Below are 46,496 nucleotides of genomic sequence, written 5' to 3'. Positions count from 1 at the left end.
TAAATGAAATTAATAAGAAGACCAAAAGTTAAAATATTATTACATTTTGAATAAAGAAAAAAGATGAAAAAAAGGCTTAAATAGAGCGTTTTTTCATCTTTATCTTTTTAAAACTGTCAAATTTAGGGAACGATGAATGGACTCATAAAATACTCCCTCTGTATAAGAATACTTCAAAAAAGTATGACAAGGAAGTATGGAAACCCTATAATGAGAAAGAAAGGATTGAAATATGGATTGGAAACTAATAGTAATTTTTATCATTTTAGCAATTATATTCTATTTATCGTATACATTTTTCTCTCAAAGACAAGCCGCTTTACTCTCAATTTTGTTGTATCAGAGTAGAGATTTTGATGGCTACTATAAGGAATTAGAAACAGTTTCCAGTAAATTTTTCTTTACTAAGAAGCTAAGAACCTTGATGAGATTGGATGCGATTTTATTAGAGGATAATGATCAAAAAATTCAAGAGATTATACCAATTGTGGATAGCTTTCGTCTGCGTTCGGTAGAAAGATTGATTGTAACAGCAAAGGAATTCTCTTATTGTGTTCGTCGCAATAAGAAGGAAGAAGCGTATCGTTACATTGCGGTTGCTAAAGAAAACTTTAAGTATTTAAGCCAAAGTAAAAAAGAGCAATACCAACCTTTGTTGGATGAATTGGAGATGACAAAATCCCTTGTGTTTGAACACAGTGGTCATTATGCAAAGGAATTGGAAAAAGCGGCGAAGAGTAAGCGGGATGGTTTAACCGCCGGTGTCTTTTTCTTAAAAGCCGCGCTTGCGAACAATTATCGCAAAGAAAATGAAATTGCTTTGCAATGTTTAAGCAATGCTTATGAAAGATTGAAAGAAACTATCTATGCACCACAAATCAAATCCATTTGGGATAAGAAAGATTGGTTGGCATTAGAAACGTTGGTAAAAGAATTAAGCTAAAAATGAGGTTATATTGAAATAACCTCATTTTTTAATTTTATCCTCTTTAGAGGGTTGAGCACGCAAAGCGTGCGAAACAATAAACCACCCGCTATGCGGGTGCGGAAACGGAAAGTTATACGATTTGTTTCCAAAAATTCTCCAAGTAATAGAATAAAGGTGTTCAAGCTTTTATCTAAACAAGGAGAATTAAATGGCGAATAAAGCGAATAGTTTAGCACATACAAAATGGATGTGTAAATATCACATAGTATTCACTCCAAAGTATAGAAGAAAAATAATATTTAATCAATACAAACAGAGCATAGGTGAAATATTAAGAAGACTGTGTAATTACAAAGGAGTGCAAATCATCGAAGGTCATTTAATGAATGATCATGTTCATATGCTAGTAAGCATCCCACCTAAAATAAGTGTATCAAGTTTTATGGGGTACTTGAAAGGCAAAAGTGCTCTGATGATATTTGATAAGCACGCAAAGCTGAAATATAAATTTGGGAACAGACATTTTTGGGCTGAAGGCTACTATGTGAGCACAGTAGGACTAAATGAAGCAACAATAAAAAAATATATTCAAGAGCAAGAAAAATCAGATATAGCGATGGATAAATTGAGTGTGAAGGAATATGAAGACCCCTTTAGGGGTTAGGTTGAAGTAGTAAAAATCCTCTTTAGAGGAATGCTACGAGTCAAGGGCGATAAGGCTTGAACATAAATGTGAAAGCCGGCGTCTTGAGGCGCTGGTCGGTAACGAAGGCTTATAGCCATAGAGCAAACCACCCGTTAGACGGGTGGTTATGATTTAACCTAATTGTTCTTGATGAGAAGCATATAAATACTCATCAATGGTGTAACCAACATGGGCTTTGATTAATTCCATTGGCTCATTCTTTAATTGACCGGCACGAACAGCAGTGTATTCTCTTGGTAAGAATTGACTTAGTACACCATAAGGAACGCCGCCTTTAAAGTTTTCCAATAAGACCGCAATGGCTTTTTGAACCGGTTCTTGGGGTAAGTAGTAACGAGAACGATCGGAGAAGCTGAATTTACGTTTATAAGAAATCTCATCTTCGGTTCCATGGTAATGTTTCACAAAGTATTTTGGATTTTTTAACATTTCTTCTTCCAAGACTTCCATAAAATGGCTTTGTTTGGAAGTTTGGGCTTTGTACACTTCCTTTTCGGCATACGCTAAAGCAAATAAAGCTTCTCTAGCGGCGTAGGTTAATCCGGGACCTACTTTTAATATTCCCACTCCATCTTCCACCATTTCTCTTAAATGATATTGGGTTTGGTAATCGGTACTATGACCTTCAAAGACAAGATTGGCATAATCTTTGATACTAGCCATTAAATCCACCGCTTTCAAACGGTCATAATCCGTACAGCCAGCATCCTTTTCTTCTACACCGGGTTGAACTACAACCGCTATTACATAAGGCCAGCTTTCCTTTGGAAAGGCTTTTTCAAAAGTGGCGACGGTATTCTTGAAGTCTGCAACTTTCGTCACTTGGATGCCGGTATCCACAGCTTCTTGTGAACCACCGGGGATTGGCACTTCTGAACCAACCACATAAACAGGATGAATGGAATTAGGAAATTTTTTGATTCTTTCTTGATAAGCCGCTTCAGCAATCTTAGCCAAACGAGCACCACGACTGGCGATGATTTCATCACTTAAACGAACATCTACAGGATCACCGGCTACTTTCATACTGGTATCAATATGAATTTTAGTGAAACCGGCTAAAACATATTGGCGAATTAATTCTTCCGCTTCTTGTAAGGCTTTTTCTTCCTCGTGATGAGCAAAGGTTAAAGGTCCTAAATGATCGCCGCCAAAGAGGATGCGTTCACTGTCAAAGTTTTCTTCTTTCGCTAATGTTTGAACAAATTCAATAAAGTCAGCCGGCTTCATTCCGGTATAACCACCATATTGATCCACTTGGTTTGCGGTTGCTTCAACCAACAAAATAGAATGAGTTTCTTTTGCTTTTTGTAAGCAAGCACGAATAACCAACGGATTGGCGGTACAAGCAGAATAAATACCAACGGCTTGCCCTGCTTTTTGTAAATCAATCAAGTGCATTAAAGGGTGTTTTATCATGATACTTTCTCCTTTTATGATTTAATTATAGCAATGTTGATTTAGCTTTCGTGTTAGACTATTTGTGATTTTCGGTATTAGAAGGGATATTTATGATTAAAGGAATTCTATTTGATTTTGATGGAACGGTTAGTTATCGATACAAAGCCGCTTTTGAAATGTACCATTGGTTTTTAGAGCAGATTGATCCAAGCTTAAAAGAAGATGTATTGCGTAAAGAAGAGATTTTACAAAGATGTTTATTGTGGGATCAATACGGAACCATCAACAAATGCTTTGCTTTGGAACAATTAAAAGCAAGGTATTATCCTGACCTGGAGATAGAAAAGATGTATCGGCTTTGGTATCAACATTTTCATAAACACCAATATCTAATGCCAAATGCGAAAGAAACGATAGTGAGATTAAAGAAAAAATACCAAATCGGCATGATTACCAATGGTCCTACAGAAAGCCAATTGATGAAAGTGGAGGCTTTAGGAATGAGGGATGATTTCCATCCTTTATTAGTATCGGAAGCCTTTGGTTGTGCAAAGCCAAATCCCAAGATTTATTTAGCGGCGGTAAAGGAAATGGATTTAAAACCGAAGGAAGTTGTTTTTGTGGGTGATACTTTTTCAACTGATATTGTTGGAGCAATAAGAGCCGGTTTAATACCAATTTGGTTTTGTTATGAAAGAAAAGGAATAACGAATTTGGATATTGCCCAAGTTTCCAGTTATCAAGAATTAGAAGAATGCTTGGAAAGGATGAATTGTGAGAAAAAAGTCTAAAGTAGCGTTGTTTACTGTATTGTTTGTTTTTGCCGGTTTTATTTTTCTTAGATTATTACCAATTCATGATAATCGAGGAAGAATTTCGGAAAGGTCAGTCGATGATTCGAAAGAAGCGGTGGCTCTGTATGTTTATCGGCATAAAAAATTACCTTCCTTTTATATGACAAAAGCAGAAGCACGTAAGAAGGGTTGGTCAAGTGGCAGTTTGGATACGATGGTACCCGATAGAGCGATAGGTGGTGACCGTTATGGAAATTTTGAAGGAAAACTACCTTATAAAAATGAAAAGTATTTTGAAGCAGACATTGATACAATTGGCAGAAAGAAACGTGGAGATAAGCGAATTATCTTCACGAAAAAGGGAGATGTTTGGTATACCGCTGACCATTATGGTCATTTTAAACAACTATATAAAGGGGAATAGACATGGAAATTAAAATTCGATATAGCGATGTTCAAGACCGAAAGTCTTTTATGATATGGGTAAAAAAGGGATTTGGATGGGATGTGAATAACCTAGATGCTTTAGCGGATTGTCTTTCAGAAGGAGAAATGGAGTATTATTTTTATCTCGAACAAGCAGATTTAGCTAAGATGAGCATCGGTTCTTTTTCATATCGCTTTTTAAAAATGTTAGTATTTTTGGTCTCAGAGGAGCAACGTTTCCATTTGGAATTGATTTAGAATTCAGAAATTTACAAAGCTTAGAAAGCTTAGTGTTTATCGGGGAAAAAATATAGTTGGGAGATTGTGCGAAAGTTCTTGCAATCTCCTATTTTTGTGGTAAACTACTAAGGCACTCGCATGGATGTGGGAGGTTGCCGGCACGCCGAGAGGCGTTGTCATAAGGCGTGATAACCGGGGAATTTCCACGGAGCGATCCACGGAAGGTGGAGTGAATATAAGGAGGAAAAATTCATGGCAAAGAACTCAGTAAGAATTCGTTTGAAGGCTTACGAGAACAGAAGTCTTGACGCAGCCGGCGAAAAGATTGTGAAGACGGTTGCTAGCCACGGTGCTAAGAAGATTGTCGGACCTGTTCCGTTACCTACCGAACGAGAAATCATCACTGTTCTAAGAGCTGTCCACAAATATAAGGATGCTCGTGAACAATTTGAAATTCGTACGCACAAGAGATTGATTGAAATCATTGGTCCAAGTGCTGAAACAATCGATGCTTTAAGTCGTTTGGATTTACCATCCGGTGTTGACATCGAAATCAAGTTATAGAAAGGACAGGATAAAGCATGAAAGGTATTCTAGGACGTAAACTTGGTATGACTCAAGTATTCGCAATTGATGGAACTTTAATTCCTGTCACTGTGATTGATGTTAAGCCAAATGTCGTACTACAAAAGAAAACAAAGGAAGTAGATGGCTACGAAGCGGTTCAATTGGGCTATGAAGATGTTAAAGAACATCGTTCAAACAAACCGGCAATGGGACATGCTAAGAAAGCAAACACTGCTCCTAAGAAGTACATTAAGGAAATCAGAGCGGATGAGATGATGAATCTTGAAGTTGGTACTGAAGTTAAGGCTGACTTATTCAAAGCCGGTGACATTGTTGATGTACAAGGTACAAGTAAAGGTAAAGGCTATAGCGGTACAATCGTTCGTAACAATGCGGCTCGTGGACCTATGGGTCATGGCTCCGGTCACCACCGTCATATTGGTTCTTTAGCAACGAATGGTCGTAATAACGGCGTTGTTAATAAAGGAACAGCTATGCCCGGTCAAGAAGGCGGCTACACCACAACCAACCAAAATCTTCAAGTTATCAAAGTGGATGCTGAAGAAGGTTATATGTTAGTGAAGGGAAATATTCCCGGACCTAAAAAAGGACTTGTTGTTGTTAAGACAACAGTGAAGCCAGTTAAGGAGGTTGCTCCAATTGAAATCATTTCTTATGCTGGCACATCGGTTGAAGAAGAGCTTGAAAAAGTTGCTGAAACAATTGATGAGGAAATTGCTTCAGAAGCAGTTGCGACTGAAGCGGGAAAGTAGAGGAATAACGAATGGCTAAAATGGAGGTATTCAATCAGGAAGCTAAGTCTGTTAAGACAGTAGAAGTTTCTGATGCTGTGTTCAGTATTGAACCAAACCAACAAGTTATGTTTGACGCTGTTCTTGCTTACCAAGCCGGATTAAGACAAGGAACACATTCGACTTTGACAAGAGCCTTTGTTTCAGGAACAGGTAAGAAGCCTTTCCGCCAAAAAGGAACAGGTCGTGCTCGTCAAGGTTCGACAAGGGCAACTCAATGGAGACATGGCGGAGTTGCTTTTGGACCACAACCTCGTAAGTATGGTGTGAAGACAAATCGCAAAGTTCGTCGTTTAGCTTTGCGTTCCGCTTTATCGGAAAAGGTTCTGGAATCCAATTTCGTTTTAATTGAAAACTTGAACTTTGATGAAATTAAGACAAAGAAAGCAGTTGCTTTATTAAATGCTTTTGGTTTCGATCGTAAGACATTATTCGTGGCGGATTCTTCGGAAGAATTTGATAACGCCTATATTTCAATGAGAAACTTACCAAACGCATTGGTGACAACTGTTTCCAGCCTAAATGTTTATGACATTGTGAATGCAAATAAGGTTGTTTTCACAGAAAAGGCTGTTGAAAAAGCCGGGGAGGTATTTGCGTAATGACTGCACGTGATATCATCGTAAGACCTGTTGTTACAGAGAAGACAATGCGTTTATCGAGCGAAGAAAACAAAGTAACATTCATCGTTCACAAGAACGCAAACAAGATTTCGGTTGCACAAGCCATTCAAGAAATCTATGGCATCAAAGCCGAAAAAGTTAATATCGTTAATGTTCATTCCAAGACAAGAAGAGTTGGACGTTACGAAGGAAAGACTTCCGCTTTAAAGAAGGCGATTGTTCAATTGCCTGAAGGAAGTTCAATTGAATTATTTGGTTCAGCTGAATAATTGATTTACTATCGGAGGAAATCGCTATCTCCGGACAAAATGCGAAAGGAAAAAGAAAATGGCAATTATTAAATACAAGCCAACCAGTGCCGGTCGTCGTAATATGTCGACTCTTAGTAATGAGCGCATTACTAAGAAAACGCCTGAGAAGAGCTTATTAGCTCCACTTAATAAAAAGGGTGGACGTAATAATACGGGTCGTATCACAACTCGCCATCAAGGCGGTGGGGCAAAACAGAAGTACCGTATTATTGATTTCAAACGTAATAAAGATAGTGTTCCTGCTAAGGTTGCCGGTATCGAATACGATCCAAACCGTAATGCGAATATTGCACTATTGCATTATGTAGATGGTGAAAAGAGATACATCTTAGCACCGGCTGACTTACATGTTGGTGACACCGTCATTTCTGATGTTGCGGTCGATATTAAAGTTGGTAATGCAATGGAACTACAAAACATTCCTGATGGTACATTCGTTCATAATGTTGAATTAACAGCCGGTAAGGGTGGTCAATTAGCTCGTGCGGCCGGTACTTCGGCGCAAATCTTGGGTTCAGAAGGTAAGTTCGTTACTGTTCGTTTGACATCCGGTGAAGTTAGAAGAATTCACGGCAATTGTCGGGCAACGGTGGGTGTTGTTGGCAATGGTGATTACAGCTTAGTGAATTTAGGTAAAGCCGGGCGTTCTCGCTGGCTAGGTATTCGTCCTACCGTTCGCGGTTCAGCTATGAACCCTGTGGATCACCCGCATGGCGGTGGTGAAGGTCGTGCTCCAATTGGACGTAAGGCACCTATGACACCTTGGGGTAAGAAAGCTATGGGTCTTAAGACACGTAATCCTAAGGCACATAGTAGTAAGTACATCGTCAGAAGACGTAATGGAAAGTAAGTTGAAAGGAGAAATTAGATGTCAAGAAGTTTGAAAAAAGGTCCATTCTGTGATGACCATTTGATGAAAAAGGTTGAAGCATTGAATGCGACCGGCAAAAAAGAAGTGATTAAGACATGGTCTCGTCGTTCAACCATTTTTCCTAGCTTTGTTGAACATACCTTTGCGGTTCACAACGGTAAAGAACATGTGCCTGTTTATGTAACCGAAGATATGGTTGGTCATAAGTTAGGTGAATTCGTTCCTACCCGCAAATTTGGTGGTCATGGGGATGACAAGAAGGCGTAAGGAGGAAGGTAAAGATGGATGTTAAATCAACAGCGAAAACAGTCCGCTATACGCCTCGTAAAGTGAGATTGGTTTTAGATTTAGTACGTGGCAAGAGCGTTGAAGAGGCTTTGGCAATTCTTCAATTCATGCCCAATCATGCAGCTACCGCTGTAGCGAAAGTTGTTAAGAGTGCGGCGGCTAATGCGACACACAATCATCAATTAAACGCTGATGCATTATATGTGAAAGAATGTTATGCAAACGAAGGCGTGGTTATGAAGCGTTTCATGCCTAGAGCAAAAGGTAACGCTACTCAAATCTTAAAGAGAACTAGCCATATTACGGTTGTGGTTAGCGATGTGAAGTAAGGAGGAAGGTCAAAAATGGGTCAAAAAGTTAGTCCAATCGGATTGCGCGTTGGCGTTATTCGTGATTGGGAATCCAGATGGTATGCTGATAAAGCAGACTTCGGTGATCTTCTAAATGAAGACAATCGCGTTCGTGGATTCTTAGAAAAAGAATTTAAAGATGCTTATATTTCTCGTATTGAAATTGAAAGAACCGGGAAGAAAGATGCTAAAGTAATCATTCGTTGCGCTCGTCCGGGTGCTTTGCTAGGTAAAGATGGTGACCAAGATAAGATGGTTGTTTTACGCAAGAAGTTAGGTAAGTTAACTGGTGGCAAGAAAGTCAAGGTTGATGTTGTTGCGGTAGCTAATCCGGATTTAGACGCTCGTTTAGTTGCTCGTCGTATTGCTGAACAATTAGAAGCTCGTCAATCATTCCGTATTGCGCAAAAGAAAGCCATTCAACAAACGATGAAATCTGGTGCTAAGGGTATTAAGACATTAGTGAAGGGTCGCTTAGGAGGAGCTGAAATTGCTCGTCAAGAAGGTTACTCACGTGGCGTTGTACCTTTACATACACTACGCAGTGATATTGATTATTCGGCTCAAGAAGCAACCACAACCTATGGTAAGTTAGGCGTTAAAGTTTGGATTTGCCGTGGTGAAGTTCTTCCCGGACAAATGGTTAAAGAACCGGAAGCTCCTAAGGGGCGTGGGAATGACCGTCGTAACAACCGCCGTGGCGGAAGAAGTGATCGTCGAGCAAACAACCATGCACCTCGTCAAGAAAAGGTAGAAGCTGTTGCTGAAGAAAACAAAGGAGGTCAAAAATAACTATGTTGATGCCTAAGCGTACAAAGTATAGAAGACCTCATCGTTTAAGCTATGAAGGTATTTCCAAGGCCGGTCGTGAGATTGTCTTTGGTGAATATGGCTTGGTAGCGGATGATGGTGCTTATATCTCCTCTGCTCAAATCGAAGCGGCCCGTGTTGCTATGACACGTCATATGAACCGTCAAGGTCAAGTTTGGATTAAGATTTTCCCACACTTGGCTAAGACGAAGAAACCTTTAGAAGTCCGTATGGGTTCCGGTAAAGGGGCTCCTGATCACTGGGTAGCGGTTGTCCAAAAGGGACGCGTTATGTTTGAAGTTGCAGGGGTTAGTGAAGAAATTGCCCGCGAAGCTTTGCGTTTAGCTGCTAACAAGTTAGGCGTTAAAACCCGCTTTGTGAAAAAAGGCGAGGAGGCTAAATAATGAACGTTAAAGAAATTAGAGATTTAAGTAGTGAAGAACTTCAAAAGGAAGTTGTTAGCCTTAAAGAAGAACTTTATACTCTTCGATTTGCTCAAGCGACCGGAAGTTTAGAAAATCCTGCTCGTATTAAGGACATTAAGAAGACAATTGCACGTATTTATACAGTATTAACAGAACGTGAAAGTTCTGAAGCTAAGTAAAGGAGGAGCTGGAAATGGAAAGAAATTCTCGTAAAGTCCTACGCGGAACGGTTGTTTCGGACAAGATGGACAAGACCATTGTTGTAGAAATTAGTACAACTAGAAGCCATCCTTTATATGGCCGACGCGTTAAGTACTCACAAAAATACAAAGCTCATGATGAAGAAAATGTTGCTAAGATTGGTGATGTTGTTGAAATCATGGAAACTAGACCATTAAGTAAAGATAAGCATTTCCGTCTTGTGAAAGTCGTTGAAAAGGCAGTTATCTTATAAGGCACAGGAGGACAGTATGATTCAAAATGAAACAAGATTGAAGGTTGCTGATAACACCGGTGCCAAGGAATTATTGGTTATTCGTTGTTTAGGCGGCTCAAAGCGTAAGAGTGCTACAATTGGTGATGTTGTGGTTTGCTCGGTAAAGCATGCGGCTCCACATGGAACGGTTAAGGAGGGTCAAGTCGTTAAAGCGGTTATCGCTCGTACGGTATATGGCCTTCGCCGTGACAATGGTAGTTATATTAAGTTTGATGAAAACGCCGCTGTAATCATCAAGGAAGATAACACACCGGTTGGAACACGTATCTTTGGACCGGTTGCTAAAGAATTAAGAGACAAGGGTTATGCAAAGATTGTTTCCCTTGCACCGGAAGTGTTATAAGGAGACCAATATGAAAATTAAGACAGGCGATACAGTCAAGGTCATCAGTGGCCACTATAAAGGAACAATTGCTGAAGTTAAGGCGGTTAGTCCAAAAACCAACCGCATTATCGTAGAAGGTGTCAACATGATTAAGAAGTCTTTGAAACCAACACAAGCTAATCCGGAAGGTGGCGTTGTTGAACGTGAAGCTCCTATTCATGTTTCAAATGTTATGTTGTATGACAAGAAAGAAAAGGTTGCTTCTCGTGTTGGCTATTCTATTAATGCGAAGGGCAAGAAAGTTCGTGTCTTAAAGAAGACCGGGAAAGAAGTGAAGGAGGCTAAGAAATAATGAACGAATTACATGTTAAATATAATGAAGTTGTTAAGCCTTCTTTAATGAAAGAATTCAATTACAGCTCGGTTATGGAGGCACCGAAGATTGTTAAGGTTGTTCTTAACATGGGTGTTGGTGATGCGATTGCTAATCCTAAATTATTGGATGAAGCAGTTGAGGAATTGACGGCTATTTCCGGTCAAAAGCCGGTTGTAACAAAGGCTAAGAAGTCCATTGCCAATTTTAAACTTCGTGAAGGGATGTCTATCGGTTGTAAGGTTACATTACGTGGTGAAAGAATGTATGAGTTCTTAGATAAGTTAATCAATCTTTCGCTTCCACGTGTTCGTGACTTCCGTGGTGTGAGTGCTACTGCTTTTGATGGTCGCGGTAACTATACATTAGGGGTTAAGGAACAATTGATCTTCCCTGAAATTGATTTTGATAAGGTGAATAAGGTTCGTGGTTTGGATGTTGTTATCGTGACAACAGCTAAGACAAATGTTGAAGCTGTCGCATTATTAAAGGGCATGGGTATGCCATTTGTTAAATAAGAAAGGAGAATATCATGGCTAAGACAAGTTTAAAAGTTAAACAATCTCGTCCTGCAAAATTCTCCACACGTGAGTATACTCGTTGTGAAATTTGTGGACGTCCACATTCAGTTTTAAAGAAATATAAAGTTTGCCGTATCTGCTTCCGTGAATTAGCCTACAAGGGTCAAATTCCTGGTGTTAAGAAGGCAAGTTGGTAAGGAGGAAAGACATTATGAATATGACAGATCCTATTGCTGATATGCTTACACGCATTAGAAACGGTGTTCAAGCTCGTAAAGAGAGTGTGGATGTTGCTCCTGCTTCTAAAGTGAAAGTAGAAATCGCAAAATTATTGAAGTCTGAAGGTTACATTGAAAACTATGTTGTATCTGGTGAAGGTACAGAAAAGAAAATCACCGTTACATTGAAGTATCAAGGTGATTTAAAGGTAATCTCTGGAATTAAACGTATTTCAAAACCGGGTCTTCGTGTTTACGCCAAAGGTGATAACATTCCTAAGGTGTTAAATGGTTTAGGTGTTGCTATTATCTCTACCTCTAAGGGTATGATGTGCGATCGCGAAGCTCGTAAGAACCACATTGGCGGCGAAGTTGTCGCTTATGTTTGGTAAGGAAAGGATAGAAAAGAATGTCACGTATCGGTAATAAGGCGATTACCATTCCTGCTGGCGTAGAAGTTAGCATCGCTAGTGGTAATGAGGTGACTGTAAAGGGTCCTAAGGGAACATTAGTGAAGACTTTTTCTCCATTGATGGAAATTTCTGTGGACGCTAATGTACTTACAGTTAAGCGCCCAAATGAAGAAAAACATACAAAACAATTGCATGGTACAACTCGTGCTTTGATTGCCGCTATGGTTGAAGGTGTAAACACCGGTTTCACTAAGACCTTAAAAATTGTTGGTATTGGTTATCGTGCCGCTTTAGCCGGTTCTGAACTAACATTGAATGTCGGTTTCTCACATCCGGTTAAGTTTACAGTTCCAAGTGATGTTAAGGTAGAAGTACCTGACGCAAATACCATCAATGTGAGTGGAATTGACAAGCAAATTGTCGGTCAATTCGCCGCTGTTGTTCGTGCAACTAAGAAACCGGAGCCATATGGTGGAAAAGGTATTCGTTATGTTGATGAAATTGTTCGCCGTAAAGAAGGAAAGACGGCTAAGAAATAGGGAAGGGAGATAAGAATATGTTGAAATTAATCGATAAGAATCAAGTTCGTATTCGTCGTCATAAACGTGTACGTAAGATTGTCAACGGCACTCCTGAATGCCCTAGATTGAATGTGTACCGTTCGAATGCACAAATTTATGCACAAGTTATTGATGATGTTGCGCATAAGACATTGTGTGCTTCTAGTTCTCTTGAACTTAAGCTGGAAAATGGCGGAAATGTAGAGGCGGCTAAGAAGGTTGGCGAAGATATTGCTAAGAAGTGCTTAGCGGCTAAGATTGAAAGTGTTCGTTTCGATAGAGGCGGATATGTATACCATGGTCGTGTGCAAGCTTTAGCAGATGCAGCTAGAGAAGCCGGCTTGAAGTTCTAGTAAGGAGAAAACAAATGGCAAACGAAAATAAGAAAAACTTTAAAAAACGCGAACCAAAAGAGTTCGAAGATGTTGTTGTCTCCATTAACCGAGTAAGTAAGACAGTCAAGGGTGGACGTCGCATGCGCTTTGCCGCTCTTGTTGTTGTCGGTGATAAGAAGGGTCGTGTTGGATTTGGCATGGGTAAGGCCGCAGAAGTTCCGGACGCAATCCGTAAAGCTACGGAATCTGCTCAAAAGAACGTTTTCCGTGTCAACTTAGTAGACAATTTCCGTACCGTTCCTCACCAAGTTAAGGGTAAACATTTATCTTCAACGGTGTTCTTGGCACCGGCCGCTCCAGGTACCGGAGTAATCGCCGGTGGTGCAGTTCGTTCAATTCTTGAATTAGCCGGTGTATCTGATGTGCTATCTAAGGTCATTGGTTCAAGAACAAGCGTAAACGTCGTTTATGCAACTTTAGAAGCATTAAAGGGATTACGTACAGTTAATGAAGTAGCTAAACTACGCGACAAGAAAGTCGCTGAAGTTCGCTAGGGAGGTCCAAGATGAAATTAGAAAACCTAAAGTATAACGAAGGAGCACGTTTTAGTTCAAATCGTGTTGGTCGTGGCCAAGGTTCTGGTAATGGAAAGACTTCTGGTCGTGGACAAAAAGGTCAAAACTCTCGTTCCGGTGGCGGTGTAGCTATTGGATTTGAAGGTGGTCAAACACCTTTCTTCAAGAGAATGCCTAAACGTGGGTTCACAAACTTCAACCGTAAGGAATATGCAGTTGTGAATGTTGAAGCATTAAATACTTTTGAAGAAGGCGTTACAGTTGATGTTGAAACTTTAAAAGCTTGTGGTCTTGTTAAAAAGACATTTGATGGTGTTAAGGTTCTAGGAAATGGTGCATTAGAAAAGAAGTTAGCGGTCAAGGCTAATAAGTTCTCTGAATCAGCTAAGAAGGCAATTGAGGCGGCAGGCGGAAGTGTAGAGGTGCTCTAACATGTTAGGGACCTTTGCCGGCTTGTTTAAAAATAAAGAAACAAGAAATAAGATTTTCTTTACTTTAGCTATGCTGCTTATTTACCGTTTTGGATCTGCTATTCCGGTTCCTGGAGTGAATACATCCCAGTTTGCTAAGCAGATTGCCGGTAACTCATTACTTGGCATGATGAACTTACTTGGTGGCGGTGCTTTGGAAAGACTTTCCATTTTCGCCATGGGGGTTACCCCTTACATTACGGCTAGTATTATCATTCAGCTGTTATCGATGGATGTGATTCCTTCTTTAACAGAAATGAGTAAATCCGGACAAACGGGTCGTGTGAAGATTGAAAAGATTACACGATACTTAGGTGTTGTGTTGGCCTTCGGTCAATCCTTCTCACTTGTATATGGATTTGATGTTCAATATAAGATTTTGCAAAATGCACATCTTTCAGGATATTTATACACAGCAACCGTCATGACGGCCGGTACCATGTTCCTTATTTGGATTGGTGACCGTATTTCCATGAAAGGTATTGGTAATGGTTTATCTATTATTATCTTTGCCGGTATTGTATCGAACTTTCCGGCCGCATTTAGTCAGGTCTACGCTATCTTAACCGGTGGCTCAACACAGGGCGAAATGTTTAATGGAATTTTACAGTTTGGTTTGTATATCTTATTATTCCTTGCAATTATCGTCTTCGTTATTGTTATGGAAACGGCAATTCGTAAGATTCCTGTTCAATATACAAATAGCTCTACAACAAGAGGGGGATCGGATGTCACCTTCCTTCCTCTTAAGATTAATTCGGCTTCGGTTATTCCGGTTATCTTTGCGCAAAGCATTATGCTTGCCCCACAGATTATTATTAGTTTTTTCAATGCTGATTTATACAACAAATTAAGTCAGTGGTTGAGTTTGACGACTTGGACCGGTCTTGGCTTGTATGCTGTATTAACCATCTTGTTTACATTCTTCTATACGGATTTACAAGTGGATCCGGAACAAATGGCGGATAACTTAGGTAAATCAGGGGCGTATATTCCAGGTATTCGTCCGGGGAATGAAACAAAAGTTTATGTTTCAAAAGTCCTACACCGTATTACTGTTTTAGGGGCAACGGGTCTAACGATTATTGCGGTTATTCCTTACTTATTAACGATGTTTACGAAGTTATCGCAAGCAACGGCAGTAAATGGTACTGGTATTATTATCGTTGTGGGTGTTGCCTTAGAAACGATGAAACAGTTAAAAGGTCAATTAACCCAGAAACAATACAAAGGGTTCTTCAAAAAGTAGGAGGAAAAGATGAATATTCTCATTATGGGTCCAGCAGGTGCTGGTAAAGGCACTATGTCAAAAGAAATTAAAAGAAAGTACAACGTTCCTCATATCTCCACCGGTGATATGTTCCGCGAGAATATCAAAAAAAACATTCCTCTTGGCGTCAAAGCGAAAGAATACATGGAAGCCGGTAAGTTAGTACCGGATTCTTTGGTCAATGATATGGTGGAGGATCGCCTTCGACAAGATGATTGTGCAAATGGTTATCTGTTAGATGGCTTTCCTCGTAGCCTTGGCCAAGCGGAAGCTTTAACCGAAATCACGAATAAAATTCATCGTTCGGTGGATGTGGCTTTGGTTCTTGGTGTTGATATTCGTGTTCTGGAACAGAGAATTACAGGTCGACGTATTTGTAAGAATTGTGGTTCGATTTACCACATTAAAAATCACCCATCAAAAGTAGAGGGTGTTTGTGATGTTTGTGGTAGTGAGTTAACACAAAGAAAAGATGATACGTTAGAACAACTTCAAGTTCGTATGGATGAATATAGAAACCAAACAGAGCCTGTTATTCAGTATTATGAAAAACAAGGGATTGCGAAGTATGTGGATGCTGGTCAACAACCGGAAAAGGTATTCGCTGATATCCAGAGTATTCTTGACGCAGTTAAATAAGGGAAAATAAATGAGTAAACAAGATGTCATTGAAATTGAAGGCGTAATCGAAGATATTCTTCCGAATGCGAACTTCCTAGTGAAACTTCAAAATGGTCACGAAATCCGAGCCCACGTTGCTGGTAAAATCCGTATGAATTACATTCGCATTTTACCGGGAGATCGGGTTACCGTTGAAATTTCACCGTATGATTTAACACGTGGGCGTATTACTTATCGTCATAAGTAGTACAATATAGAAAATGTCTAGGAGGCACAAAACATGAAAGTTAGACCATCAGTAAAACCAATTTGTGATAAGTGCAGAGTTATCAAGCGCAAGGGCGTTGTTATGGTAATCTGTGAAAACCCTAAGCACAAACAAAGACAGGGTTAATAAAGGGAGGAAATAAATATGCCACGTATTGCCGGTGTTGATATTCCACGTCATAAGGTGATTGGAATTTCATTAACTTATATTTATGGTATTGGTCCTACAACTGCTAATAAGATTTTGGCAGAATGTGGAATTGATCCAGCTACAAGAACATCTGAATTAACGGATGAACAAGAAACAGCAATTCGTTCCAAAGTGGATTCTATTAAGACGGAAGGTGACTTGCGTCGTGAAACAGCATTAGACATTAAACGTTTAATGGAAATTGGATCTTATCGTGGAACACGTCATAAGAGAGGGTTACCTGTTCGTGGTCAAAGAACCAAGACTAACGCTCGTACAAGAAAAGGACCACGTCGTACAGTGGCCAACAAGAAGAAGTAATAGGAGGATAATATGGCAGCTAATACAAAGAAAAAGGGTGCTGTTACTCGCAAGAAGAGAATACGCCGCAACGTCGCTAAAGGAATCGCCCATATTCATTCCACATTTAATAACACTATCGTAACCATCTCTGATGAGGCAGGTAATGTTGTTGCTTGGAGCTCTGCCGGGGCGTTAGGATATAAGGGTTCTCGTAAGTCAACTCCTTATGTAGCTCAATTGACCGCTGAAGCGGCTGGTAAAGCCGCTGTTCAACAAGGTATGAAGAGCGTTGAAGTAAATGTTAAAGGACCCGGTGCCGGTCGTGAAGCGGCTGTTCGTTCCTTACAAACAGCCGGATTGAACATCACTGTAATCAATGATGTAACACCTATTCCTCATAATGGTTGTCGTCCACCAAAGAGACCTCGTGGTTAATGAAAGATAAGGAGGATGGAAACATGCAAAAATTTGAACGCGCTGATTTTGAAGTTCAAGAATACGTTGAATCTGAAAATTACGGTAAATTTGTCCTAACTCCATTGGAGAGAGGATTTGGTACCACAATTGGGAATGCGCTTCGTCGTGTACTACTTTCCTCTTTGCCTGGAGCTGCAGTTTTCTCCATCAAAGTGGATCAAGTCTATCATGAATTCACCTCTATTTCAGGTGTTCGTGAAGATGTGTCCATGATTATCTTAAATCTTAAGCAATTAGTGATGAAGATTGAAGATGATGAAGAATATACTTTACAAATTTCTGCTAAGGGTCCGGGTGCTGTGAAGGCTATGGATTTAATCGTTCCTGCACAAGTTGAAATAGTAAACAAAGACCTGGTGATTGCCAACCTTGAAGAAGGTGCAACATTAGAAATGGAAATTAAAGTACAAAATGGACGTGGATACGTTAGTGCTGATATCAATAAGCAATTAAGATCGGGTGTTTCTCAAGGAATTGGTACTGTCTATACAGATTCCATCTACACTCCAGTCACAAAAGTGGCTTATCATGTAGAACCAACACGTGTTGGTGAAAATGTGAAATACGATGAATTAACCATGGAAGTAACAACCGATGGTTCCATTAATCCACAAAAAGCTTTATCGTTGGCCGCTAAGATTTTAGTAGACCACTTAGAGATTGTTGCCGGAATTAACGACGAGGTTGTTGTATCCGATAGCGTTATTAAGCAAAGTACAGCAGAAAGACCAAATAAGGGTCACCAAATGATGATTGAAGATTTAGATTTATCGGTGCGTTCTTATAACTGCTTAAAGCGTGCAGGTATCCAAACTGTTGATGAATTAACACAAAAGACAGAAGATGAAATGATGCGTGTGCGTAATCTTGGTAAGAAATCACTTAAGGAAGTTAAAGATAAGCTTATCGAAATGGGCTTTAGCTTTAAGACCTTTGACTAATGGAGGAATATTATGTGGAATCGTAAATTTGGTCGCAATGCGGATCACCGTAAAGCGATGTTAAGAAACCTGGCTACTTCTGTCATTCTATACGGTCGTGTAGAAACAACTGAAGCTAAGGCTAAGGATATGCGTTCGGTCGTTGACCATTTAATCACCTTAGGTAAGAAAGGTGATTTGGCTGCTCGTCGTCAAGTTGCTTCTTATGTTCGTCATGTAGTAGCTGATGAAGTAACACAAAAGACCGTCTTACAAAAGTTATTTGATGAAGTAGCTCCTAAGTATGCAGATCGTAACGGTGGTTACACGCGTGTTATTAAGACAGGTGTACGCCGTGGTGATTCTGCTCCTATGGCATTCATTGAATTAGTTTAATTTAGGAAAGGAGAGTGCTGGTCATTCTCCTTTTTTAGATATAGAGAATCAATGACAAGCGCAAAGAAATAAGTAAATGAAGTTGGTTAGTTGGACAAAAAGTTTTCTTAGAAAGCATATAAGTAGACAAATCTAAGCCTAATGATTATCATTAAAAATCATACAAACAACGAATAGGAGGGAAGGACATGAAACAATATACTAAAAAAATGATGTGTTGTTGCTGTTTCAAGAATGTCCGGATTGATACTTTATGTTCGTTGGCTCTGCTTTGAGTGTGCACTTTAGCAGCGAATGAAATCATATAGCTATTAATCCAAGGGCGTATATTCTTGGATTTTTATTTTATCGGTTGTTTGGTGATAAGCAGTCAGAAAAAGGGAGTATAAAAATGGGAAACATTAAAACATCAATATTACAACTCATTGGTCATACACCATTATTAGAGTTGACACATTATGAAAAGGAATTAAACTTGCGTTCACGTTTGGTCGCAAAATTAGAATATTTCAATTTAACAGGTTCGGTTAAAGATCGCATTGCTTACCAAATGATTTGTGATGCACAAGAAGCAGGAGTATTAAAACCTGGAGCAACGATTATTGAACCAACCTCCGGTAATACCGGCATTGGTTTAGCTGCCGTTGGTGTCGCAAGGGGTTATCAAGTTATTCTTGTAATGCCTGAAACAATGTCAGTTGAACGTCGTAAAATTATGAAGGGCTATGGTGCTGAATTAGTATTAACAGAGGGCGCAAAAGGGATGAATGGAGCGATTGCTAAAGCAGAAGAATTGGCGAAAGAAATTGAGAATTCATTTATTCCACAACAATTTGAAAACTTATCCAATCGTAAAGCGCATTATATAACGACCGGTCCGGAAATCTGGCAAGATACCGATGGTAAAGTAGACATCTTGATCTCTGCTATTGGTACAGGTGGAACCATATCAGGAACAGGGAAATATCTTAAGGAACAAAACCCAAATATAAAGGTGATTGGGATTGAACCGGCGAATAGTGCTGTCTTAAATGGTGGTCAGCCCGGAAAGCATTCTATTCAAGGAATCGGTGCCGGTTTTATTCCAAAGACATTAGATACAGAGATTTATGATGAAATAATTGCGGTTACGGATGAAGACGCATTCAAAACCGGTGCTGAAATAGGAAGAAAGGAAGGAGTATTGGTTGGTATTTCTTCAGGTGCTGCGATGTGGGCGGCGCTTGCGGTAGCGAAACGAAAGGAAAATGAGGGAAAATTGATTGTGGTATTATTACCGGATTCAGCCGATCGTTATTTATCAACTTCTTTATTCACGGAATAAAAATGGAAAATTTTAAAACATTAATAGATGAATTAAACGCTATTCAAGATGAGGACGTTCTTTTAAAAGTAAAAGCACCGGAACGAACGAAAATTATTGCGATTATAAAACAGATACAAGCTTTATTACTACCGGATTATTATCTTATTGAAAATATGAGTCAAGAACAGATTTTGGATCAGCTTGCCAAAGATTTAAAAAAAGAAATACAAGCCGCTTTGCAGTTTAATAGCAGAGATTGCTCTATTTGTGGAAGACTGAGAGATCAATTTCTGGAGCAAATACCAAAGATGAAACACTCTATTCTTACGGATATTCAAGCAATTTATGATGGTGATCCGGCTGTTCAATCAAAGGCTGAAGTGATTTTAGCTTATCCGGGCTTCCATGCCATCTTTATTTACCGCATAGCGCATGTGCTATACACACTACAAATTCCTTATATTCCACGCTTAATGGCAGAATATGCCCATGAAAAAACGGGGATTGATATTAATCCCGGTGCAACGATAGGGGATTATTTCTGTATTGATCATGGTACCGGTGTTGTGATTGGTGAAACGGCTGTATTAGGTCATCATGTCAAGTTGTACCAAGGTGTTACTTTGGGAGCGAAGAGTTTTAAAAAAGATGAGGATGGAAAGTTGGTTAAAGGTGGTAAACGACATCCAAATATTGGTAATAATGTTGTTATCTATGCGAATGCGACCATCCTTGGTGGTGAAACCAGCATCGGTGATGATTGTGTGATTGGCGCAAGTGTCTGGATCACAAATTCAGTTGAAGCAGGAGAAACGGTTTATTTTAATCCGAATAGACAATAGGATAGAAGGAAAACTTTTATCCTTTTTAATGCCTAAACAAAAAAAGGCAACTACTGCCTTTCTTGTGTTAAGGAATATGCTCCATATAAACCGGCCAAATTTCCCAGTTTGGCTTTTTTAAGTTCTATCCCATGGAAGCCGTCTAATAAATTCTTTTGAAATGAATTTCGGATGCGCTTAAATATATAAGGTTGTTCCAGAATACCACCACCTAAAATGAGCGTAGGGACATTCCATACATAAGATAAAGACTGTAAACCAATCACAATTTCATCAATCCATTCATTCACAATTGCTTGTAATTCAGGTCGTTGAATTTGTTTCAAGAGTTCTCTTCCATTTTGAATACTAGAATCAACTTCATGAACCTTCTTCATAAGAGAGGTCGTAGAACAATCGTGTTCATAGCTCATATCCCATGAGTTTGTGTTCTTTTTTGCGTGAAGGGTTAAAGCACCCAGCATCACACCTTGAGAAGGACCACTTCCATAGTAAGCTTTTCCATTTAGAAAAATACCGCCGCCAATTCCGGTTCCATAGGTTAGGCAAATAAAATCATCTAGTCCTTGAGCACTGCCCAAAAAATATTCTCCACGAGCCGCCGCGTAGACATCATTTTCAACAAAACAGGGAACATGGAAAATAGTTTCAAAATATTCCTTAACCTTAGTACCGGTGTAGCCGGGCATATTATCATTAGCATAATGGATAGAACCATCTTTTACATTGACTTGTCCACAGGTACTAATACCGATGGCTTGAATTGGTTCAACTTGTTTTAACCAGTTCATTACCTTTTCTAAAACCTGTTGAGATCCTTTGTTCGCTTCCGTGGCTATTTCTTCTTGGAGGGAAAGTATTCCATCAATAAATAATGCCAGTTTGATATTGGTGCCACCAATATCAGCGCATGCAATTCTATTCTTCATTTAAAGCCTTCATAAATTTCTTGGTGATTTCCAAAGGACGAGTGATTGCACTTCCCACAACCACCGCATGCACCCCCATATCCATCGCATGACGACAATGCTCAGGAGTGGAAATATTTCCTTCTGCAATAATTGGAACGGGGCATTGTTCCACCAAATCCTTTAAGAAACGATAAGGTGGTAAAGATATACCCTTTGTATAGCCCGTGTAACCTGCTAGTGTGGTACCGACGAAATCAAAGCCAATTTCAGCCGCATGAAGACCTTCTTGTAAATTAGAAGTATCAGCCATGAATAATTGATTTGGATATTTCTTACGCACTTCTTGGAATAAATCATCCATGGATTGATGGTTTGGACGCATTCTTTTTGTGGCATCTAAAGCAATAATATCCACTCCTTCTTCAACCAAAGCATCCACTTCAACCATGGTAGGTGTGATATAAACATTTGGTTCATCCGCATAGACTTTCTTGATGATGCCAATAATTGGCAAATTCACCATTTTTTTAATTTCTTGAATGTCTTCTATCGTATTAGCACGAATTCCTTTGGCACCACCTTGAAAAGCCGCAAGTGCCATTCTTCCCATGATAAAGGAAGAATGAAGTGGTTCTTCCGGTAAAGCTTGGCATGAAACAATCAATTGACCTTTGATGGTCTCTATTATTTCTTGATTAGTCATAAATATAATTCTCCTTTCCTAAATGTACTCATTCGAGTTAAGTAAGTTAAAATAGGTATGCGTAAAGGCATAAGCGCCAATCTCGGAAAGAATGGCTAGGCCTGTTTTGCCTATTTTTAATTTTCCCATTTGAAGTATTGGTAGAGTGTAGAGTTGACTTGTCTTGCCGATAGAATTCATTTCTAAGTAATGATAAAGTTCATGACTTAAAATTAAATTAATCGCTTCATCCATAGAGAGTTGATTTTCCTTTGCCCATAAAGCGATGGACTTTGTGTATAAGGTAATCTCATTTTTGCCGGATAAATAATCAGAGTAATATCGGTTATGACCAGAAACGAAATCCATATCTTTTTCAATGATTTTTAAGTGGTACTCATTGAGAATAACTTTGAATTGACCATGGTGGTATTGTTCAAAAATATCCTTGGCCGCTTTTTCACCTTGTTCCCAAGCACAATCAATGACCTTTTGGTAATCAGAAGGAGGTATTTTGGCATAGGAATAATCCCGTTTTAATTCTTCAAAGCAGTCCTGTTTTTCGGGAAATGGAATGTTCTTAACCATCAATTCGTTTGGTGGCGATGACTAAAATTTCTTGATCTTGAGGGATCGCCTTAATTTCTAAGTCCCCAAGAGATTGTATTTGGCTTTCTTCCGGTAAGCCGGCTAAATCCACAATTCGTTTACCAATGATTAAATAAACATTTGGTAAATTGGAACCACCGTCGTTGTATTCTGTGAGTTCTTCCAGGATATGTGTTAACACCGAAGACCATTCTTTTGCTTGTGATGATAAAACCATCGCATTCTTTTTTTGCAAACGAATAACACCCTCATCATCAATTAGGCGAAGTGGAGTGGTCTTTGTTTTCATAAAGCCGAAGAGCTTTTTTTCGACTTGATGAGCTTGTATTGCGTAAAGACCATCGGTTTTACCGGAGATAAATAAATGACTAACTGGTAGATTTAAATTTGCGGATACTGTTTCAAGCAATTCTTTTTCAGATAGTTGGGCTTTTAAGCGATTCTTAGATCGTAATTCCGTTGAACCGATTGCGATAGCACGAACTAAATTTCTTTGCGTGTCTACTTCAATGGAAACTTCCACTGAATTTGGCGAAGCACCATTTTGAATTGCCTTTTGAACAGCTTCATGACGAATAGCTAAAATATCCTCATCACTTGGATTAGAAATGACTCTTTCAACCATATCACGAACCATGGCTAAGGCAACACCAATCGTAGAAATCACCGGAGCATTTTTGGCAATCTTAAATTCATGACCCATGGTTTCGGCTAAATGAGGAACAACCGTTGTACCTCCACCTCCACCACCAACAAAGAGTGTGGTTCTTGGATCCATGTGGTAATCCTTCATTAAGCTTTCTACAACTTTAGCGTTTTTAATGGCTGCGAAAGAAAGAACCTTCTCAGCACATTCTTCAACGGTTAAGTGCATTTGATCCGCTAATGGTTTCCAAGCTTTTTTAGCGGCTTCTATATTTCCATAAGCGTATTGTCCTTCTTGAACATAGCCGGCAATATTAGCGGCACCGGCCATGGTTAGAGCAACGCAAACACCATGATCACATTCCACATAGGCATAGTTAGGATCGCCTTTCTTTGGTTGAATGGTTTTTAATACCGGATGCGAAATTTTATCAGCATCGGTATACACTTCATAATCTAATTCTGCAATATGTGCTGATCTTGGTCCGATATTGATGGCTTTTCCATCTTCCATTTCAACCATAGAACCACCACCAATACCAACCGTACGAACATCCAAAGAGTTAAGATAAGTACTATGACCACCAACTTCAGCGTATTTAATCATGACCTTTCCATCTTTAACGCAAGAAATATCCGTTGAGGTACCACCAACCTCAAAGAAGATACCATCGCTTAGCTTTTCATACATCAAAGCCCCGGCCACGCCGGCGGCCGGTCCCGATAAAATGGTTAGAATAGGTCGTTTTTGAACCTCATCAACACTCATAACTCCGCCATCACAACGCATAACCATCAATGGGTTTTGAATGTTGGCTTTATGGATAGAATCATTGGTCATCGTAGCGGCTTCTAGCATCTTAGGCATAATAGAAGCGTTAATGACAGCGGTTCTAGTTCTTACCTTTAAACCATATAGTTTAGAAATATCACTCGTTGCGGTTGCCGGAATACCTTGCTTAGCACAAAAATCAATGACTTTATTTTCATTGCTTGCATCATCCACGGAAAAAGCTTCCGCCGCCACAATACTAGTGCATCCTTCAGCCAGTAATTCTTGAATGGCTATTTGTATTTGTTCATCCATATTCTCTTTGGTATCCACATAGCCATTTTCGCTATTTAGGTATTTTCCCTTGGATAATTCAATATCCCCTAAATTTGTATCGCTTTTGGATTTTATTCCTTGCAAGCCTTGTCCTAAAGTAATAATGCCTACTTTCGCAACGTCTCCTTCCAATAAGGCGTTGGTTGCTTGGGTAGTACCATGCGCAATAAAGCTGACATCCTCCGGCTTGATTTGGTATTTTTGCATGATGTCTTGCAAGACTTGAATAATTCCGGCCGCAACTCCTTCTTTCGCACTATGGGTAGTTGGAATTTTTGTGGAACCGATAAATTCAAAGCTTTCATTATCAATCGCAACGGCATCCGTAAAAGTACCACCAACATCAATTCCAATACGTACTTTCATAAATAACTTCCTCCCTTGTATGAAAAGAAGCCTGCCAATGCAGACCTCTTGTCTGTATTTGAATTAGAAGAATTGAATTGCGGATAAGACAACTCCAAATACCGCAATTGCCCAAAGATAAGGTAATAACTTCTTCGTAATATTATTAACATCCACTTCACAGAAATTAGCCGCCCAAACATTTTGCGTGTTCGTTGGATCGCCACATCCTTGAATACGTTCAGCCGCTAAGAAAGCGCCCATAACCGCTAATGGGGATAAAGTACCAAGACCAATAATCAAAGCCGCAATACCGGAACCTAAACCAAATAAGTTCATCGGTCCACGATAAAGAGCTAATGGAGCTAATAGGGAGAAGAAGATAATGTAAGGAAGACGAGTCGATGGAATAATCTTTAGTAACAATGGATTTAAGACAGCCTTAACCATTGGGTGAGTGACTGCCAAGAATAACATGCCAATACCGACCATTAAGATTAAGGCCGGTCCAGCATCGGTAACACCATCGTAACAGGTTTTTGTTAGAAGGTTCATGGCTTTGTTATAACTGTTTTGACTCATCAATAAAATCCAAAGAATACCAACAATAAAAGCAGGGACAACAGGGAATTTAAAGATAGCGACTAATACAATTGGAATCAATGGTGTAAGCATGGCTAAAGCCCCACGAATACCGGTGAGTTGTTGAGATGACTTTGGTTCTTGCATTTGGGTTGAGAAGGCAAACTTAATACCATTCTTTTTGAATTCAACGAAGATTAAGACCAAAGTGGCGAAAGCTGTAGCTGCCATTAGGTAAACTTCAAAGTCACGAATTTGATGGATGTCTAATGAGAAAAGAGTAGCGAATGTCTTCCAGTTTGCGATATTGAAAGATAAGCCGGTCGTAAAAGACATCAAGAAGATGGAAGCCGCTGAAACAGCCGGAATACCAACGGAAATAAGAATTGGCAGCACAATGGTACCAACCATGATGATGGAACCTAAGCCACTTAATGTTGTGAATAAAACAGCCACGACAGCACTTAAAACCAATGTGATTAACAATGGCTTATCACCGCCCAATTCAGCTGATTTTTTTACTAAATTTTCAGTAATACCGGTTTTGTTCATCAATTGACCTAGCCAAGCTCCGAAGATAACAGCCATAATAGCGGATCCCATACGAACGGTTCCTGCTTCAACAACGACTTGAAGCCAGCCGATTGCAACACCTTTGTCATTAACGGCAATCGCCGGTACTTTGGCGATAACACAAATTAACACAGCCATCAGTGGTAAAGCCACCAAGGTAGGTAATTTCTTCGTCATCATGAAAACGGCAATAACCGCAAATACAAGAAGAATTAAAATTCCTTGCAACATATACTTTCTATCCTCCTATATGTTTTGTATGAACACGGTTTTAACCGTTGGTTCCAATTAGCAGCATCTTATGAAATAAGACCTGCCTGGATAAGCTTGAATTCACTTGATATACCGTAATGGATAAGCTATTCAAATCCATATAGCGTCCAAAGCTTTTCTCATTTAAGCAATAAATAAATATATTCTTTAAGTTTAAGAAACGGCGTAATTGATTTAATTGTGTTGCGATAACTTCTAAATTAGAGTTGAAAATCTCACTTAAATAATCCCGATTCAAGGGAATAACCTCATTTTCCAATAAGATTTTTCCTTCAATCTTCTTAGAAACACAAATGAACGCATCTTGTTTATGAAGAGAGAGAGCCATGAGTTCCGATAGGGTTGTTAGACCGGAAACCTGTTCTTCAACAGGACAATGGTAATAATCCTTTAAAGCATCACGAATGGTTAAAATTTGTGAAACATAACCAGTATCATAAAGAACGTTTAAGTCGGAAAGCTGGGTATCATCATGAACCAACAAGCCAATTTTAGAAACACAATTCTTGGGGAACATATCTTTCACCCATTCAAAAATGAGGCTACCGTCATTTTCTTGATTATAGAAGTTTCTTGTTTCTAGTAATTCATGATTTAAAGAATAGACATAGGTATAAATTATTTTGGCTCTAAATTCAATCAACAGATACGGAAGCGAATTATCTTGAAAGTAAAGCTTTTTGGCGGGTCTTCCTTTTCCTTGAATGGCACTTTTCTTTTCTTGAAGAATGCCATCTTCCAACAGTTCATTCACAATCTCCGTGACAGTACTAGGAGCCAAATCAACCAATTTTGATAGCTCTATTCTGGAAATACCGGGATGATGATGAATGGTTTCCTTAAGTAAATGTTTATTTTGTTTACGAATTTCTTCAATCTTTAAATGTTTCATGGACTTTCTTTCTATTTATTTCGGAGTCCGAAATAAATTAACCGCTTTCATTCTAACACTTCCAGTTTTAGAAATGCAATAGAACAAAAGCGATTTTTTAACGATAATTATTTATTAACTTAGAAAGCTTTTTACCATCTAGTTTTTTGAGGGAGCACTTATCGACTTCACAAAGATGAATGGCTTCTCCAGCCGCTTCACCAATATCAATACAAGTTGGAATAATACGAATACTAGCTTGCATTAAGAAAGTAGCAGAGATACAACGGCCAACCACAATTAGATTGTCTAATTCATTTGTAATAAGCGAGCGATAAGGTATTTCATAGTAGTCACCTTTTTGGTAAGACTTTTGGTGCACTAAGGATTGACTGGCTGAGTGGACGTCAATATACCAATCCCCACGAGCAATCGCATCTTCAAAGCGAGCCATAGTTGCGTATGCATCCTCTTGCATTTGATATTGACCAACGATACGCCAGGATTCACGAATGCCTAATTGGTTCGCTACTTGCAATAGGAAGGAATGTTCAAAGCCCGGCATCATGGCTTTTAGAAAGGTGACTAAACGTTGAATGGCTTGATGACCATACGCATAAGCTTTTGATCTTTCAACAGCACTTGTATTATCTTTCATCATAACGATATGAGGACAGTTGAAAGACATTCCACCCGGTTTATCGGGGATGGAATAACACTGAAAATAATGCAAATCACTTGGAATTAGATAGCCTTGTTCAACTCCCTTTTGAAAAAGGGGTTCCATTGCAAATCCTTTATGAACAACCATTGCCGCTTCAAAGTAATCTTTTTTAGTTCGATGAATGCTGTAGCTGTCATTTAATGAGAAAACATATGCACGGAATTTCTCAATATCAATACCACCCATTTCAAAGCGTAAGGAACTAATTTGATTTTCTAAATGATGATCACCATGTTCCACAGGAATACCCGATAAACGAGAAAGCTTGGCGTCACCGGTAGCATCCACAAAATGTTTCGCTTTTATTTCGTATAAGCCTTCAACACAGTCCACCACAATGGAAACAATAGTTCCATTTTCAATATTCACATCAATTAAACTTGTATCGTAAAGAATATGTCCATTCACATTGGTGTATAAGCTTTCCCAGCTATTATTCATCGCTTCTGCCGAAAACCAAATTTGTCCAGAACCTTGTTGATCTTCTGTATGCGCATAAGTGTTTAATTGGTTGACTAAATCATAAAAATTAGGGTGGTGCTTGGTATAAGAGCGCATCATTGGTGTCACTAGAGCATTGTTAGAGGAACCACCTAACTTAGTACTTTTTTCAACAATTAAAGTTTTCAATCCATATTTTGCACAGGTATAGGCAGTACTACACCCAGCACTACCACCGCCAATGACACAAACATCATATTCATCTAAAACAGGTATATTTTTAACGGCACACATAAAAGCCTCCTTTGTTATTTATCATTAAATTATTTTTCCAAGATAGTCAAGAATTCTTTTCTATTCTCATATTCTTAAAAAATAGGATAAAATAGACGTATGAAAAAATTATTAGCTTGTTTATTATGCTTGGCATTAGTTGCCTGCGGAACTAAGAAAACAGAACCTATCAAGCTCCAATCCTTTCCGCAAGAACAGAAGGGTGATAACTATACCGTTGCAGTGCATTCGCAATATAAGTTGAAATTCGCTAATGAAACATTGGATACCTATGCCCAAGATGCTTTACTGCAAAGGAAAGGTAATGAAGCCATCCTTTCGCAAAATATCAATGCGAATGGTCAGCGTTCAACCATCAAAGGGAATTATTACAATGGAAGAATTCACAATACTTTCAATGGTGTTTCTTATTATGAAGAAATGGGAATGGATGCCTTAATTAAAACGATGTTAGTGCCAATTGAACCATTGCGGACTATAAAGGCAGAACAATTAGAAAGCTATCGAGTGAAAAATGGAGTGTATACTTACTCCTATAAACCGGAGCCGGCGAAAGAAGTGTTCTTAAACCATTTTGATAGCTATGGTTTAAATAAAATGGATGAATTGAAAGTAAAGAAGAATGAAATTATAGATACTTTCCAAGGAAATACATTCATTTCCGAAACAGTGAAATTCACTTTAGAAATTAAAAAGAATAATCAGAAGGTTGAAGTGGAATATCAATCCAAAGCCGAAAGAAGTCAAGTTGGCAGCACAAAGATTTCTATTTCAGAAGCCCAAAAAGAACAAGAAAAGAAATACGTTCACTTTAAGAATATTGATACTTCACAAATAAAAGCTAAAACGAAAACCGATGATACGCCGGAAAATGATGTTTTAGCGACCTTAAAGAAACGTCTAGTCGGTCGTTTGGATTACAAAAAGGTATCGGATAATGAGTTTAAGTCTAAATTCAATAGTCACGAGGAATATAGCTTTTTATTTGATATAACAAGCTTCCAATATAAAAATTATTCTTTGGAGTATGTTTATAACTGGAAGAGTAATATCGCCAGTACAGGAAGCTGTACTTACAATTTCAACAATGGGGCGAAATCGAGTACTTGTTCGCAAAACAACCTGGATATTTTCAAAAAAGTAAAGGATTATTTTAAATTAGAGCTTTATTATTGTGGATTAAGCAGTAGTGATTTCATAGATGAGAAAAAATAGATTATAATATACGGGTAGAGGTAATTATGGATAAAAATACATTAAAAGTTATTCTTCAGGAAGCGAAGAGTGGAAATGTTGACGGTTTAAATAAATTAGTCAAAAGTTATCAACAAGAAATTTATCGTAATTCAAAGTTATACACAGGGAACAAAGAATTAGCGAAATTCATTACGAAGAACACGATTACGAAAGTATTCACTAATTTAGATGAAGCCTTAAATCATGTGGATCATTTTGAGACATGGTTATCCCGGGAAACGATGGATAAGGCTTTAGAAAGCTTATTGCCTTTTAATCCGTTTGAAACAGGAGAAGTAAAGGAAGTTGGCCTAGTGGATGATGAAAATGCTTGGGCAAAGGTATTTGCGTATAGCGACGGTTTAAGCGATGGGGAAAGAACAGTTTTAAATCTTTTTGCTATTAAAAAGATGGATGAAGATGCCATTGCTTCTAAGATTTGTTTATCGAAAGAAGATGTGCATTCTTTACTAGAAAGAGCCAAGAACCATTTATCGGCTGAAGGCTTTTCTTTTGAGGATTATTCTCGATTATTAAATGTTTCTGAGCCAACTGAAATATCCCTTTCCGAGCGAATGCCTACCACATCAGTTATGGTAGAAAAAGTGCCTGCTTATGTGAAAGAGATAGAAGAAGAGGATGAGCAGGAAGAACTAAATGAACAAAAGAAAAAGAGTGGTTGGAAGACGACCATGATTTATATCCTGGTAGGTGTTATTATCTTGACTGTGGAATGGCTGGCCTTAGATTATTTCTTTGGCAATAAGAATAAAAACCAAGTAACAACGCCAACTACGCAACAAACGACAACTCCGAAAGAACAGCCTACAACACCTGATTCACAAATTGAACAGACAAAACCAGAAACATCAAGTCCATCTAAGGAAGCCACATTAGGTAAAGTAAATATCACTAAGACAGGTCTTCATGTTCGTAATCAACCAACGACCAAAGGTAAAGATTTAGGAACTTTGAAACAAGGTGAAAGTTATGATGTTTTAGAAATAAAACAAGCGGACAATTACACTTGGTATCGTATTGGAGAAAATAGATGGATTGCGAATCCATTGGGTTATGTGAATTTTGAAAAAGCCACGAACTAATTCATTAAAAAATCCTAGCTCATCAGTTAGGATTTTTCATATAGTACTCATGATTCATAAGATCGAAGGGTTAAATCATGCTTGAGTCAACTATAATTTTTTGCATGCAGATTTAGACAAATTTCTATTGTAGAAATGAAACGGGAAAAAGTAAAATAGTTATATGGATTTAAAAATAAAAGCGAAACAGAATCACATCCCTATTATGCAAGATAGTGGTCTTGCGTTTTTATTATCTTTTTTAAATGAACATACAGAAATCCAATCCATCTTAGAAATAGGAACGGTGATTGGCTATTCTGCTATTCAAATGGCAAAGGTACGCTTTGATATGCGTATTGATAGCTTGGAAATTGATGTCGAGCGTTATCAACAAGCTTTACAAAATATTCAAGAAGAGAAATTAGAAAATCGCATTCATGCTTATTTAGAAGATGCGGCTAATTTTAAAAGTTACCAAGATTATGATTTTATCTTTGTGGATGCGGCGAAGGCTCAATACGCACGTTATGTAGAACATTTTATTGGGAATAGTCATATTGGTAGCTACTTTGTGTTTGATAATTTAGCTTTTCATGGTCTTGTGAAAGATGATTCTAAAACCAACAATCGTAGTACGAAACAGTTAGTTCATAAGCTTAAAAAGTTTCAAGAAAGACTAAAAAACGACAAGCGTTTCCTAACCGATTTTTATTTAGAAATCGGAGATGGATTAGCTGTCGCTAAAAGAATTCGTTAGAAGCTACCGGAGGTATGACCAAAGCCACCGCTTTCTGAACTGCTAAAGCCCCCACCATCGAAATTATCATTATCGGAATCATCCTTCGGCTTATGAATGACAACAGTTGTGGTGTATAAGAAGACATCACTTTGTTGAGATAGTTGTAGACCTTTTTTCGTATAATCGGATGCCTCTAGTTGAATATCTGCACTATGGTGTCGTTTTTTAAGTCTAAAAACATAGATACCGGCTAGTAATAAAGGCACGAAAATCACAATTGCACTACGAATGTAGAAAGGAATGATAATGACATCAACCGTTTCTTTCATAAAACGTTGAAAGCCTTCATAATACTTGTTATGACGCAAGTATTTCTTCACCACCACTGAAGCAATCTTTTCACGCTTTTTAGCTGTATAAATGGATGAAGCTTTTTTACCATAGGTCACAATATCAAAGCGACGATCCCACATCGTTAGTACTAACATAATACCATCATGGTTAGCACCATAGCCAAGTTTTTCATTTTTATAAATAGCTTCGGAAAAAGATTCAATCGTTGAATAACTGCCTTTATCCAGGTAAACACGGATGTAAACAGCAATCTTATGTTCCTGTTCAATTTTTTGAGCGCGTTCTTCTAACTGATGGATTTGTTCTTGCGAAAGTAAACCATATTTATCAACTACATGAGGAGTATTTTCATTAGCTTGAACAGGAATAAGGCAAAGGAAAAGTAATAATGCAAAGAAGAAAAAAGTTAATTTTTTACGCATACATTACCTCCATAGTATAAACAACGAAACATATAGAATAGCGAAAATAATAAGTGCCGTTAAAGTAAAGTAACGAAGCGCTTTCTTTTTATCCACCGGTAAATCATCGGATACCATTTTCCCGGTTTGTCCATTCATCGCAAAACGATAGTTTTTACCTTTATATCTTGTGGTTAATAACCAAACGGGCAAGAAAACATAATGAATACTACCCGGATGAATTTCATATTTTTCATGAATTGGATAGCTTGTATCATAAGCACTGAACTCTTGATTAAAAAGATGTATAGTTGTGTTTTGAATACGCTGATCGACACGATTAGAATCTTCATCAGAATTGACATCATAACGATCCGCAAAATAACCGGCTAGATAGCTCATTTGGAAATCCGTTAAATCATCATAACGAAAAGGTTCAATCGCATCCATCAATTCATCGGGCATTTTCGTAGAAGCATCGGCCGGAACTCGTTCAAACTCAACGTCACCGGCACGGGTTGCGAGATAGTGATGGGTGTGTTGGTATATATCATCACCTATATAATCAGAAGTGGTGACAGTTGCTTTGCATTGACTATATCCCTCAACTCGACCATCATAAAGCCAAAAAGGCACATAAATTCCCTTGATTTCTTTGATGTGATTTTCTTCTTTGAAGTTATTGGGTAGAAGTGGTTTATTCTTATAAAAATGTTTTAAAGTATTAATGGCTGTTTGTTTAACCTGCTTGAAGGGAATGATTTGATCCGGTTTTAAGCCACCATTGATTTGTGATTCAATGACCATTGGATTGGCACAATAGGGGCAACTAGATGCCGCCATGGTTTTATCCGCTATGATTTGAGCCCCACAGCTTTGACAAGAGTAAGAAGCCATTTGATTTTCTTCCACTTCTGACCAATGGTCTAAATGATTACTTTTTTGCGCAAAGCTGCCTTTTAGCTCAGGCTTACTTTCCCTCTTTTCTAAACGCGTATCCACTTCTTCCGGCGAATAAATGGAACCACAATGATCACAAACGAGCTTTTGTTGATTAGCGTCAAAGCGCAAAGGGGAACCACAGTTAAAACACTGGATATTTGTTGAAGATTGACTCATTATTCTGGTTTTTTAGTACCGCAGTTACTGCAGAACTTACCTTCATTTGCGGTTTGGCAACTTGGGCAAAGCCATTGACCGCCTTGTTTGTAGAGCTCGTTCACATCAATTCCACCGGCTTGCTGGGCGGCGTTTAAACCTACATAGCCCATCATGGCACCATTTGGATTTTTAGCCGCATCTTGCATGGCTTGAGCTTGAGCTGCCGCAATATTCGCCGCTGCTAAGTTAGGATCACGGAAAGCCGTTGCTTTTTGCAGAGATTTAAGCGTTGCTTCATCATTTTCATCAGCAACGATAGAATTGACCCCAAAGGACACAATTTGAATACCACGTAAGTCCGTCCACTTAGAACTTAATTGTTCATTTAAATTTTGAGCTAATTCCTCTGTATGACCAGGAATTTGACTATAACGAATGCCTTGATCGGAAAGCTTCGCTAAAGCCGGTTGTAGAGCAGTCAATAATTCAGCACGCAATTGTTCATTTAATGTGTCTAAATTATAATCATTTTCCACATTGCCGCTAACATTGGTGTAGAAAAGAACCGGATTAACAATGCGGATACTATAAGTACCGAAAGCCTTCAAGGAAATATCCATATCAATACCGGCTTTTTCTTCTACAACACGGAAAGGAATCGGATTTGGTGTACCATACTTCAAACCGGTAATTTCTTTGATGTTGATGAAGTAGACACGTTGATCTTGACCGGCTTGTCCTCCATAACTAAAACGACTACCAATTTCACTAAAAACAGATTTGACAGCATCTTTGAAACCACCTAAGAAAATACTTGGCTCTGCGTTTTTGTCGTAGATATATTCACCAGGTTCTCCCACTAAGTCAATCACTTTCCCATTTTCAACAACAAGTAAACATTGACCATCCGAAACAATCACTTTCGATTGATCGCTTAAGATATTACCATTGCTGGAATTGCGATTAAGACCTTTCGTTACTAAGGTATTGTTGTCTAAAGCATCACAATAAATGTAATCCTTCCAAACATCTTTTAAGGTGGAGCGTACAGCTTCAACACCGACTGATATAAAGCCCATAATAAGCCTCCTTTTAATGCTTTTATTATAATACTAAAAATGATTTTGGTATAATAGTATCATGAGTATTATTTACCTAATTGAAGATGACTATGCCTTATCCATTCAAATCCAAAAGAATTTAGAAAAATGGGGCTATCAAACTCATCGAACACAAGACTTTCAACATTTGGATGAAGAGGTGAAAAGCTACCAACCGGATTTAATTTTATTGGATATCCATTTACCTTATTACGATGGTTTTTATTGGTGTGAAAAAATCCGCAAAGAAACGAATACACCTATCCTTTTTCTTTCCAGTGCGAATGAAGAAATGAACATTATTCATGCTTTAAGTTTGGGTGGCGATGATTTCTTGCAAAAACCTTTTTCTTTAGAACTACTAATCGCAAAGGTACAAGCGATTTTAAGAAGAAGCCAAGCTCAACTTGATTTTTATCAATACAAAGAATTGAAATTAGAAGAATTATCGCTTTACTACCAAGAAAGAGAATTGGTTCTTTCCCCGAATGAAGCGAAGATTTTAAAATGCTTATTAAAAATAGCTCCTAAGATTTTGAAAAGAGAAGAATTGATGGACTATTTATGGAAGAGTGAAGACTTTGTGGATGAGAATACCTTGACAGTGAATGTGTCTCGCTTGCGTAAGAAGATGGAAGAAATGGATATTCCCTATCATATTGAAACAATTCGTGGAATGGGGTATCGTCTAGTATGATTTTTTTATTTGTCCTATGGCTGGCGGCTTTATTTGGGCTTGGTCATTTATATCAAATACCAATGGAATTTTTGGTTTTAATGGCTTTCACTTTAATCGTTATGACTATTCCCGTTGTGTTATCTAGTTTTGAAAAGAAACATAAAATCCAAAAAGAAAGAAATCGTTTATTGAATTCAGATCATTTAGAAAATGTGGAATTCGATGCGGTTTTACCTAAAAAAGAAAGTAAAATTTATCAACGCTATCAACAACTCATTCAAAAAGTACAGTTGAATGATCGACAAATCCAAGAAGATAATCAACATTTTTATACAATGTGGGTACATGAGATTAAGTTGCCTTTATCTACCTTACAGTTGGCTTTAGAGGAAGAAAAAAGTGATAAACTGGTTTTAGAAAGTCAATTGATCAAGATGAATCAATTGGTGGATATGATTTTGATGTATGCTAAACAAAAGGATAATCAACAAGATTTAAGCATTCGGGAAGTGAAATTAGATACAGTGGTGCGTCAATGTGTGCAACAACTTCGTCCTTTGTTTATTTTAAATCACATTTCTTTGGAGCTGAGAGATATTCAGCAATCGGTACTTAGTGATAATAAATGGTTGTCTTTTATGCTGAACCAGTTTTTAAGTAATGCCATTAAATATAGTCCGAATGGAAAGATTTGTATTTATGAAGAAAAACAAGAGCTAATCATAGAAGATACCGGTTATGGAATTTCAAAAGAGGATTTGCCAAGAATTTTTGAGGCCGGCTATACGGGTCAAAATGGGCATCATGGGCAGTATTCAAGTGGCTATGGTTTATACCTAGTGGCTTTGATTTCACATCAATTAAATCATCCGATTTCCGTTGAATCTCAAGTGGGCGTGGGAACGAAGATACACATTCATTTTGAAAATAAGAATGTATTATTGTAGCTTACAGGATTGTAAGCTAATTGTTAGCTTCATCAATGGTGAAGCTTTTTTCCATCTTTTAGACTAAGAGTGTAAGGAGAGTAGCCGATATGAGTTTATTAGAGATTAAACATATTCAAAAAATTTATTCTTCCAAGTTATCCAATCAAAAAGTAGTGGCTTTGGAAGACGTTGACTTCAAGGTGGAAGAGGGCGAATTTATCGCTATCATGGGGGAAAGTGGAGCTGGTAAATCGACTTTACTAAATATCTTAGCTACCTTAGATCAACCGACAAAGGGGTCGGTTGCGTTAAGAGAAAAGGCCTTTTCTTCTTTAAAAGAAAAAGAGCTAGCACAGTTTAGGCGTGAACATTTGGGCTTTATTTTCCAAGATTTTAATTTAATGAACACATTAAATGTGGAAGATAATATTTATTTACCGATGGTTTTATCACGCAAGCCTTATGGTGAAATGAAAAAGCGCTTGGATGAAATTGCTCCGACTTTGAATATTCAGAATTTATTAAAGAAGTATCCTTATGAATTATCCGGTGGTCAGAAACAAAGAGTGGCAGTTGCTAGAGCGGTGATTACGCAACCGGATTTATTATTGGCGGATGAACCGACAGGTGCTTTAGATTCCCATTCTTCCGCTACCTTATTGGATTTATTTCAATCGTTGAATCGAGCCGGGCAAACCATTTTGATGGTAACGCATTCGACTATGGCGGCTAGTAAAGCCAATCGTATTTTATTCATTCGTGACGGTCATTTATTTCATCAGCTTTACCGTGGGGATTTAAACGATGAAGAATTATACAAGAGAATTAGTGATACCATCACCTTGATGAGCGTAGGTGGTGAGCAACATGTTTAAGCTATATAGTCGATTAGCCATTCAAAATATTCATAACGATCGAAAGCGGTTTGTGCCTTTCTTGTTAGCGATGAGTTTATTAACTCTTATGATGTATAACTTCATTTCTATGGGAATGAATCCTTATATTTTAAATTCTCGTGGTGGTAGAAATATTATTCAAGTATTGACTGTGGGTAGATGGATTGTCGGTATTGCGACTTTAATTATTAGTTTTTATGCCTATTCCTTTGTATTGAAAGGTAGACAGGAAGAATTTTCTTTATTAAATACCCTAGGTTTAGAAAAGAAACATATTCGTTCCATGGTTTTAATTGAATTATTACTTTTATATCTAGGGACGATTGTTTTAGGGATTACACTTGGGATTTTAGTGGATAAATTAATCTTTGCGGCCATGACGATGTTCTTAGATGGTCAAGTGAAGTTTGGCTTCTTTATTTCAGCGAACGCTATTCTCTATACCTGTTCTATTTTCTTGGCTTTATACTTTGGTTTCTTTATTCGGACCGGTTTCCAAATTCAATTGCATTCGATTTCTAGTTTAAGACAATTGTCTTCTCAAGGTGAGAAAGAACCAAAAGCGAAGACTTGGCTAGCTCTTATTGGTTTGGTATTTATGGGCTTTGGGTATTATCTTGCCTTAACAATTCAAAATCCATTAAAAGCAATCGCCATGTTTGTGGTAGCGGTGGTAGCGGTTATTATTGGTACTTATTGCTTGATTACAGCAGGTTCCATTACTTATTTGAAATGGCGTAAGAGCAAGAAGAAGGTTTATTATCAACCAGAACATTTTGTGAATATTTCAAATCTTTTATACCGTATGAAAGCTAATGCGGTGGGTTTAGGAAACATTGCGATTCTTTCAACGATGGTTATTATCATTCTATCTATATCAGCTTCATTAGTTATAGGGATTAAATCAACCATTGATTACCAATATCCTCGTGATTATGAAATTTCTGTATATAGTCGAAATGAGGATACGAACGCATCAGATGGACATTATTATAAAATTCCAAGTACCGAAGAAGCGGAAGGCTATTTAAAAGCGGTTGCGACTTTGAATGAGAAACACCACATTCAACCTCAAGACATCAGTTATTTCCGTGCAACAAGTGGAACTTTAACTTTAAAAAATGGGGAATTTTCTTTTGAAGAGCAGGATCAAAGAAGCAGCTGGGACGCATTAAATGCTGTGCAGGTAACATATGTGTTGCAAGAGGATGTCAACCGAGTTTTTGGAACAAATTTGAAATTAAAAAAAGGTGAATTGGCAGTTTATGATCCGGATAATATCTTACAAGGAAAGGATTTAAACTACTTTGGTACAAAGAAGAAGTATCAAACCTTATCGAATATCAATACGACCTTATTTAATGCTGTAAATACAACGGTTTTAAAACAAATTGTGATTGTGGTGGATAGTGTTGAAAGCCTGGCAAATGTGAATGTTTTGCAAGCAAAACAACTAGGAGAAGAAAGTCGTTATTATTTGACGATTAAGTACAATGGTCAAGCCATCGATGAAGAAAAGTACATGAATGATCTTAAAAACGTTATTGAAGCGGAATATCATAAGAATGTAGCGAATTCAAAATATGGCTACTTACTTAATTCAAAGCGACTGAATTATCGTGAACTATTAAGCATTCATGTTGGTACTATCTATGTGTTGAGTATGTTGGTGGTTTTATTCACATCGGTATCCGTACTTGTGATTTACTACAAACAGGTAAGTGAGGGAACAAGAGACCGTGAAAACTATTTAATTATGCGTAAGGTTGGTATGGATGAAAGGATGATTCACAGGACGATTCGTCAACAGGTTAAGATTATATTCTTCTTACCACCCTTAATCGCGACTATGCATGTTTTGGCAGCCACGAAATTTATGCACTTGGTGTTGCAGATAATCGTTAAGATTAGCTTTTCAACGTTTGCATGGATTACCTTCGCCAGTTTGGCTGTTTACCTAATCTTCTTCTATATTGTCTATACTTTAACGACAAGGACATATTACGATATTGTAAAGCACTAAAAAGTCATTCATTTAATCTCAAAGTTGTAAAAAAGCTTTGGGATTTTTATATGGTTTTAAGGGGCTCTCATTACAGAGATAAATACAAAGCAAAAATCTTAGTGTAGTATGCAAATAAGGGAATAGACCTATCTTTTTCTCTATTAAAGTCTCCTTTTCCTTCTATTCAGTGTTAGAATGGTTGAAGAAAGAAACGGGGGAATTTTGAATGGAAATAAAAGAATTACAAGCTCATGCTAAAAACATTCGTAAAAACATTTTACGAGAGATTTTCTCAGCTCAATCGGGACACCCGGGTGGTTCTCTGGGCGCAACGGATATTTTGACAGAATTGTTTTTTGAAGTCATGGACATGGATGAAACGAATGTGAATGGAATTAATCGTGATCGTTTTGTATTATCCAAAGGACATACTTCACCGTTGTTATATGCGGTGTTAGCGGAAAAAGGCGTATTAGCTGATGAACAATTAGATACTTTCCGTAAGATTAATTCCAAATTACAAGGTCATCCTAATATGAATTACGTTGTTGGTGTGGATATGTCCACCGGTTCTTTAGGACAAGGTTTTGCGGCAGCGGATGGTATGGCTTTAGCGAATAAGCTGGCCGGTAATTCACATCGTGTGTATTGCTTAATTGGCGATGGTGAGTCTCAAGAAGGTGAAATTTGGGAAACGGCAATGGCTGCCGCCCATTATAAAAATGATAATTTATGTGCCATTATTGATGTGAATGGCTTACAGATTGATGGTCGCACAAGTGATGTGATGAATCCAAATCCATTGGATGAAAAGTTTAAAGCATTTGGTTGGCATGTGGTTTGTGTGGATGGACATGATTTTACACAATTAAGAGCCGCGTTCAAAGAAGCTAGCGAAACAAAAGGACAACCAACAGTGATTATTGCTAAAACAATTAAAGGAAAAGGTGTTTCTTTCATGGAAGACCAAGCCGGTTGGCATGGTAAGGCACCCAACCTAGAACAATATGAACAAGCATTGCAAGAATTGGAGGTACAATAATGGGAAAAGCAACGAGAGAAGCCTATGGTGAAGCTTTAGCAGAATTGGTTCAAGAGAATAAAAAAATTGTTGTGTTGGATGCGGATTTAGCCGGTAGTACGAAAACGAATTTAGCGAAAAAGGTTGCACCTGAACGATTCTTTGATATGGGTATTGCGGAAGCGGATATGATTGGTCATGCGGCCGGTTTAGCGGCGAGTGGATATACGGCTTTCGCTTCTTCCTTTGCGATGTTTTGTACAGGTCGTGCTTGGGAACAGATTCGTAATAGCGTTGCCTATCCAAAGTTGAATGTTAAGATTTGTGGAACGCATGCGGGTATTTCAGTCGGTGAGGATGGGGTCTCTCATCAAGCCATTGAAGACATTGCCTTAATGCGTGTTATTCCTGAAATGGAAGTGTATGTCCCTTGTGATGCGACTGAAACAAAGGCAATCATTCGTCATGTAGCCCATACGAATAAGCCAAGTTATGTTCGTTTGGGTCGATCTTCCGTGGAAGATGTCTATGATGAAAAGGAAGTCTTTGATTTCTCGAAGCCTAAGATGGTGAAAGAGGGTAAGGATGCGGTTATTTTCGCTTGTGGATCAATGGTTCAATCCGCTTTAGAAGCGGCGAATAAATTACAAGAAGAGGGCAAGAGTATTGCGGTTGTGGATGTTTTTGCGATTAAACCTTGTTCAGAAGAAGAAATCGCAAAGATTTTAAGTCAGTTTGACCAAGTGTTTACGGCGGAAGAGCATAATGTGATTGGTGGCTTAGGCGGTTTAATTGCCGAAATTTCAACAAAACTATGCCCAAGAATAATCCATCGAATTGGCATGCAGGATTGCTTTGCGGAATCCGGTAGTGCAAAAGCGCTGATGCAGAAATATAAATTAGATGGTGATGGTGTCTGCGAAGAAGTGAAAAAAGTTCTTTCTAGTCATTAGAAAGTTTGAAAAGGAAAGCCTCGAAAAATCGAGGCTTTTGTGTATCGTTTGGAAAAATTCATTTTCCCATAAGAAAGGGGCTTTTCTGCTATAATAAATACCCTTCAGCTAATTAAGTGATTCCCACGGTTCTTTTTAATGGTTTCTCCTCTAATTTTTTTGGCACACGGAAAAAGTTAAAAAGTTGGTTGATTTTCCAAAAATATGTGGTATATTATTTAAGCACGCCTTAATAGCTCAGTCGGCAGAGCGAGCGGCTGTTAACCGCTAGGTCACAGGTTCGAGCCCTGTTTAAGGCGCTTTGTTGTATAAAAAGGTGTTTACAAAGGTTATGTAAGCATCTTTTTTAGTACTTCCTAAAAAGTAGCACGCTTAAGTGCTTTGGCTTCTAGTTCTTCTTTCTAAACGATTGAATAGCACAAAGGTTTTTGCGGATGCTTATCGGTTTGGATTCTTTGTTTTTATCCTAGCTAGAATTCCCTTTTACTGTCTTGTGGATTAAAGAAGAAACGATACTCAAGAGGTGAAAAAGCCTCTTTCATCAATTGATGATATTCCTTTCGGCTAAAATCATCGCTTTGGCATAACATTTCATACCAAACATAATTCTCCTTAAAGTAACAATGTGTTTCTTTAAAGCCATGACGAAGATAGAAGTTTTTTCTTCGATATGGAAGGGAATTCTTTTCTTCAACTAATTCGGTTAAAAGAAAAACTTTTTTATGCTTAAAACGAGCAACCATATGATCCAAAGCTTTCCCACCTAAACCTTGATTTCTTAAGGAAGGGTCTAAGGCAAAAAAGAATAAATAAACACAAGTTTCATTTTCAATCGTAAAGAAAAACCCGATGAAATGATTAAGTTGAACAATTGGGTAAAACTTACCTTTCTTTCTTTTTTGAATATTCTTCAATACCCAAAAATGAATTCTTTCTAAAGGTGGAAAAGCAGAAGTATAAAGCTCTCGAATTTCTCTTTCGAATTTCATAAAATACCCCCTACGCACCATAACAAGTAACATTATTCAAGCGATAAGTCAAAAATCCTTTAAACCATTAGACAAAATACCCTTTTTCGCATAAAATCAGTAGGTAGAAACGAGGAAACAGAATGGATTGGAAGACATTACAAGGTTATGAAGAAAAATATGCGAAAGTTACCATCAAGTCGCATAAAACATTTGATGGAAAGGTCATCGAAGTTCTTTATGGAGCTGTTGACGAAAAGGGACAACCAACATTAGCGGTAGAAGGTCATGAAGATGGTCATGGTCGTTGGTATGGCATTGAATCCAATGGAGAATACACCATGCTTGTTTGGCAAAAGCCGGCGAGCCAAGGTGGAGATATTGAATACGGAACAGAATTTAAAGAAAACGCTGTTGAAGAATTAGAAAAAGACGTTCGTCATAAACAAGATTTATGCCGTCAAGTTGAAACATTGAACGCCGGAACAAGTGAAGAAGAAGTAAAAGCTATTAAGAAAGAATGGGAAGCCATTCCAGATTGGAAAACAGCGAAAGAACAAGAATATAAGACTTGGTTTGAAGCATCTTTAGAAAAATTAAAAACGCGTAAAGAGAAAGCAGTTCAAAACGCAAGCTTAAAAGAGACGTTGGTTCAAAAGGCGGAAGAATTGAAGAATTCAACCGCATGGAAAGATACACAAGAGGCTTTCCGCCAGTTGCAAGAACAATGGCAAGATATTGGTCATGCCGGTGAAAAGGAAAATACGCTTTGGGAATCGTTTAAAAAAGCACGTAAAGAATTCAATAAGAGCCGTAAGGAATATTTCGCTAATTTAGATACCGTTCGTGGTGAAGCTAAACTGAAGAAAGAAGAGCTCATTAAGCTTGTTCAAGAAGCAGTGGAAAAGAATGTGAATTACAATGCTTTATCCAGTAAGATGGATGAATGGATGAACGATTGGAAAGCCTTAGGTTCTGCCGGTCGTGAATGGGATGATCAATTGTGGGAAGCTTTCAATGGAGCTCGTCAAAAGTTCTTCGCCGAACGTAAAGAGTTCTTTAAGAAGAGAAATGAAGAATTTAGTGCTAGCTTAGCTAAGAAAAACGCTTTAATTGAACAAGCAAAAGAAATTGTCGCATCTGGTAATTTAGATAAAGAAAATACCGAAAAGATGAAGAGCTTAGATGTGGCTTGGAGAGAAGCCGGATACTCGGGAAGAAAAGATAATGATCGTATCTGGGAAGAATTCAAGGCTGTTAAGGAACAATTCTGGGATGCGAAGCATGGTGCCAATCAACAACGTTTCCAAGATATTCTAGCTCACAAAGAAGAGTTGACTGAATCTTTACGCAAGGAAATCAACCAACTTCAAGAAGATGTTTTCCAAGTCGATGATTACGAAGAAGTACATGAAATGGAACGCCAAATTTCTCGCAAAAAAGCAATGTTAGAACAAATCAAGGATGACATTGAAGATTTAAAGAATAAAATCAACTAATTTTTTAGAAGCTTAAAATGAGCATCGTTTTAAGCTTTTTCTTTGTAAAAGGAAGTAAAAAGAAAATCTTTTTGGTATAGTAGGTACGAGGTAAAAACATGTCAGTCAATCAAATGATTTTTTTAGTGTTAGATGTGCTTGTCTTTGCGATGTTCACATTGATGTTGGTGCATTCTAGTCAAGTTGAAGTTGAAACAAAGGTAGGCAATCGTTGGGCAGTATTTGTTTTATTTGTGTTATTAGCGATAGTTGGCTTTATGCATAACCAAGGAGCATTCCGTTACATTCAATCCGGCGTGGTCCTGGGTTTGGGAATTATGTATATGAATATGAAATCCGGTTTATCACCAAAAGGGGTGGTTCTAATGGGATCCTTAGTTAAATATAAAAAAATAGGGCAATTAACCTTATCTAGGAAAGATTCCAGTTTATTCTTTGAACACTTTCACAAAATCAACGCCTTATTCTTTGAACCTTCTCAATATGAAGAGTTTCGTGACTATTTAGCGAAATATTCGGTATCGGTTAAAAAGATGCCTCATTAAACAAGGATTTTCTCTTTGCTTGGTAATAGATAAGTATGGAGAAAGTTCTTTTTTCATTGGCTTGGTTCAGTTTTTGTTTAACCTATTCGTATCGGCATTATTTTCATCGTGGTCAAAAAGGGAAAAGTGTCTGTGATTTTTGTTATAAGGAATTGAAGTGGTGGATGAAGCTACCTATGTTGGGCTACTTACTGAATCAAGGAAAATGCTCCTATTGTAAACAAGCTATTCCACTTTTTTGGTTTGGTATAGATGTGTATAGTCTTTTGGTAGGATTAGCTTGGCAAAGCTCGAAAATGCCTATTCTTCCTTTTATGAGTTTATCTTTTTTATTCATAAAGATGGGATTAGAAGATGCGTATAGCGAAAAAATACAAAGCACAGATTTATGGTTGAGTGCTTCGTTAATGGCTTTCTTTTATTATCGTGGATTAGAAGGGAAGTGGCTTATCGCTGTTGTGTGTATCCTTATTTCCCCTTATTTAAGAAATCAATGGATGGGGGAGGGGGATATTTGTTTGTGCGGCATTTTTTTATTTGGCTTGCCATGGGAATTGTTCCATTTATGGTTAGGACTTGCGAGCGGCTTTGGTTTATTATTTGCGATTAGTACTAAGAAAAGAAGAATCCCTTTTGGTCCATGGCTGTTACTGGTGGGCTGGTTACTACTCATTCTGACATATCAATGATAAAATAAATGCATGAAACAATTATTACTTCGATTAAATCAGGTGATTGCGCTATTCCTTGGCTTGGCGTCAATGTTCTTACTAATCCAATGGCTCGTAGCGCCTATTTATAACATAAGTCTGTTGTATACCCATCACTTCATTGTGAATGTAGAATTGGTGCATTGGATGATATTACACTATATCAATAAATTCATGGATAAAGAAGAAGGTCGTATCATCTCCCAACGCTTTCATTTAGGGCGTTATGTGTATTTATCTCTGGTATTACAAGCCGGTGTTCTTTTGATTTATTACGCAATGGATGTTTGTTACTTAGAGGCAGACCTTTATTCCTTCACGCAAAAGATAAGTGTCGTTATTCTCAGTTCTTTTGGTATTTATTACCTGGGAAAATGGTACTTGAATCGCTTTGGAAATTATGTTTTGCTTTGGAAAGACAAGAAAAAATCCTACCAAAAAGGAAAGGAAGCTTTTAGTTTATTGATTGATCGGGTTGATGGTTCTTATATTGAAGGCTTTGTTCGGGGAGAAATTTTTCAAGGTGAGAGGGTTTCTTTATTGGATCAATTGGTTGAAAAAGGTGGTGAAACCGTACCGGTTGTATTGAGTGAGGGAAAAGTAGAGGAAATCTTTGTACAAGATGTTCAAAAGAAATCCGCAAAGGAAGAAAAGGTTCGCTTGAAAGTTCACTTTAATGAAAAATTGAGTGTGAATGCTTATCAATTATTATCAGGCTATTTAGCTAAGGATAGGACGAAGAGTGAGTATGTGAATGGTTTATTGAAAGAAGTCCCGTCGCATGTGATGGATTATCATTATATTCATCAATTGTTTTGTTCATTTGAAAAGGCGGACTTTTATCAATTAAAATACACGGGTGATTTTGAACAAAACACAATTTTGTATGATAAAGTCTTTATTCCGGCAAGCAATGCTTATTTGAAATCCATTTATACTAGTCCAAAAGAGGCCTTTCGGAATCAAGACTTAGTGGAATTAGAAGGTTTGGAATTAAAGAAAGTTCCTTTCCAAGAGGTTTTAAGTCAGGCTAAAAAGGAAGATATGGGAATTATTATCAATCCTTTTGGGACAAGTCGGTTCGTGGTGGATATTCAACAATTTGAAAATCAAATGAAAGAATTAAATCGTGTTATGGAAGTGATACAAGAGGGGGAAACGAAATGAAAAATCAAAATCTTTATGAAAAATTAGCGAAATTGGCGGTTCGTATGGGTGTTCATGTACAAAAGGATCAGCCTTTATTGGTGCGAGCCAATGTTCGAGATGTGGAATTTGTGCGGATGGTTTCAAAAGAGGCCTATGAAGTTGGGGCTTCGGATGTGATTGTGGATTGGAGTGATGAGGAATTAAGCCGTCATAAATTCCAATACCAAAGCTTAGAACAATTAAAGAATATTCCGGATTGGCTTCATGATAAACGCAAATATCTTCAGGATAAGGGGATGTGTTCTTTAGCGGTGGTATCGGATTGTCCGGGTGGCTTAAAGGATTTGGATCAAGAAAAGATTAGTGCGTATTCAAGAGCTTTCTCGGAAAAAATGGATGACTTGATGGACTACCAAATGAAAAATATTGGTCAATGGTCAATCGTTGCTTTACCATCACAAGATTGGGCGGAATTGGTGTTTCCTAATTTAAGTCCAAAAGAAGCGTATAGTGCTTTAGAAAAGGCAATCTTTTCCGCTTCCAGGGTGGATGAACAGTCTAATCCAGAACAGAATTGGTTGGAACACGATGCTCGTCTAACAGCGTATGCCAAGAAAATGACCGACTATCAATTCACA

61 protein-coding genes and 1 tRNA gene (1 of these 62 only partly in view) are annotated in these 46,496 nt (G+C 38.1%); 50 read left to right on the top strand and 12 right to left on the bottom strand.

Annotated features, from left to right (window positions below):
- Positions 1-232 precede the first annotated feature (232 nt).
- Together K7I92_RS05280 and tnpA are read left to right on the top strand one after the other, a co-directional pair.
- On the top strand, positions 233-943 hold the full coding sequence (locus tag K7I92_RS05280; protein WP_203244927.1) for a hypothetical protein: 711 nt from the start codon (positions 233-235) through the stop codon (positions 941-943).
- A gap of 193 nt (positions 944-1,136) precedes the next feature.
- Positions 1,137-1,592: an IS200/IS605 family transposase gene (tnpA, locus tag K7I92_RS05275; RefSeq protein ID WP_220282326.1), complete on the top strand. Its 456-nt coding sequence runs from the start codon at positions 1,137-1,139 to the stop codon at positions 1,590-1,592.
- A 153-nt stretch (positions 1,593-1,745) separates the two neighbouring features.
- On the opposite strand, the gene K7I92_RS05270 is transcribed toward tnpA, so the two are convergent.
- Positions 1,746-3,053: a class II D-tagatose-bisphosphate aldolase, non-catalytic subunit gene (locus K7I92_RS05270; protein WP_222150668.1), complete on the bottom strand. Its 1,308-nt coding sequence runs from the start codon at positions 3,051-3,053 to the stop codon at positions 1,746-1,748.
- A 92-nt stretch (positions 3,054-3,145) separates the two neighbouring features.
- Here K7I92_RS05270 and K7I92_RS05265 point away from each other — a divergent pair, with 92 nt between their 5' ends.
- The 33 genes from K7I92_RS05265 to K7I92_RS05105 all read left to right on the top strand — a co-directional run bounded on the left by K7I92_RS05265 (position 3,146) and on the right by K7I92_RS05105 (position 20,430).
- Complete coding sequence (locus tag K7I92_RS05265) at positions 3,146-3,826, top strand: HAD family hydrolase (RefSeq protein ID WP_220282325.1); 681 nt, start codon at positions 3,146-3,148, stop codon at positions 3,824-3,826.
- A complete protein-coding gene (locus tag K7I92_RS05260) occupies positions 3,810-4,253 on the top strand; it encodes a ribonuclease domain-containing protein (RefSeq protein WP_220282324.1) in 444 nt (147 codons plus the stop codon). Before K7I92_RS05265 ends, K7I92_RS05260 begins: the two co-directional genes overlap by 17 nt.
- A gap of 2 nt (positions 4,254-4,255) precedes the next feature.
- Positions 4,256-4,513 (top strand): hypothetical protein, encoded by a 258-nt coding sequence (locus tag K7I92_RS05255; RefSeq protein WP_220282323.1) that lies wholly within the window; start codon positions 4,256-4,258, stop codon positions 4,511-4,513.
- A gap of 234 nt (positions 4,514-4,747) precedes the next feature.
- A complete protein-coding gene (rpsJ, locus tag K7I92_RS05250) occupies positions 4,748-5,059 on the top strand; it encodes a 30S ribosomal protein S10 (RefSeq protein WP_203244922.1) in 312 nt (103 codons plus the stop codon).
- Positions 5,060-5,076: 17 nt separating this feature from the next.
- Positions 5,077-5,835: a 50S ribosomal protein L3 gene (rplC, locus tag K7I92_RS05245; RefSeq protein ID WP_203244921.1), complete on the top strand. Its 759-nt coding sequence runs from the start codon at positions 5,077-5,079 to the stop codon at positions 5,833-5,835.
- 11 nt (positions 5,836-5,846) lie between these two features.
- Entirely contained in the window at positions 5,847-6,476 is a 630-nt protein-coding gene (rplD, locus tag K7I92_RS05240) for a 50S ribosomal protein L4 (RefSeq protein WP_203244920.1), read from the top strand.
- Positions 6,476-6,766: a 50S ribosomal protein L23 gene (gene rplW, locus K7I92_RS05235; protein WP_203244919.1), complete on the top strand. Its 291-nt coding sequence runs from the start codon at positions 6,476-6,478 to the stop codon at positions 6,764-6,766. Before rplD ends, rplW begins: the two co-directional genes overlap by 1 nt.
- 58 nt (positions 6,767-6,824) lie before the next feature.
- Entirely contained in the window at positions 6,825-7,658 is an 834-nt protein-coding gene (rplB, locus tag K7I92_RS05230; protein ID WP_203244918.1) for a 50S ribosomal protein L2, read from the top strand.
- Positions 7,659-7,676: 18 nt separating this feature from the next.
- The gene (rpsS, locus tag K7I92_RS05225; protein ID WP_203244917.1) at positions 7,677-7,946 is read left to right on the top strand and encodes a 30S ribosomal protein S19; all 270 of its coding nucleotides are present in this window, start codon (positions 7,677-7,679) and stop codon (positions 7,944-7,946) included.
- Between the two features lie 14 nt (positions 7,947-7,960).
- On the top strand, positions 7,961-8,296 hold the full coding sequence (gene rplV / locus K7I92_RS05220; RefSeq protein WP_203244916.1) for a 50S ribosomal protein L22: 336 nt from the start codon (positions 7,961-7,963) through the stop codon (positions 8,294-8,296).
- A gap of 15 nt (positions 8,297-8,311) precedes the next feature.
- Positions 8,312-9,109 carry a 30S ribosomal protein S3 gene (rpsC, locus tag K7I92_RS05215; RefSeq protein WP_220282322.1) on the top strand — a complete coding sequence of 266 codons (798 nt, stop codon included), beginning with the start codon at positions 8,312-8,314 and terminating at the stop codon, positions 9,107-9,109.
- Between the two features lie 2 nt (positions 9,110-9,111).
- Positions 9,112-9,531, top strand: coding sequence for a 50S ribosomal protein L16 (gene rplP / locus K7I92_RS05210; protein ID WP_220282321.1), 420 nt, complete (start codon positions 9,112-9,114; stop codon positions 9,529-9,531).
- Positions 9,531-9,731, top strand: a complete 201-nt coding sequence (rpmC, locus tag K7I92_RS05205) for a 50S ribosomal protein L29 (RefSeq protein ID WP_203244913.1) — start codon at positions 9,531-9,533, stop codon at positions 9,729-9,731. The genes rplP and rpmC overlap by 1 nt, the downstream gene beginning before the upstream one ends.
- A gap of 14 nt (positions 9,732-9,745) precedes the next feature.
- A complete protein-coding gene (gene rpsQ / locus K7I92_RS05200; RefSeq protein ID WP_203244912.1) occupies positions 9,746-10,006 on the top strand; it encodes a 30S ribosomal protein S17 in 261 nt (86 codons plus the stop codon).
- A gap of 16 nt (positions 10,007-10,022) precedes the next feature.
- On the top strand, positions 10,023-10,391 hold the full coding sequence (gene rplN, locus K7I92_RS05195; RefSeq protein ID WP_203244911.1) for a 50S ribosomal protein L14: 369 nt from the start codon (positions 10,023-10,025) through the stop codon (positions 10,389-10,391).
- Between the two features lie 10 nt (positions 10,392-10,401).
- Positions 10,402-10,725: a 50S ribosomal protein L24 gene (rplX, locus tag K7I92_RS05190; RefSeq protein ID WP_220282320.1), complete on the top strand. Its 324-nt coding sequence runs from the start codon at positions 10,402-10,404 to the stop codon at positions 10,723-10,725.
- Positions 10,725-11,264 (top strand): 50S ribosomal protein L5, encoded by a 540-nt coding sequence (rplE, locus tag K7I92_RS05185; protein WP_203244909.1) that lies wholly within the window; start codon positions 10,725-10,727, stop codon positions 11,262-11,264. The genes rplX and rplE overlap by 1 nt, the downstream gene beginning before the upstream one ends.
- 14 nt (positions 11,265-11,278) lie before the next feature.
- Positions 11,279-11,464, top strand: coding sequence for a type Z 30S ribosomal protein S14 (locus K7I92_RS05180; protein ID WP_203244908.1), 186 nt, complete (start codon positions 11,279-11,281; stop codon positions 11,462-11,464).
- A 14-nt stretch (positions 11,465-11,478) separates the two neighbouring features.
- Entirely contained in the window at positions 11,479-11,877 is a 399-nt protein-coding gene (gene rpsH, locus K7I92_RS05175) for a 30S ribosomal protein S8 (RefSeq protein WP_203244907.1), read from the top strand.
- A 17-nt stretch (positions 11,878-11,894) separates the two neighbouring features.
- Positions 11,895-12,437, top strand: a complete 543-nt coding sequence (gene rplF, locus K7I92_RS05170; protein WP_203244906.1) for a 50S ribosomal protein L6 — start codon at positions 11,895-11,897, stop codon at positions 12,435-12,437.
- A 17-nt stretch (positions 12,438-12,454) separates the two neighbouring features.
- Positions 12,455-12,811 carry a 50S ribosomal protein L18 gene (rplR, locus tag K7I92_RS05165; RefSeq protein ID WP_203244905.1) on the top strand — a complete coding sequence of 119 codons (357 nt, stop codon included), beginning with the start codon at positions 12,455-12,457 and terminating at the stop codon, positions 12,809-12,811.
- A gap of 14 nt (positions 12,812-12,825) precedes the next feature.
- Positions 12,826-13,347 carry a 30S ribosomal protein S5 gene (gene rpsE / locus K7I92_RS05160; RefSeq protein WP_203244904.1) on the top strand — a complete coding sequence of 174 codons (522 nt, stop codon included), beginning with the start codon at positions 12,826-12,828 and terminating at the stop codon, positions 13,345-13,347.
- Positions 13,348-13,358: 11 nt separating this feature from the next.
- Positions 13,359-13,799: a 50S ribosomal protein L15 gene (rplO, locus tag K7I92_RS05155; RefSeq protein WP_220282319.1), complete on the top strand. Its 441-nt coding sequence runs from the start codon at positions 13,359-13,361 to the stop codon at positions 13,797-13,799.
- 1 nt (position 13,800) lies between these two features.
- A complete protein-coding gene (gene secY / locus K7I92_RS05150; RefSeq protein ID WP_220282318.1) occupies positions 13,801-15,087 on the top strand; it encodes a preprotein translocase subunit SecY in 1,287 nt (428 codons plus the stop codon).
- 9 nt (positions 15,088-15,096) lie between these two features.
- Positions 15,097-15,747, top strand: coding sequence for an adenylate kinase (locus K7I92_RS05145; RefSeq protein WP_220282317.1), 651 nt, complete (start codon positions 15,097-15,099; stop codon positions 15,745-15,747).
- A 10-nt stretch (positions 15,748-15,757) separates the two neighbouring features.
- The gene (gene infA, locus K7I92_RS05140) at positions 15,758-15,976 is read left to right on the top strand and encodes a translation initiation factor IF-1 (protein ID WP_006626550.1); all 219 of its coding nucleotides are present in this window, start codon (positions 15,758-15,760) and stop codon (positions 15,974-15,976) included.
- A gap of 33 nt (positions 15,977-16,009) precedes the next feature.
- A complete protein-coding gene (gene rpmJ, locus K7I92_RS05135; protein ID WP_006525027.1) occupies positions 16,010-16,123 on the top strand; it encodes a 50S ribosomal protein L36 in 114 nt (37 codons plus the stop codon).
- 18 nt (positions 16,124-16,141) lie between these two features.
- On the top strand, positions 16,142-16,507 hold the full coding sequence (rpsM, locus tag K7I92_RS05130) for a 30S ribosomal protein S13 (RefSeq protein ID WP_203244900.1): 366 nt from the start codon (positions 16,142-16,144) through the stop codon (positions 16,505-16,507).
- 12 nt (positions 16,508-16,519) lie between these two features.
- Complete coding sequence (gene rpsK, locus K7I92_RS05125; RefSeq protein ID WP_203244899.1) at positions 16,520-16,924, top strand: 30S ribosomal protein S11; 405 nt, start codon at positions 16,520-16,522, stop codon at positions 16,922-16,924.
- 23 nt (positions 16,925-16,947) lie between these two features.
- Positions 16,948-17,907 (top strand): DNA-directed RNA polymerase subunit alpha, encoded by a 960-nt coding sequence (locus tag K7I92_RS05120; RefSeq protein WP_203244898.1) that lies wholly within the window; start codon positions 16,948-16,950, stop codon positions 17,905-17,907.
- A gap of 12 nt (positions 17,908-17,919) precedes the next feature.
- The gene (gene rplQ, locus K7I92_RS05115; protein ID WP_220282316.1) at positions 17,920-18,282 is read left to right on the top strand and encodes a 50S ribosomal protein L17; all 363 of its coding nucleotides are present in this window, start codon (positions 17,920-17,922) and stop codon (positions 18,280-18,282) included.
- Between the two features lie 391 nt (positions 18,283-18,673).
- The gene (gene cysK / locus K7I92_RS05110; RefSeq protein WP_220282315.1) at positions 18,674-19,606 is read left to right on the top strand and encodes a cysteine synthase A; all 933 of its coding nucleotides are present in this window, start codon (positions 18,674-18,676) and stop codon (positions 19,604-19,606) included.
- A 2-nt stretch (positions 19,607-19,608) separates the two neighbouring features.
- Positions 19,609-20,430, top strand: coding sequence for a serine O-acetyltransferase (locus K7I92_RS05105; RefSeq protein WP_220282314.1), 822 nt, complete (start codon positions 19,609-19,611; stop codon positions 20,428-20,430).
- A 50-nt stretch (positions 20,431-20,480) separates the two neighbouring features.
- Here the strand turns inward: K7I92_RS05105 and K7I92_RS05100 are convergent, their stop codons facing one another.
- From K7I92_RS05100 to K7I92_RS05070, 7 genes are all read right to left on the bottom strand, one after another.
- Complete coding sequence (locus K7I92_RS05100) at positions 20,481-21,359, bottom strand: ROK family protein (RefSeq protein ID WP_220282313.1); 879 nt, start codon at positions 21,357-21,359, stop codon at positions 20,481-20,483.
- Positions 21,349-22,044 carry an N-acetylmannosamine-6-phosphate 2-epimerase gene (locus K7I92_RS05095; RefSeq protein ID WP_203244893.1) on the bottom strand — a complete coding sequence of 232 codons (696 nt, stop codon included), beginning with the start codon at positions 22,042-22,044 and terminating at the stop codon, positions 21,349-21,351. Before K7I92_RS05095 ends, K7I92_RS05100 begins: the two co-directional genes overlap by 11 nt.
- A gap of 18 nt (positions 22,045-22,062) precedes the next feature.
- Positions 22,063-22,611 (bottom strand): hypothetical protein, encoded by a 549-nt coding sequence (locus tag K7I92_RS05090; protein WP_220282312.1) that lies wholly within the window; start codon positions 22,609-22,611, stop codon positions 22,063-22,065.
- Entirely contained in the window at positions 22,604-24,751 is a 2,148-nt protein-coding gene (locus tag K7I92_RS05085) for a hydantoinase/oxoprolinase family protein (protein WP_220282311.1), read from the bottom strand. Before K7I92_RS05085 ends, K7I92_RS05090 begins: the two co-directional genes overlap by 8 nt.
- A gap of 63 nt (positions 24,752-24,814) precedes the next feature.
- Positions 24,815-26,116, bottom strand: coding sequence for a C4-dicarboxylate ABC transporter (locus K7I92_RS05080; protein ID WP_220282310.1), 1,302 nt, complete (start codon positions 26,114-26,116; stop codon positions 24,815-24,817).
- Positions 26,117-26,156: 40 nt separating this feature from the next.
- On the bottom strand, positions 26,157-27,050 hold the full coding sequence (locus K7I92_RS05075; protein WP_220282309.1) for a winged helix-turn-helix domain-containing protein: 894 nt from the start codon (positions 27,048-27,050) through the stop codon (positions 26,157-26,159).
- Between the two features lie 97 nt (positions 27,051-27,147).
- Positions 27,148-28,488, bottom strand: a complete 1,341-nt coding sequence (locus tag K7I92_RS05070; RefSeq protein WP_220282308.1) for an FAD-dependent oxidoreductase — start codon at positions 28,486-28,488, stop codon at positions 27,148-27,150.
- 99 nt (positions 28,489-28,587) lie between these two features.
- Between K7I92_RS05070 and K7I92_RS05065 the strand changes: the two genes are divergently transcribed.
- The 3 genes from K7I92_RS05065 (at position 28,588) to K7I92_RS05055 (ending at position 31,566) form a co-directional block, all read left to right on the top strand.
- Positions 28,588-29,703 carry a hypothetical protein gene (locus tag K7I92_RS05065; RefSeq protein ID WP_220282307.1) on the top strand — a complete coding sequence of 372 codons (1,116 nt, stop codon included), beginning with the start codon at positions 28,588-28,590 and terminating at the stop codon, positions 29,701-29,703.
- A 26-nt stretch (positions 29,704-29,729) separates the two neighbouring features.
- Positions 29,730-30,827: an SH3 domain-containing protein gene (locus K7I92_RS05060; protein ID WP_220282306.1), complete on the top strand. Its 1,098-nt coding sequence runs from the start codon at positions 29,730-29,732 to the stop codon at positions 30,825-30,827.
- A gap of 163 nt (positions 30,828-30,990) precedes the next feature.
- Positions 30,991-31,566: an O-methyltransferase gene (locus K7I92_RS05055; protein WP_220282305.1), complete on the top strand. Its 576-nt coding sequence runs from the start codon at positions 30,991-30,993 to the stop codon at positions 31,564-31,566.
- On the opposite strand, the gene K7I92_RS05050 is transcribed toward K7I92_RS05055, so the two are convergent.
- From K7I92_RS05050 to K7I92_RS05040, 3 genes are read right to left on the bottom strand one after another with little or no spacing between them, the layout of a single operon-like run.
- Entirely contained in the window at positions 31,563-32,324 is a 762-nt protein-coding gene (locus tag K7I92_RS05050; protein WP_220282304.1) for a TPM domain-containing protein, read from the bottom strand. The two genes, K7I92_RS05055 and K7I92_RS05050, sit on opposite strands and share 4 nt — an antisense overlap.
- Before the next feature lie 3 nt (positions 32,325-32,327).
- Complete coding sequence (locus K7I92_RS05045; protein WP_220282303.1) at positions 32,328-33,422, bottom strand: TFIIB-type zinc ribbon-containing protein; 1,095 nt, start codon at positions 33,420-33,422, stop codon at positions 32,328-32,330.
- Positions 33,422-34,483: an SPFH domain-containing protein gene (locus tag K7I92_RS05040; protein ID WP_220282302.1), complete on the bottom strand. Its 1,062-nt coding sequence runs from the start codon at positions 34,481-34,483 to the stop codon at positions 33,422-33,424. Before K7I92_RS05040 ends, K7I92_RS05045 begins: the two co-directional genes overlap by 1 nt.
- A gap of 61 nt (positions 34,484-34,544) precedes the next feature.
- Here K7I92_RS05040 and K7I92_RS05035 point away from each other — a divergent pair, with 61 nt between their 5' ends.
- The 7 genes from K7I92_RS05035 (at position 34,545) to K7I92_RS05005 (ending at position 41,286) form a co-directional block, all read left to right on the top strand.
- Complete coding sequence (locus K7I92_RS05035; RefSeq protein WP_203244880.1) at positions 34,545-35,201, top strand: response regulator transcription factor; 657 nt, start codon at positions 34,545-34,547, stop codon at positions 35,199-35,201.
- Positions 35,198-36,130, top strand: a complete 933-nt coding sequence (locus tag K7I92_RS05030; protein WP_220282301.1) for a HAMP domain-containing sensor histidine kinase — start codon at positions 35,198-35,200, stop codon at positions 36,128-36,130. Before K7I92_RS05035 ends, K7I92_RS05030 begins: the two co-directional genes overlap by 4 nt.
- Before the next feature lie 89 nt (positions 36,131-36,219).
- Positions 36,220-36,987: an ABC transporter ATP-binding protein gene (locus tag K7I92_RS05025; RefSeq protein ID WP_220282300.1), complete on the top strand. Its 768-nt coding sequence runs from the start codon at positions 36,220-36,222 to the stop codon at positions 36,985-36,987.
- Complete coding sequence (locus tag K7I92_RS05020; RefSeq protein WP_220282299.1) at positions 36,980-39,031, top strand: FtsX-like permease family protein; 2,052 nt, start codon at positions 36,980-36,982, stop codon at positions 39,029-39,031. The genes K7I92_RS05025 and K7I92_RS05020 overlap by 8 nt, the downstream gene beginning before the upstream one ends.
- Positions 39,032-39,239: 208 nt before the next feature.
- Positions 39,240-40,055 carry a transketolase gene (locus K7I92_RS05015; protein ID WP_220282298.1) on the top strand — a complete coding sequence of 272 codons (816 nt, stop codon included), beginning with the start codon at positions 39,240-39,242 and terminating at the stop codon, positions 40,053-40,055.
- Complete coding sequence (locus K7I92_RS05010; protein ID WP_220282297.1) at positions 40,055-40,987, top strand: transketolase family protein; 933 nt, start codon at positions 40,055-40,057, stop codon at positions 40,985-40,987. Before K7I92_RS05015 ends, K7I92_RS05010 begins: the two co-directional genes overlap by 1 nt.
- 226 nt (positions 40,988-41,213) lie before the next feature.
- A tRNA-Asn gene (locus K7I92_RS05005) sits at positions 41,214-41,286 on the top strand.
- Positions 41,287-41,457: 171 nt separating this feature from the next.
- Here the strand turns inward: K7I92_RS05005 and K7I92_RS05000 are convergent.
- Complete coding sequence (locus tag K7I92_RS05000; RefSeq protein WP_203244874.1) at positions 41,458-41,976, bottom strand: GNAT family N-acetyltransferase; 519 nt, start codon at positions 41,974-41,976, stop codon at positions 41,458-41,460.
- Positions 41,977-42,098: 122 nt separating this feature from the next.
- Between K7I92_RS05000 and K7I92_RS04995 the strand changes: the two genes are divergently transcribed.
- The 5 genes from K7I92_RS04995 to K7I92_RS04975 form a co-directional block, all read left to right on the top strand.
- Positions 42,099-43,454: a DUF349 domain-containing protein gene (locus K7I92_RS04995; protein WP_220282296.1), complete on the top strand. Its 1,356-nt coding sequence runs from the start codon at positions 42,099-42,101 to the stop codon at positions 43,452-43,454.
- A gap of 98 nt (positions 43,455-43,552) precedes the next feature.
- Entirely contained in the window at positions 43,553-43,999 is a 447-nt protein-coding gene (locus K7I92_RS04990; RefSeq protein WP_203244872.1) for a hypothetical protein, read from the top strand.
- A 35-nt stretch (positions 44,000-44,034) separates the two neighbouring features.
- On the top strand, positions 44,035-44,688 hold the full coding sequence (locus K7I92_RS04985) for a prepilin peptidase (RefSeq protein WP_220282295.1): 654 nt from the start codon (positions 44,035-44,037) through the stop codon (positions 44,686-44,688).
- A 12-nt stretch (positions 44,689-44,700) separates the two neighbouring features.
- Positions 44,701-45,876, top strand: a complete 1,176-nt coding sequence (locus K7I92_RS04980) for a hypothetical protein (RefSeq protein WP_220282294.1) — start codon at positions 44,701-44,703, stop codon at positions 45,874-45,876.
- Positions 45,873-46,496, top strand: partial view of an aminopeptidase gene (locus K7I92_RS04975; RefSeq protein ID WP_220282293.1) — the 5' portion only. 618 nt of this gene lie beyond the right edge of the window; the window shows 624 of its 1,242 coding nt (coding positions 1-624); the start codon lies at positions 45,873-45,875; its stop codon lies off the right edge, out of view. The genes K7I92_RS04980 and K7I92_RS04975 overlap by 4 nt, the downstream gene beginning before the upstream one ends.

This window comes from Bulleidia sp. zg-1013 (genome assembly GCF_019798045.1).
In the GTDB taxonomy this organism is placed as follows: Bacteria; Bacillota_I; Bacilli_A; order Erysipelotrichales; family Erysipelotrichaceae; genus Bulleidia.
The sequence above is the reverse complement of the archived record's forward strand: the minus strand, read 5'-3'. Positions and strand labels throughout refer to the sequence as shown.

Coding starts and splice junctions, on each gene's coding strand:
- K7I92_RS04995 (WP_220282296.1), top strand. CDS start 42,099: ATGGATTGGAAGACATTACAAGGTTATGAAGAAAAATATGCGAAAGTT.
- K7I92_RS05055 (WP_220282305.1), top strand. CDS start 30,991: ATGGATTTAAAAATAAAAGCGAAACAGAATCACATCCCTATTATGCAA.
- K7I92_RS05035 (WP_203244880.1), top strand. CDS start 34,545: ATGAGTATTATTTACCTAATTGAAGATGACTATGCCTTATCCATTCAA.
- K7I92_RS05020 (WP_220282299.1), top strand. CDS start 36,980: ATGTTTAAGCTATATAGTCGATTAGCCATTCAAAATATTCATAACGAT.
- rpsK (WP_203244899.1), top strand. CDS start 16,520: ATGGCAGCTAATACAAAGAAAAAGGGTGCTGTTACTCGCAAGAAGAGA.
- rpsM (WP_203244900.1), top strand. CDS start 16,142: ATGCCACGTATTGCCGGTGTTGATATTCCACGTCATAAGGTGATTGGA.
- rpsJ (WP_203244922.1), top strand. CDS start 4,748: ATGGCAAAGAACTCAGTAAGAATTCGTTTGAAGGCTTACGAGAACAGA.
- K7I92_RS05145 (WP_220282317.1), top strand. CDS start 15,097: ATGAATATTCTCATTATGGGTCCAGCAGGTGCTGGTAAAGGCACTATG.
- tnpA (WP_220282326.1), top strand. CDS start 1,137: ATGGCGAATAAAGCGAATAGTTTAGCACATACAAAATGGATGTGTAAA.
- K7I92_RS05025 (WP_220282300.1), top strand. CDS start 36,220: ATGAGTTTATTAGAGATTAAACATATTCAAAAAATTTATTCTTCCAAG.
- K7I92_RS05265 (WP_220282325.1), top strand. CDS start 3,146: ATGATTAAAGGAATTCTATTTGATTTTGATGGAACGGTTAGTTATCGA.
- K7I92_RS05060 (WP_220282306.1), top strand. CDS start 29,730: ATGGATAAAAATACATTAAAAGTTATTCTTCAGGAAGCGAAGAGTGGA.
- K7I92_RS05070 (WP_220282308.1), bottom strand. CDS start 28,488: ATGTGTGCCGTTAAAAATATACCTGTTTTAGATGAATATGATGTTTGT.
- K7I92_RS05040 (WP_220282302.1), bottom strand. CDS start 34,483: ATGGGCTTTATATCAGTCGGTGTTGAAGCTGTACGCTCCACCTTAAAA.
- K7I92_RS05050 (WP_220282304.1), bottom strand. CDS start 32,324: ATGCGTAAAAAATTAACTTTTTTCTTCTTTGCATTATTACTTTTCCTT.
- rpsS (WP_203244917.1), top strand. CDS start 7,677: ATGTCAAGAAGTTTGAAAAAAGGTCCATTCTGTGATGACCATTTGATG.
- K7I92_RS05065 (WP_220282307.1), top strand. CDS start 28,588: ATGAAAAAATTATTAGCTTGTTTATTATGCTTGGCATTAGTTGCCTGC.
- rplD (WP_203244920.1), top strand. CDS start 5,847: ATGGCTAAAATGGAGGTATTCAATCAGGAAGCTAAGTCTGTTAAGACA.
- rplC (WP_203244921.1), top strand. CDS start 5,077: ATGAAAGGTATTCTAGGACGTAAACTTGGTATGACTCAAGTATTCGCA.
- rplV (WP_203244916.1), top strand. CDS start 7,961: ATGGATGTTAAATCAACAGCGAAAACAGTCCGCTATACGCCTCGTAAA.
- K7I92_RS05095 (WP_203244893.1), bottom strand. CDS start 22,044: ATGACTAATCAAGAAATAATAGAGACCATCAAAGGTCAATTGATTGTT.
- rpmJ (WP_006525027.1), top strand. CDS start 16,010: ATGAAAGTTAGACCATCAGTAAAACCAATTTGTGATAAGTGCAGAGTT.
- K7I92_RS05100 (WP_220282313.1), bottom strand. CDS start 21,359: ATGAAGAATAGAATTGCATGCGCTGATATTGGTGGCACCAATATCAAA.
- K7I92_RS04980 (WP_220282294.1), top strand. CDS start 44,701: ATGAAACAATTATTACTTCGATTAAATCAGGTGATTGCGCTATTCCTT.
- rpsH (WP_203244907.1), top strand. CDS start 11,479: ATGAATATGACAGATCCTATTGCTGATATGCTTACACGCATTAGAAAC.
- K7I92_RS05085 (WP_220282311.1), bottom strand. CDS start 24,751: ATGAAAGTACGTATTGGAATTGATGTTGGTGGTACTTTTACGGATGCC.
- rplN (WP_203244911.1), top strand. CDS start 10,023: ATGATTCAAAATGAAACAAGATTGAAGGTTGCTGATAACACCGGTGCC.
- K7I92_RS05270 (WP_222150668.1), bottom strand. CDS start 3,053: ATGATAAAACACCCTTTAATGCACTTGATTGATTTACAAAAAGCAGGG.
- cysK (WP_220282315.1), top strand. CDS start 18,674: ATGGGAAACATTAAAACATCAATATTACAACTCATTGGTCATACACCA.
- rplB (WP_203244918.1), top strand. CDS start 6,825: ATGGCAATTATTAAATACAAGCCAACCAGTGCCGGTCGTCGTAATATG.
- rplO (WP_220282319.1), top strand. CDS start 13,359: ATGAAATTAGAAAACCTAAAGTATAACGAAGGAGCACGTTTTAGTTCA.
- rplP (WP_220282321.1), top strand. CDS start 9,112: ATGTTGATGCCTAAGCGTACAAAGTATAGAAGACCTCATCGTTTAAGC.
- rplF (WP_203244906.1), top strand. CDS start 11,895: ATGTCACGTATCGGTAATAAGGCGATTACCATTCCTGCTGGCGTAGAA.
- rpsE (WP_203244904.1), top strand. CDS start 12,826: ATGGCAAACGAAAATAAGAAAAACTTTAAAAAACGCGAACCAAAAGAG.
- rplW (WP_203244919.1), top strand. CDS start 6,476: ATGACTGCACGTGATATCATCGTAAGACCTGTTGTTACAGAGAAGACA.
- rpmC (WP_203244913.1), top strand. CDS start 9,531: ATGAACGTTAAAGAAATTAGAGATTTAAGTAGTGAAGAACTTCAAAAG.
- K7I92_RS05000 (WP_203244874.1), bottom strand. CDS start 41,976: ATGAAATTCGAAAGAGAAATTCGAGAGCTTTATACTTCTGCTTTTCCA.
- K7I92_RS04985 (WP_220282295.1), top strand. CDS start 44,035: ATGGAGAAAGTTCTTTTTTCATTGGCTTGGTTCAGTTTTTGTTTAACC.
- K7I92_RS05280 (WP_203244927.1), top strand. CDS start 233: ATGGATTGGAAACTAATAGTAATTTTTATCATTTTAGCAATTATATTC.
- K7I92_RS05105 (WP_220282314.1), top strand. CDS start 19,609: ATGGAAAATTTTAAAACATTAATAGATGAATTAAACGCTATTCAAGAT.
- rpsC (WP_220282322.1), top strand. CDS start 8,312: ATGGGTCAAAAAGTTAGTCCAATCGGATTGCGCGTTGGCGTTATTCGT.
- K7I92_RS05180 (WP_203244908.1), top strand. CDS start 11,279: ATGGCTAAGACAAGTTTAAAAGTTAAACAATCTCGTCCTGCAAAATTC.
- K7I92_RS05010 (WP_220282297.1), top strand. CDS start 40,055: ATGGGAAAAGCAACGAGAGAAGCCTATGGTGAAGCTTTAGCAGAATTG.
- K7I92_RS05045 (WP_220282303.1), bottom strand. CDS start 33,422: ATGAGTCAATCTTCAACAAATATCCAGTGTTTTAACTGTGGTTCCCCT.
- rpsQ (WP_203244912.1), top strand. CDS start 9,746: ATGGAAAGAAATTCTCGTAAAGTCCTACGCGGAACGGTTGTTTCGGAC.
- K7I92_RS04990 (WP_203244872.1), top strand. CDS start 43,553: ATGTCAGTCAATCAAATGATTTTTTTAGTGTTAGATGTGCTTGTCTTT.
- rplE (WP_203244909.1), top strand. CDS start 10,725: ATGAACGAATTACATGTTAAATATAATGAAGTTGTTAAGCCTTCTTTA.
- secY (WP_220282318.1), top strand. CDS start 13,801: ATGTTAGGGACCTTTGCCGGCTTGTTTAAAAATAAAGAAACAAGAAAT.
- K7I92_RS05030 (WP_220282301.1), top strand. CDS start 35,198: ATGATTTTTTTATTTGTCCTATGGCTGGCGGCTTTATTTGGGCTTGGT.
- rplR (WP_203244905.1), top strand. CDS start 12,455: ATGTTGAAATTAATCGATAAGAATCAAGTTCGTATTCGTCGTCATAAA.
- K7I92_RS05015 (WP_220282298.1), top strand. CDS start 39,240: ATGGAAATAAAAGAATTACAAGCTCATGCTAAAAACATTCGTAAAAAC.
- K7I92_RS05075 (WP_220282309.1), bottom strand. CDS start 27,050: ATGAAACATTTAAAGATTGAAGAAATTCGTAAACAAAATAAACATTTA.
- K7I92_RS05090 (WP_220282312.1), bottom strand. CDS start 22,611: ATGGTTAAGAACATTCCATTTCCCGAAAAACAGGACTGCTTTGAAGAA.
- rplQ (WP_220282316.1), top strand. CDS start 17,920: ATGTGGAATCGTAAATTTGGTCGCAATGCGGATCACCGTAAAGCGATG.
- K7I92_RS05255 (WP_220282323.1), top strand. CDS start 4,256: ATGGAAATTAAAATTCGATATAGCGATGTTCAAGACCGAAAGTCTTTT.
- K7I92_RS05080 (WP_220282310.1), bottom strand. CDS start 26,116: ATGTTGCAAGGAATTTTAATTCTTCTTGTATTTGCGGTTATTGCCGTT.
- K7I92_RS05120 (WP_203244898.1), top strand. CDS start 16,948: ATGCAAAAATTTGAACGCGCTGATTTTGAAGTTCAAGAATACGTTGAA.
- rplX (WP_220282320.1), top strand. CDS start 10,402: ATGAAAATTAAGACAGGCGATACAGTCAAGGTCATCAGTGGCCACTAT.
- infA (WP_006626550.1), top strand. CDS start 15,758: ATGAGTAAACAAGATGTCATTGAAATTGAAGGCGTAATCGAAGATATT.